The 56,242-nt window shown below is 73.3% G+C and carries 51 protein-coding genes and 2 pseudogenes (1 of these 53 cut by a window edge); 17 read left to right on the forward strand and 36 right to left on the reverse strand.

Annotation, left to right across the window (positions count from 1 at the left end; translation table 11 throughout):
• From ACWDBB_RS08430 to ACWDBB_RS08460, 7 genes are all read right to left on the reverse strand, one after another.
• Positions 1–341 carry the 5' portion of a hypothetical protein gene (locus ACWDBB_RS08430; RefSeq protein ID WP_449788822.1) on the reverse strand. Its footprint begins 247 nt before the window's first position, so the window shows 341 of its 588 coding nt (coding positions 1–341); the start codon lies at positions 339–341; the stop codon falls past the left edge of the window.
• Positions 342–543: 202 nt separating this feature from the next.
• Complete coding sequence (locus tag ACWDBB_RS08435; protein ID WP_449788823.1) at positions 544–1,347, reverse strand: exodeoxyribonuclease III; 804 nt, start codon at positions 1,345–1,347, stop codon at positions 544–546.
• A gap of 136 nt (positions 1,348–1,483) precedes the next feature.
• Positions 1,484–3,274, reverse strand: coding sequence for a gamma-glutamyltransferase (ggt, locus tag ACWDBB_RS08440; protein ID WP_449788824.1), 1,791 nt, complete (start codon positions 3,272–3,274; stop codon positions 1,484–1,486).
• Between the two features lie 264 nt (positions 3,275–3,538).
• Positions 3,539–4,645 carry an ROK family glucokinase gene (locus tag ACWDBB_RS08445; protein ID WP_449788825.1) on the reverse strand — a complete coding sequence of 369 codons (1,107 nt, stop codon included), beginning with the start codon at positions 4,643–4,645 and terminating at the stop codon, positions 3,539–3,541.
• Entirely contained in the window at positions 4,642–5,559 is a 918-nt protein-coding gene (locus tag ACWDBB_RS08450; protein ID WP_449788826.1) for an ATP-binding cassette domain-containing protein, read from the reverse strand. Before ACWDBB_RS08450 ends, ACWDBB_RS08445 begins: the two co-directional genes overlap by 4 nt.
• Positions 5,556–6,602, reverse strand: coding sequence for an ABC transporter permease (locus ACWDBB_RS08455; protein WP_449788827.1), 1,047 nt, complete (start codon positions 6,600–6,602; stop codon positions 5,556–5,558). The genes ACWDBB_RS08450 and ACWDBB_RS08455 overlap by 4 nt, the downstream gene beginning before the upstream one ends.
• On the reverse strand, positions 6,599–7,612 hold the full coding sequence (locus tag ACWDBB_RS08460; protein ID WP_449788885.1) for a sugar ABC transporter substrate-binding protein: 1,014 nt from the start codon (positions 7,610–7,612) through the stop codon (positions 6,599–6,601). Before ACWDBB_RS08460 ends, ACWDBB_RS08455 begins: the two co-directional genes overlap by 4 nt.
• A 317-nt stretch (positions 7,613–7,929) precedes the next feature.
• Here ACWDBB_RS08460 and ACWDBB_RS08465 point away from each other — a divergent pair, with 317 nt between their 5' ends.
• Positions 7,930–9,063 carry an alpha/beta hydrolase gene (locus ACWDBB_RS08465; RefSeq protein WP_449788828.1) on the forward strand — a complete coding sequence of 378 codons (1,134 nt, stop codon included), beginning with the start codon at positions 7,930–7,932 and terminating at the stop codon, positions 9,061–9,063.
• A gap of 87 nt (positions 9,064–9,150) precedes the next feature.
• On the opposite strand, the gene ACWDBB_RS08470 is transcribed toward ACWDBB_RS08465, so the two are convergent.
• Positions 9,151–10,794 carry a PucR family transcriptional regulator gene (locus tag ACWDBB_RS08470; RefSeq protein WP_449788829.1) on the reverse strand — a complete coding sequence of 548 codons (1,644 nt, stop codon included), beginning with the start codon at positions 10,792–10,794 and terminating at the stop codon, positions 9,151–9,153.
• A gap of 298 nt (positions 10,795–11,092) precedes the next feature.
• Here ACWDBB_RS08470 and ACWDBB_RS08475 point away from each other — a divergent pair, with 298 nt between their 5' ends.
• The 4 genes from ACWDBB_RS08475 (at position 11,093) to ACWDBB_RS08490 (ending at position 16,324) form a co-directional block, all read left to right on the forward strand.
• Positions 11,093–11,980: an FAD binding domain-containing protein gene (locus ACWDBB_RS08475; protein WP_449788830.1), complete on the forward strand. Its 888-nt coding sequence runs from the start codon at positions 11,093–11,095 to the stop codon at positions 11,978–11,980.
• Positions 11,977–12,468, forward strand: a complete 492-nt coding sequence (locus ACWDBB_RS08480; RefSeq protein WP_449788831.1) for a (2Fe-2S)-binding protein — start codon at positions 11,977–11,979, stop codon at positions 12,466–12,468. Before ACWDBB_RS08475 ends, ACWDBB_RS08480 begins: the two co-directional genes overlap by 4 nt.
• A complete protein-coding gene (gene pucD / locus ACWDBB_RS08485) occupies positions 12,465–14,933 on the forward strand; it encodes a xanthine dehydrogenase subunit D (protein ID WP_449788832.1) in 2,469 nt (822 codons plus the stop codon). The genes ACWDBB_RS08480 and pucD overlap by 4 nt, the downstream gene beginning before the upstream one ends.
• Positions 14,934–15,079: 146 nt before the next feature.
• Positions 15,080–16,324: an XdhC family protein gene (locus ACWDBB_RS08490; protein WP_449788833.1), complete on the forward strand. Its 1,245-nt coding sequence runs from the start codon at positions 15,080–15,082 to the stop codon at positions 16,322–16,324.
• 55 nt (positions 16,325–16,379) lie between these two features.
• Here the strand turns inward: ACWDBB_RS08490 and ACWDBB_RS08495 are convergent, their stop codons facing one another.
• The 11 genes and pseudogenes from ACWDBB_RS08495 to ACWDBB_RS08545 all read right to left on the reverse strand — a co-directional run.
• Positions 16,380–17,000, reverse strand: a complete 621-nt coding sequence (locus ACWDBB_RS08495) for a LysE family translocator (RefSeq protein WP_392922023.1) — start codon at positions 16,998–17,000, stop codon at positions 16,380–16,382.
• A gap of 73 nt (positions 17,001–17,073) precedes the next feature.
• A complete protein-coding gene (locus ACWDBB_RS08500; protein ID WP_449788834.1) occupies positions 17,074–18,861 on the reverse strand; it encodes an SDR family oxidoreductase in 1,788 nt (595 codons plus the stop codon).
• Positions 18,858–19,790: a M24 family metallopeptidase gene (locus ACWDBB_RS08505; protein WP_449788835.1), complete on the reverse strand. Its 933-nt coding sequence runs from the start codon at positions 19,788–19,790 to the stop codon at positions 18,858–18,860. Before ACWDBB_RS08505 ends, ACWDBB_RS08500 begins: the two co-directional genes overlap by 4 nt.
• Positions 19,791–19,805: 15 nt before the next feature.
• Positions 19,806–20,894: a PDR/VanB family oxidoreductase gene (locus ACWDBB_RS08510; protein ID WP_449788836.1), complete on the reverse strand. Its 1,089-nt coding sequence runs from the start codon at positions 20,892–20,894 to the stop codon at positions 19,806–19,808.
• 136 nt (positions 20,895–21,030) lie between these two features.
• On the reverse strand, positions 21,031–21,948 hold the full coding sequence (locus tag ACWDBB_RS08515) for a metal-dependent hydrolase (RefSeq protein ID WP_449788837.1): 918 nt from the start codon (positions 21,946–21,948) through the stop codon (positions 21,031–21,033).
• Between the two features lie 204 nt (positions 21,949–22,152).
• Positions 22,153–22,932, reverse strand: a complete 780-nt coding sequence (locus tag ACWDBB_RS08520) for an IclR family transcriptional regulator (RefSeq protein ID WP_449788838.1) — start codon at positions 22,930–22,932, stop codon at positions 22,153–22,155.
• Positions 22,933–23,221: 289 nt separating this feature from the next.
• Complete coding sequence (gene alc / locus ACWDBB_RS08525) at positions 23,222–24,415, reverse strand: allantoicase (RefSeq protein WP_449788839.1); 1,194 nt, start codon at positions 24,413–24,415, stop codon at positions 23,222–23,224.
• Complete coding sequence (gene allB, locus ACWDBB_RS08530; RefSeq protein ID WP_449788840.1) at positions 24,412–25,839, reverse strand: allantoinase AllB; 1,428 nt, start codon at positions 25,837–25,839, stop codon at positions 24,412–24,414. Before allB ends, alc begins: the two co-directional genes overlap by 4 nt.
• A 146-nt stretch (positions 25,840–25,985) precedes the next feature.
• Positions 25,986–27,209 (reverse strand): glycerate kinase, encoded by a 1,224-nt coding sequence (locus ACWDBB_RS08535; protein ID WP_449788841.1) that lies wholly within the window; start codon positions 27,207–27,209, stop codon positions 25,986–25,988.
• A 450-nt stretch (positions 27,210–27,659) separates the two neighbouring features.
• Positions 27,660–27,872, reverse strand: coding sequence for a hypothetical protein (locus ACWDBB_RS08540; protein WP_449788889.1), 213 nt, complete (start codon positions 27,870–27,872; stop codon positions 27,660–27,662).
• A 95-nt stretch (positions 27,873–27,967) separates the two neighbouring features.
• A pseudogene (locus ACWDBB_RS08545) lies at positions 27,968–28,389 on the reverse strand (TIM barrel protein); the annotation flags it as partial.
• Positions 28,390–28,639: 250 nt separating this feature from the next.
• Between ACWDBB_RS08545 and ACWDBB_RS08550 the strand changes: the two are divergent.
• The 7 genes and pseudogenes from ACWDBB_RS08550 to ACWDBB_RS08580 all read left to right on the forward strand — a co-directional run bounded on the left by ACWDBB_RS08550 (position 28,640) and on the right by ACWDBB_RS08580 (position 33,874).
• Complete coding sequence (locus tag ACWDBB_RS08550) at positions 28,640–28,885, forward strand: thiamine-binding protein (RefSeq protein ID WP_449788886.1); 246 nt, start codon at positions 28,640–28,642, stop codon at positions 28,883–28,885.
• Positions 28,882–29,262 carry a helix-turn-helix domain-containing protein gene (locus ACWDBB_RS08555; protein WP_449788842.1) on the forward strand — a complete coding sequence of 127 codons (381 nt, stop codon included), beginning with the start codon at positions 28,882–28,884 and terminating at the stop codon, positions 29,260–29,262. Before ACWDBB_RS08550 ends, ACWDBB_RS08555 begins: the two co-directional genes overlap by 4 nt.
• A gap of 245 nt (positions 29,263–29,507) precedes the next feature.
• Positions 29,508–30,023 carry a 2-oxo-4-hydroxy-4-carboxy-5-ureidoimidazoline decarboxylase gene (uraD, locus tag ACWDBB_RS08560; RefSeq protein WP_449788843.1) on the forward strand — a complete coding sequence of 172 codons (516 nt, stop codon included), beginning with the start codon at positions 29,508–29,510 and terminating at the stop codon, positions 30,021–30,023.
• Positions 30,024–30,142: 119 nt separating this feature from the next.
• Positions 30,143–30,478, forward strand: a complete 336-nt coding sequence (gene uraH, locus ACWDBB_RS08565) for a hydroxyisourate hydrolase (protein ID WP_449788844.1) — start codon at positions 30,143–30,145, stop codon at positions 30,476–30,478.
• 32 nt (positions 30,479–30,510) lie between these two features.
• Entirely contained in the window at positions 30,511–31,458 is a 948-nt protein-coding gene (gene pucL, locus ACWDBB_RS08570; RefSeq protein WP_449788845.1) for a factor-independent urate hydroxylase, read from the forward strand.
• Between the two features lie 124 nt (positions 31,459–31,582).
• A pseudogene (locus ACWDBB_RS08575) lies at positions 31,583–32,422 on the forward strand (solute carrier family 23 protein); the annotation flags it as partial.
• 66 nt (positions 32,423–32,488) lie between these two features.
• Entirely contained in the window at positions 32,489–33,874 is a 1,386-nt protein-coding gene (locus ACWDBB_RS08580) for an 8-oxoguanine deaminase (protein ID WP_449788846.1), read from the forward strand.
• Positions 33,875–34,214: 340 nt separating this feature from the next.
• Here ACWDBB_RS08580 and ACWDBB_RS08585 read toward each other — a convergent pair whose 3' ends face one another.
• Positions 34,215–34,601, reverse strand: a complete 387-nt coding sequence (locus ACWDBB_RS08585) for an allophanate hydrolase-related protein (RefSeq protein ID WP_449788847.1) — start codon at positions 34,599–34,601, stop codon at positions 34,215–34,217.
• Between the two features lie 78 nt (positions 34,602–34,679).
• On the reverse strand, positions 34,680–36,332 hold the full coding sequence (aceB, locus tag ACWDBB_RS08590) for a malate synthase A (RefSeq protein ID WP_449788848.1): 1,653 nt from the start codon (positions 36,330–36,332) through the stop codon (positions 34,680–34,682).
• Between the two features lie 202 nt (positions 36,333–36,534).
• Here aceB and ACWDBB_RS08595 point away from each other — a divergent pair, with 202 nt between their 5' ends.
• Positions 36,535–37,332, forward strand: coding sequence for an IclR family transcriptional regulator (locus ACWDBB_RS08595; protein ID WP_449788849.1), 798 nt, complete (start codon positions 36,535–36,537; stop codon positions 37,330–37,332).
• Between the two features lie 173 nt (positions 37,333–37,505).
• Complete coding sequence (locus ACWDBB_RS08600; RefSeq protein WP_449788850.1) at positions 37,506–38,453, forward strand: hypothetical protein; 948 nt, start codon at positions 37,506–37,508, stop codon at positions 38,451–38,453.
• Between the two features lie 133 nt (positions 38,454–38,586).
• Here ACWDBB_RS08600 and ACWDBB_RS08605 read toward each other — a convergent pair whose 3' ends face one another.
• On the reverse strand, positions 38,587–39,900 hold the full coding sequence (locus ACWDBB_RS08605) for an esterase/lipase family protein (protein WP_449788851.1): 1,314 nt from the start codon (positions 39,898–39,900) through the stop codon (positions 38,587–38,589).
• Between the two features lie 210 nt (positions 39,901–40,110).
• Here ACWDBB_RS08605 and ACWDBB_RS08610 point away from each other — a divergent pair, with 210 nt between their 5' ends.
• Positions 40,111–40,440 carry a MoaF-related domain-containing protein gene (locus ACWDBB_RS08610; protein ID WP_224275159.1) on the forward strand — a complete coding sequence of 110 codons (330 nt, stop codon included), beginning with the start codon at positions 40,111–40,113 and terminating at the stop codon, positions 40,438–40,440.
• Positions 40,441–40,610: 170 nt separating this feature from the next.
• Here ACWDBB_RS08610 and ACWDBB_RS08615 read toward each other — a convergent pair whose 3' ends face one another.
• Complete coding sequence (locus tag ACWDBB_RS08615) at positions 40,611–41,753, reverse strand: alpha/beta hydrolase (protein WP_449788852.1); 1,143 nt, start codon at positions 41,751–41,753, stop codon at positions 40,611–40,613.
• Positions 41,754–42,047: 294 nt separating this feature from the next.
• Positions 42,048–42,701: a TetR family transcriptional regulator gene (locus tag ACWDBB_RS08620; protein ID WP_449788853.1), complete on the reverse strand. Its 654-nt coding sequence runs from the start codon at positions 42,699–42,701 to the stop codon at positions 42,048–42,050.
• A gap of 154 nt (positions 42,702–42,855) precedes the next feature.
• Between ACWDBB_RS08620 and ACWDBB_RS08625 the strand changes: the two genes are divergently transcribed.
• Entirely contained in the window at positions 42,856–43,620 is a 765-nt protein-coding gene (locus ACWDBB_RS08625; protein ID WP_449788854.1) for an SDR family NAD(P)-dependent oxidoreductase, read from the forward strand.
• 112 nt (positions 43,621–43,732) lie between these two features.
• On the opposite strand, the gene ACWDBB_RS08630 is transcribed toward ACWDBB_RS08625, so the two are convergent.
• The 6 genes from ACWDBB_RS08630 to ACWDBB_RS08655 all read right to left on the reverse strand — a co-directional run bounded on the left by ACWDBB_RS08630 (position 43,733) and on the right by ACWDBB_RS08655 (position 48,566).
• A complete protein-coding gene (locus ACWDBB_RS08630; RefSeq protein WP_449788855.1) occupies positions 43,733–44,224 on the reverse strand; it encodes a GNAT family N-acetyltransferase in 492 nt (163 codons plus the stop codon).
• Positions 44,225–44,291: 67 nt separating this feature from the next.
• Positions 44,292–45,245 (reverse strand): phosphotriesterase family protein, encoded by a 954-nt coding sequence (locus ACWDBB_RS08635; protein ID WP_449788856.1) that lies wholly within the window; start codon positions 45,243–45,245, stop codon positions 44,292–44,294.
• Positions 45,242–45,838 carry a carboxymuconolactone decarboxylase family protein gene (locus tag ACWDBB_RS08640; protein WP_449788857.1) on the reverse strand — a complete coding sequence of 199 codons (597 nt, stop codon included), beginning with the start codon at positions 45,836–45,838 and terminating at the stop codon, positions 45,242–45,244. The genes ACWDBB_RS08635 and ACWDBB_RS08640 overlap by 4 nt, the downstream gene beginning before the upstream one ends.
• 17 nt (positions 45,839–45,855) lie before the next feature.
• Positions 45,856–46,503: a DUF4865 family protein gene (locus tag ACWDBB_RS08645; protein WP_449788858.1), complete on the reverse strand. Its 648-nt coding sequence runs from the start codon at positions 46,501–46,503 to the stop codon at positions 45,856–45,858.
• A gap of 86 nt (positions 46,504–46,589) precedes the next feature.
• Complete coding sequence (locus ACWDBB_RS08650) at positions 46,590–47,156, reverse strand: TetR/AcrR family transcriptional regulator (protein WP_449788859.1); 567 nt, start codon at positions 47,154–47,156, stop codon at positions 46,590–46,592.
• A 390-nt stretch (positions 47,157–47,546) separates the two neighbouring features.
• Positions 47,547–48,566, reverse strand: coding sequence for an LLM class flavin-dependent oxidoreductase (locus tag ACWDBB_RS08655; RefSeq protein WP_449788860.1), 1,020 nt, complete (start codon positions 48,564–48,566; stop codon positions 47,547–47,549).
• A gap of 459 nt (positions 48,567–49,025) precedes the next feature.
• Between ACWDBB_RS08655 and ACWDBB_RS08660 the strand changes: the two genes are divergently transcribed.
• Positions 49,026–50,018, forward strand: coding sequence for an aldo/keto reductase (locus tag ACWDBB_RS08660; protein ID WP_449788861.1), 993 nt, complete (start codon positions 49,026–49,028; stop codon positions 50,016–50,018).
• A 134-nt stretch (positions 50,019–50,152) separates the two neighbouring features.
• Here the strand turns inward: ACWDBB_RS08660 and ACWDBB_RS08665 are convergent, their stop codons facing one another.
• The 6 genes from ACWDBB_RS08665 to ACWDBB_RS08690 form a co-directional block, all read right to left on the reverse strand.
• The gene (locus tag ACWDBB_RS08665) at positions 50,153–51,241 is read right to left on the reverse strand and encodes an LLM class flavin-dependent oxidoreductase (protein ID WP_449788862.1); all 1,089 of its coding nucleotides are present in this window, start codon (positions 51,239–51,241) and stop codon (positions 50,153–50,155) included.
• A gap of 3 nt (positions 51,242–51,244) precedes the next feature.
• Positions 51,245–52,150, reverse strand: a complete 906-nt coding sequence (locus ACWDBB_RS08670; protein WP_449788863.1) for an ABC transporter substrate-binding protein — start codon at positions 52,148–52,150, stop codon at positions 51,245–51,247.
• A 216-nt stretch (positions 52,151–52,366) separates the two neighbouring features.
• The gene (locus ACWDBB_RS08675) at positions 52,367–53,137 is read right to left on the reverse strand and encodes an ABC transporter ATP-binding protein (RefSeq protein WP_449788864.1); all 771 of its coding nucleotides are present in this window, start codon (positions 53,135–53,137) and stop codon (positions 52,367–52,369) included.
• Positions 53,134–53,997, reverse strand: a complete 864-nt coding sequence (locus tag ACWDBB_RS08680; protein WP_449788865.1) for an ABC transporter permease — start codon at positions 53,995–53,997, stop codon at positions 53,134–53,136. The genes ACWDBB_RS08675 and ACWDBB_RS08680 overlap by 4 nt, the downstream gene beginning before the upstream one ends.
• Complete coding sequence (locus tag ACWDBB_RS08685) at positions 53,997–55,025, reverse strand: ABC transporter substrate-binding protein (protein ID WP_449788866.1); 1,029 nt, start codon at positions 55,023–55,025, stop codon at positions 53,997–53,999. The genes ACWDBB_RS08680 and ACWDBB_RS08685 overlap by 1 nt, the downstream gene beginning before the upstream one ends.
• 79 nt (positions 55,026–55,104) lie before the next feature.
• On the reverse strand, positions 55,105–56,202 hold the full coding sequence (locus ACWDBB_RS08690; protein ID WP_449788867.1) for an ABC transporter substrate-binding protein: 1,098 nt from the start codon (positions 56,200–56,202) through the stop codon (positions 55,105–55,107).
• Positions 56,203–56,242 lie beyond the last annotated feature (40 nt).

Here is a 56,242-nt window from a genome sequence, read left to right on the forward strand (position 1 = left end):
ACGGTGGTGGCGAAGGCCCCGCCGTCCGGGCAGGTGCCGTCGACCCTGCTGTCCCCGGTGTGCTGGCCTGCCAGCCGGGCGGAGCCGCTGTGCTTGCCGTCGGGGCCCAGGGTGAGGGTCGCCGGGCCGCCTTCGAAGGCGGCGGAGCGGGCGGTGACGGTCTTGGCGTCGGGCTTGTCCGACTTCTCGCAGGAGACCGTGACCCGCACGGTCTGGCCCGGTGCGGCCTGGGACGGGCTGACCGAGGCGGAGCCGTCCCTGGCGGATGCGAGGGGGGCCGTCAGGCCGGTCAGCGCCGTCGCGCCGATCAGGGCGGCGGCGGCCGTACGCATGGGGCGCATGCCGGAACCTCCGGGATTCTCGGGCGCGGCCGGGGACTCCCATGTCCACGTGGTCGATCAACCGCACCCGGTCATTCACCGACGGTAGGGACCCGCCTCACGCCCGGCCAGCGCTCACACCCGTTCGGGTTACGGCCCGTGACCCGCTGTGATGCCGGTCATGGCGCCGCCGTGCCCACTGCCGCGCCGCCCGCCGACCGGATCAGAGGTCGAGGTCCACCACGACGGGCGCGTGGTCCGAGGTGCCCTTGCCCTTACGGGCCTCGCGGTCCACGTAGCTGTCGGTGACGGCGTCGGCGAAGGGCTTGTTGGCGTAGGTGAGGTCGATCCGCATGCCCCGGTTCTTGGGGAAGGCCAGCTGGCGGTAGTCCCAGTAGGTGTAGGGGCGGTCGTACTTGAGCGGGCGGGGCAGCACGTCCCGGAGGCCGATCTCGCCGAGGGCCGTGAGCGCGGCGCGCTCGACCGGCGTGACGTGGGTGAGGCCCTCGAAGGCGGCGGTGTCGAAGACGTCCTCGTCGGTCGGGGCGATGTTGAAGTCCCCGAGGACGGCGAACGGGCGGGAGCCGGCGGCGTCCTCGGCGGCGGCCTTGCGCAGCGCCTCCAGCCACTCCAGCTTGTACCGGTAGTGCGCGTGGCCGACCTCGCGGCCGTTGGGCACGTAGACCGACCAGACCCGGACCGGGCCGCAGGTGGCGGCGACGGCGCGCGGCTCGACCTCGGGCAGGAGGGCGCCGTCGGCGAGGTAGCCGGGCTGGTCGGGCAGGCCGCGCACGACGTCCTCCAGGCCGAGCCGGGAGACGATCGCGACACCGTTCCAGCGGCCGGTGCCGTGCGCGGCCGTCTCGTAGCCGAGCTCGCGGACCGCCTCGTACGGGAAGGCGTCGGCCGCGCACTTGAGCTCCTGGAGGCAGAGCACGTCGGGCTTGGCGCTCTCCAGCCACTCCAGGAGCTTGGGCAGCCGCGCGGTGACGGAGTTGATGTTCCAGGTGGCGATGCGGACGGTCACGGCGGGCGGCCTTCCCGGTGGTTCGGTGCGGACGGGTGTGCGTCGGGTGTGCGGACGGGCATGACGGACGGGGTGGGCCTCCCCTCGCGGGAGACCCACCCCGAACATACCGCCCGGCACCGACAGGCCGGTCCGATCAGCGTGCGGGCCGGACCACCGCGGCCGAGCCGCCGCCGCGCCGCGCCGGTTCCGCGGCGGCCACCCAGCGGCCGTCCGGCAGCCGTTCCACACCGGTGGCGGCGCCGATCTCACCGCCGCTGACGAAGCTGTGCCCGAGGCCCTCCAGCGCGGCCCGTTCGGGCAGGGCCAGGAAGCCGGGCTCGGCCTGGGTCGCGGCGCTGTTGCGCTGGCTGGCGCGCGGCGCGGCGATGGCCTGCTCCAGGCTCAGGCCCCGGTCGAGCCGCCCGAGCAGCACCTGGAGGGTGGTGGTGATGATGGTCGCGCCGCCCGGGCTGCCGGTGGCGAGCAGCGGCTCGCCGTCGCGCAGCACGATCGTCGGGGACATCGAGGAGCGCGGCCGCTTGCCCGGGCCCGGCAGGTTGGGGTCGGGGACGCCCGGGGCGAGCGGGGTGAAGTCGAAGTCGGTCAGCTCGTTGTTGAGCAGGAAGCCCCGGCCGGGGACGGTGATGCCGCTGCCGCCGGTCTGCTCGATGGTGAGCGTGTAGGAGACGATGTTGCCCCAGCGGTCGGCGACCGTCAGGTGGGTGGTGTTGGGGCCCTCGTACGGCTCGGGGACGGCCTGGCCGGTGTCGGCGCAGGGCGCGGGGTGGCGCGGGTCGCCGGGGGCGAGCGGGCTGGTGAGCGCGTGGTCCGGGCTGATCAGGCAGGCCCGGGCGGCGGCGTGGCGCTCGGAGAGCAGCTGCCTGGTGGGGACGTCGCTGAAGGCCGGGTCGCCGACCCAGCGGTTGCGGTCGGCGAAGGAGATCCGGGAGGCCTCCAGGAAGTGGTGGTAGTACTGGGTGCTGCTGTAGGCGGAGACGTCGCCGCCGTCCTCCAGGATGTTGAGCGCCTCGCCGACGGTGGTGCCGCCGGAGCTGGACGGGGCCATCGCGTAGACGTCGTAGGCGCCGTGGGAGACGTGGGTGGGCGCCTGCTCGCGGACCCGGTAGTCGGCGAGGTCGGTGGTGTCGACCTTGCCGGGGCGGACGCCCCGGCCGGAGGCCGGGTCGACCGGCGGGTGCTGCACGGTGTCGGCGATGTCCCGCGCCAACTCGCCCTGGTAGAAGGCCTTGACGCCGTCCTTGGCGAGCAGCCGGTAGGTGGCGGCGAGGTCGGGGTTGCGCTGCACGCTGCCGGTCTCGGGGGGCTTGCCGTTCGGCAGGTAGAGCTTGGCGGTGGCCGGGAAGTCCTTGAACCGGGCGTAGTTGTCGGCGGTCTGGTTGCGGAAGGTGTCGTCCACGACGAAGCCGTTGTCGGCGATCCGCTCGGCCGGTTCGAGGTTCCGGGCGAGCGAGCGGGTGCCCCAGTGGCGCAGCGCGGCGTCCCAGGTGGCGGGGGTGCCGGGGACGCCGACGGACAGGCCGCTGGTGACGGCGTCGGCGAAGGCCAGGGGTTTGCCGTCCTCTAGGAAGAGGCCGCTGTCGGCGGTGCGGCCGGCGGTCTCGCGGCCGTCGATGGTGTGCACCCGGCCGGTGGCGTGGTCGTAGTAGACGAAGTACCCGCCGCCGCCGATGCCGGAGGAGTACGGCTCGGTGACCCCGAGGGCCGCGGCGGCGGCGACGGCCGCGTCCACCGCGTTGCCGCCGTTGCGCAGCACCTCGATGCCGGCGGCGGTGGCGTCGGCGTCGACGGTGGCCACCGCCCCGCCCCAGCCCACCGCCTCCGGCACCTTCGACGGCGGGGCCGCGGCGCCGGCCGGTCCGACGCCGGACCAGACCAGTGCGGTGGTGAGTAACAGAGACGGCGCGAGACGGGCCAGAGCTCTCATGCGAGTCCTCCTGAGTCGACGTCAACTCATCAGTTGTTCCACAGGAGGCATGATCCGACAACCACACCGCGTCAATACCAATGGGTAGTTGACGGGGCGACAGGGCCGGCGGATTCGATGGGAGCGGAACGGCAACAGCCGACAGGTTTCAGATAACAGAAAACGAAATCTGTCATCTGAAATCTGTCGGCTGTTCGTCGTCAGCTGTCAGCTGTCAGCTGTCGCCCGTCCGCCGTCAGCTGTCCGTCGTCAGCGGCTCCCCCGCTACAGCGCGCTGCGCTCCACCCGCCGGCGCTTGATCGTGCGGAAGCGCCGCGCCACCTGCCGGGCCAGGTCGGCCGCGCCGACCAGGCCGGCCTCGTTGCCGAGGGCGGCGTGGACGATGGCGGCCTCCGGGCGGAAGCCCCGTCCGGTGAGGGTGCGGCGGAAGGTGTCCCGGGCGGGGCCGAGCAGCAGGTCGCCCGCTTCGGAGACCCCGCCGCCGATCACGAAGCGGCCCGGGTCCAGCGCGGCGGCCAGGTTGGCGATGCCGACGCCGAGCCACGTGCCGACCTCGTAGAGCAGCTCGGTCGCGGTCGGGTCGCCGTCCTGGGCGGCCTCGGTGACCAGCGGCCCGGTGATGCCCTCGACCGTGCCGCCGGCCCGGGCCAGCAGCGGCTGCACCACCGGCGACTCCTCGGCGACCAGTTCGCGCGCGTCGCGCACCAGTGCGTTGCCGGAGGAGTACTGCTCCCAGCAGCCCCGGTTGCCGCACGGGCAGCGGTGGCCGCCGGGCAGCACCTGCATGTGCCCGAACTCGCCCGCCAGGCCGTACTTGCCGCGGTCCACGTAGCCGTCCCGGACCACCGCACCGCCGATGCCGGTGCCCAGGGTCAGCATCACCATGTGGTCCTCGCCGCGGCCGGCGCCGAAGCGCCACTCGGCCCAGGCGGCCGCGTTGGCGTCGTTCTCCACGATCACCGGGAACCGCAGCCGCTCGCTGAGCGCCTCCTGGAGCGGCTCGTTGCGCCAGTTGAGGTGCGGGGCGAACAGCACCTTGGAGCGGTCGGCGTCGACCCAGCCGGCCGCGCCGATGCCGACGGCGTGGACGTCGTGCCGGTCGGCGAGCTGGAGCACCAGCTCGACGATGACGTCCTCGACGACCTTGGGGCTCTTGCTCTTGTGCGGCGTGTCCGTGCGCAGCTTCTCCAGCACCTTGCCCTCGCCGTCCACCACCCCGGCGACCACCTTGGTGCCGCCGATGTCGACGCCGATGGTGGGCAGTCGCAGTATCCCGGCGGGCAGGGCGCGGCGGCGGCGCTCGGCGCGCGGGCCGAGGCCGAGCAGGGTGGGCAGGACGGGCGGCCGGGTGCTGCCTTGGGAGCTGGTCACAGCTGCGGACGCTCCTCACGGGGGTCGGACGGATCGGAGTCGGAACCTCCGGAGCCGGATGAGCCGGAGGCGAACGGACCGGAGAGGGACGGACCGGAGACGGACGGCCTGGCCAGCTCGTGCGAGAGCTCCGCGAGGTCGGAGCCGCCGGCCATCTCCGTGGTGAGCCGTTCGAGGCTGATCTCGGCCCGCGGGTGGCTGCCCGCCATCCGCCCCCGCTTGAGCAGCGTGAAGTGGTCGCCGACCAGGTACGCGTGGTGCGGGTTGTGGGTGATCAGCACGACCCCGAGTCCGGCGTCGCGGGCGGCGGTGACGTACTTGAGCACCACCCCGGACTGCTTGACGCCGAGCGCGGCGGTGGGCTCGTCCAGGATCAGCACCCTGGCGCCGAAGTGCACCGCGCGGGCGATCGCCACGCACTGGCGCTGTCCGCCGGAGAGGGTGCCGATCGGCCGGTCGACGTCGTGCAGGTCGATGCCCATCCTGGCGAGCGCCTCGCGGGTGGTGGCGCGCATCCCGTCGGCGTCCAGCCGCAGGCCGCCCCAGCGGCGCATGCCCTGCTCGGAGCCGAGGAAGAAGTTGCGCCAGACCGGCATCAGCGGGACGACCGCGAGGTCCTGGTACACCGTGGCGATGCCGCGGTCCAGGGCCTGGCGCGGGGAGTCGAAGCGGACCTCCTCGCCGCCGACGGTCAGGGTGCCCTCGTCGTGCTGGTGCAGCCCCGCGATGATCTTGATCAGGGTGGACTTGCCGGCCCCGTTGTCACCGAGCACGCAGCTGATCTCGCCGGCCCGCAGGGTCAGCGAGACGTCCTGCAGCGCCCGGACGGTGCCGTAGCTCTTGCCCACGCCGTCCAGGGAGAGCAGCTCGTCCCCGGCGGAGACCGTGGAGGCCGCCGAAACGTCCTTGCTCATCGCGGCCCCCGCTCGGCCCGGCGCTTGACGTAGGCGTTCAGCAGCGCGGCCAGCAGCAGCATCGCGCCGAGGAAGAACTTGAACCAGTCCGGGTTCCACTGGGCGTAGATGATCCCCTTGCTGGCCATGCCGAAGATCAGCGCGCCGAGCGCGGAGCCGACCACCGAGCCGTAGCCGCCGGTGATCAGGCAGCCGCCGATGACGGCCGCGACGATGTAGATCAGCTCGTTGCCGACGCCCTCGCCGGACTGCACGGTGTCGAAGGAGAACAGCAGGTGCTGGCCGAGCACCCAGGCGCCGAAGCCGACGCCCAGGTAGAGCAGGGTCTTCGTCCGGGCGACCGGCACGCCGACCGCGCGGGCCGCGTCCGCGTCCCCGCCGACCGCGAAGATCCAGTTGCCGAAGCGGGTGCGCAGCAGCACCCAGCTGCCGACCACGAGCAGGCCGAGCCACCACCAGACGGTGGCCTTGACCGCCAGTCCGCCGATGGTGACCTCGGAGGCGAACAGCCACCGGCAGGAGGCGAAGCCCTCCATGTCGGCGATCGACTTGGTGGAGACGGTGCCGGAGATCGCCTTGGTGACGCCCAGGTTGGCGCCGGTCAGCATCAGGAAGGTGCCGAGCGTGACGATGAAGCTGGGCAGCCTGGTGCGGCCGAGCATCCAGCCGTTGAACCAGCCGACGGCCAGCGTGGTCGCCAGCGAGACCAGCACGCCGACCCAGGTCACGGCGGTGAACTGGTACGAGACCATCGAGGAGGTCAGCGCGGCGGTGGTGACCAGCACGCCGGCCGAGAGGTCGAACTCGCCGCCGATCATCAGCAGCGAGACCGGCACGGCCATGATCCCGATGGTGGAGGCCGCGTACAGCACGGTGCCCATCGAGGAGACCCGCAGAAAGGGTTCGGCGACGGCGGCGAAGACCACGAAGACCGCGACGGCGGCGATCAGCGAGCCGAGCTCGGGGCGGGCGAGGAGCCGCCGCAGGGCCGCCGGACGGTCGTCGAGCAGGCCGTCCCTGGCGAGGAGGTCGGGGGTGCTCACCTGGTCCCCCTCGCGACGTACTCGGCGAGCGCGTCGGCGTTGTCCTTGGTCAGGATCTGCGGGCCGGTCTCGACGGGCTTGCCGCCGCCGAGCATGTTCAGGTTGTACTTGTACAGCCAGATCAGGTCGACGCCCGTGTAGCCCTGGAGGTAGGGCTGCTGGTCGACGGCGAAGCCGACGCTGCCGGACTTCAGCCCGGACACCACCTGGGTGCCCAGGTCGAAGGTGTCCAGCTCGACGCCGCGGTGGGCGTCCTGGATGGCCTGGAGGCCGGTGGCGGCCATCGGGCCGGAGAGGGTGAGCACGGTGTCGATGGACGGGTCGGCCTGGAGCTTGGCGGAGATCGCGGCGCGGGCGTCGGGCATGTCGACGCCGTTGACGTAGAGCACCTGGAACGTTCCGCCGGCCTTGGACTGGGCGCCGGAGCAGCGCTGCTCCTGGCCGACGTTGCCCTGCTCGTGGATCACGCAGAGGGTGTTCTTGCGGCCGCGCGAGGCCAGTTCGGCGCCGGCCGCCTGGCCGGCGGTGGACTCGTCCTGGCCGACGTGGGTCAGCGCGCCGAACTTCTGCGAGAACTCCTGACCGGAGTTGATCGTGATCACGGGGATGCCGGCGGCCTTGGCCTTGCCGAGGACGTCGGCCATGGCGTCGCCCTTGGCGAGGGTGACCAGCAGGCCGTCGACCTTCTGGTCGATGGCGGCCTGGACGAGCTGGACCTGGTTCTGGGTCTGCGCGTCGTTGGAGTACAGGAAGGTGATGTTGTCCTTGGCGGCGGCCTGCTCGGCGCCCTTGCGCACAGTGTCCCAGAAGGCGTCGCCGGCTCCGGCGTGGGTCACCATGGCGACCTTCCAGCGCGGGGTGGTGACGGCGCTGGCGCCGGTGGCCGCGGCCTTGGCGCGGGCCTCCTCGGCGCGTCTGCCTCCGGTACTGCTGCAACCGGCCGCGGTGACCGCGAGTGCCAGAACGGCGCACACGGGCCAGAAGCGGCGGGACGGGCGAAAGCGGGTGATGCTCATCCCCATAGTCTCCCTGCCCGGGCCGCGCGCGATCGCACCGCCTCGCCCGGCAGGTCGACCGGCCTGGGAGGTAAGGTGCCCCGGGGGACCTTTCCTGGTAGTTCGCTGAGCACCTGGTCCGGACGGCGTCCGTTCGGGTGGCAGACTTAGGTGCCGATCCGAAGGGGGTTCATCACGAGAAAGTGATGTTCCTCTCAGGTTCCGCACAGATTCGGACGGCAACCGATCATCGGTCCATCGCCGTCTGATGCCATTGACGTGCGTCCGGGCGAGTGGGGCCCGGGCGGCGTGCGACCCGGATACGAGAATCGATGGAACTGACAGGTACGCCATTCTTCCTCCTCACCGTCATCCTGGTGCCGGTCTCCATCGCGGTGGCGCTGCTGTTCTGGGGGAAGGTCGGCGGCCCCAAGCCGGTGCGGTACCTCACCCGGATCGTCATGATCATGTTCTGCCAGGTCACGGCCGTCCTGATGGTCTTCGTGATGGTCAACAACGCCAACCTGATCTACGGCAACTGGGACGACCTGCTCGGCACCGGCAACCACGTCCGCGCGGTGCCCGTGGTGACCCCGGTCGACCCGGCCGCGGCCGCACCGGGCCAGAGCGCCGCCGACGCCGCCAAGGAGCCGCCGAAGGTCAAGCAGAGCTTCGGCGGCGTCGATGACCCGGCGGTGCCGAAGGACGTGCAGCGGACCGAGCTCAAGGGCCAGGTGTCCGGCGTCGACGGCGAGGTGCTGGTCTGGCTGCCGCCGCAGTACAACGACCCGGCGTTCAAGGACAAGAAGTTCCCCGTGGTCGAGCTGATCCCGGGCTACCCCGGCTCCTCCTCCACCTGGTACGGCACCCTCAAGGTCTCCGACCAGCTCAAGCCGCTGATGCAGCAGGGCAAGGTCGCCCCGTTCATCCTGGTCTCGCCCCGCACGAAGCTGCTGAACAACCAGGACGCGGGCTGCACCGACATCCCGGGCAAGATCAACGCCGACGCCTGGATCACCCGCGACGTCCCGCAGATGGTGCTGGACAACTTCCGTGCCGACCCGTCCGCGGACCGCTGGGCGATCGCCGGCTACTCGGCCGGTGCCCACTGCGCGGCCAAGATCTCGCTGGCCCACCCCAACCGGTACCGGGCCGCCATCGCGATGTCCGGCTACAACGACCCGGCCCAGGAGCCGGACTCCCTGGTCGGCAAGGACGCCAAGCTGCGCGAGGCCAACAACCCGGTCAACATCCTGAAGACCGCCGCGCAGCCGCCGAAGGTCGCCCTGCTGGTCAGCGGCTCCAAGGGGGACGGCTTCGAGGACGGCGAGGCGATCCGCGCCGCGGCCAAGGCCCCGACCACCGTCCAGGTCGAGGAGGGCTCCGGCCCGCACACCACCGAGCAGTGGAAGAAGATGGTCCCGTCCGCCTTCCAGTGGCTGACGTCCGTCATCCCGGTGCAGTGACGGACCGGCAGTAGCGAACCGTACGGGCAGGGCCCGCCGCGACCGTGGTCGCGGCGGGCCCTGTGGCACGTCCGGGCGGGTGCGGCGTCAGGCCAGCTCCAGCGCCAGGTAGAAGTCCACCCGGTCCTCCAGCCGGGAGAGGTCACGCCCGGTCAGCTCCTCGATCCGGCCGATCCGGTACCGCAGGGTGTTCACGTGGACGTGCAGCTGCGCGGCGCAGCGGGTCCAGGAGCCGTCCGAGCGCAGGAAGGCCTCCAGGGTGCGGACCAGGTCCGCCTGGTGCTCCGTGTCGTACGCGATCACCTTGTCCAGCAGTCGGCCGCGGAAGGCGCGGCGCACCTCGTCCGGGACGGCGGCCAGCAGCAGGACGTGCGAGGCGAGCTCCTCGGGGCCCGCGACGCAGATCCGGCCGGTCCGCGAGGCGGCGATCCGGCGTGCGTGCCGGGCCTCCTCCAGGGCGCCGCGCAGGCCGCCGGCCCCGGAGGCGGGGGCGGAGACGCCGAGGGTGATCCGGTCGTCCGCGCCGAGCCCGGCCTCCAGCGGGGCGAGCAGTTCGCGCAGCGTGTCGGCGGGCACCGGGCCGTCCAGGGCGGGCAGCACCACCACGGCGCCGGTGCCCGTTCCGGCGATCAGGGCGCGGTCGTCGGTGCCGCCGAGGGCCTCCTCCAGCACCGCCCGTACGGCGCCCTCCGGCAGGCCGGTGCCCTCGGCACTGAGCACCAGCCAGGAGTCCTCCTGCGCCTGGGACTTGCGCCCGGGGCCCTCGTAGCGGGCGGCCATCGCCGAGGAGGCGTACAGGCCGCGGCTGATCTCGGCCGGGTCGGCGTCGCGGCGCAGCAGGGCGAGCACCTCGTCGGCGAGGCGGCGGCGCAGCCGGCGGCCCTCGTCGCGGCGGTGGCGCTCGGCGGCGACCAGCCGGGCGAGGTTCTCGGCGAGCTGCTGGCGCTTGGTGGTCCACTCGGTGACGTCGCCGGCGACCACGAGCACCCAGTCGGCCAGCGGTCGGTCGGCCGGCGGCGCGTCGGGCTCGCCGGCGGCGGGAGCGGGGGTGGGCTCCGAGTCGGGGACCGGGGCCGGGGCGGGCAGCAGTGAGTAGGAGCCGGCCGCCAGCCGGGCCCGGTGCGGGGGGCGGCGGCGCTGGCGCTGGGCGGCGAGGTGGGTGCGGACCAGCTGGTCGCGGTCCTGGGCGGAGAGCCGGTCGGCGGGGCCGGCGATCACCGCGCCGGTCGGGGTGAGCACCCAGCAGTCCAGGTCGAGGTCGCCGCCGAGCAGGTCCAGCACCGCGTCCAGTCCGCCGCCGCCGGCCGCCGAGACCAGCAGGCGGTGCCGGTCGACCAGGGCGGCGAGGTCGGCCGCGCGGTCGGCGGAGAGCTGGCGCCCGACGAACTCGGTGACGGTGCCGAAGGCGACGTCGTCGGGGACGACGAGCAGCGGCATCCGGTGCCGGCGGCAGGCCTCGACCAGGTCCTCGGGCACCGGCCCGACCTCGGCCTGGCCGGCCGCGAGAGCGACCGCGCCGCCGGCCGCGAGGGTGCGGACGAAGCGCTCGGAGTCGGCCGGGACGGTGCGCCAGAGCATGCCGGTGAGCACCAGTTCGCCACCGTGCAGGTAGCGGCCCGGGTCCTGGAGGTCCGTCGTCATCACACCGCTGACCTGCCGGTCCAGCTCTTCCTCGGCCGCGAGCAGGCGCAGTCCCGGGGCGCCGGGGGCGAGCAGGTCACGGACGCGCATCCGCGGACTCCTTAACGGGGCTTGGGGGGAGGAACGAAGGGGTAACGATAGGGCCTGGCCGTAGGGGCGTGTGCGGGTCCGTAGCCCTCGCGTCACGGCCGGGATTACGGTCGTAGGTAGCACCCGGCGAACACCTGGGCTGCGGGATTCCCCTCCTTAGAGGAACGTACAGGATGCCGGGCGGGCTCACAGCCGGGGCTTCATGCCATCGGTGACTGCCAGTGGGCCGCGTCACAGCGGTTCACTGGGCGACACGCCTCCGGACATCCGGCGGGCGACGACGTGAGGAGACACCCGCATGGAGTTCCTTCGGCCCGCCACCTGGGACGAGGCACTCGCGGTGAAGGCCGAACAGCCGACGGCGCTGCCCCTGTCGGGCGGCACGGACGTCATGGTCGAGCTGAACTTCGACATGCACCGGCCGTCCGCGATCCTCGACCTGAACCGCATCGCCGAACTCACCTCGTGGTCCGAGGACGGCGGCGTCGTCCGGCTCGGCGCCGCCGTCCCCTACGCCCGGATCATCGCGGAGCTGTCCGGCCCGCTGCCCGGGCTGGCGCTGGCGGCCCGCACCGTCGGCTCGCCGCAGATCCGCAACCGCGGCAGCGTCGGCGGCAACCTCGGCGCGGCCTCCCCGGCCGGCGACTCGCACCCGGCGCTGCTGGCGGCCGGGCGGGACGTGTTCGTCGAGGCGGCCTCGGTGCGCGGCACCCGGATGATCCCGATCGACGACTTCTACACCGGGGTGAAGCGCAACTGCCTGGCGGCCGACGAGCTGATCCGGGCCGTGCACGTCCCGGTGGCGGACGGGCCGCAGCAGTTCTCGAAGATCGGCACCCGCAACGCCATGGTGATCGCGGTCTGCGCGTTCGGTCTTGCCCTGCACCCGCGCAGCGGCACCGTCGGCACCGGCATCGGCTCGGCCGCCCCCACGCCGCGCCGCGCCGTCGAGGCCGAGGAGTACCTCCGGGGCGTGCTCGCCGAGCGGGGCCTGTGGGAGTCCGGGGAGCCGCTGGGCGCCGAGGTGGTCCGGCGCTTCGGCGAGCTGGTGAAGGCCGCGGCCTCGCCGATCGACGACGTCCGGGGCACCGCCGACTACCGCCGGCACGCGCTCGCCGTGATGGCCCGCCGCACCCTCACCTGGACCTGGAACGACTACGGCAAGCAGATCAGGAGCGCGGCATGAGGGTCACTTTCACCGCCAACGGCAAGCCGGTCGAGGCCGACGACGTGTGGGAGGGCGAGAGCCTGCTGTACGTGCTGCGCGAGCGGGTCGGCCTGCCCGGCTCGAAGAACGCCTGCGAGCAGGGCGAGTGCGGCTCCTGCACCGTCTACCTGGACGGCGTCCCGGTCTGCTCCTGCCTGGTCGCGGCCGGACAGGTGCAGGACCGCGAGGTGCGCACGGTCGAGGGCCTGAGCGGGCAGGACGGCGAACTGGGCCCGGTCCAGCAGGCGTTCGTCGACGCCGGCGCCGTCCAGTGCGGCTTCTGCACCCCCGGGCTGCTGGTGCAGACCGACGCGCTGCTGGCGGACGACCCGCGGCCGAGCGACGACGACATCCGCGAGGCGCTGTCCGGCAACCTGTGCCGCTGCACGGGCTACGAGAAGATCCTGGACGCGGTGCGGCTGGCCTCGGCCCGCATGGGCGGCGCGGGGAAGGCCGGTGCGCGATGAGCGGCGCGGCGAGCGGTGGCACGGGCGGCGGCGCGGGCGGCGACTTGGGCACGGGCGGCGGCACGGGTGGTGTCGCGAGCGGTGCCACGAGCGGCCGGGCGGTCCGGCGGACCATCCAGGGGCAGAAGAACCTCCGGAGCATCGACCAGGCGTCCAAGGACGGCATCGGCGGCTCGCCGCTGCGCCCGGACGGCAACCTGAAGGTCCGGGGCGAGTTCGCCTACTCCTCCGACCTCTGGCACGAGGACATGCTGTGGGGCACGGCGCTGCGCTCGCCGCACCCCCGGGCGAACATCCTCTCGGTGGACCTCTCCGAGGCGCTCAAGGTGCCCGGGGTGTACGCGGTGCTGACCCACGAGGACATCCCCGGCACCAAGTACTACGGCCTGGACGTCCAGGACCAGCCGGCCCTGGCGATCGACCGGATCCGCTACCACGGCGAGCCCGTCGCGCTGGTCGCGGCCGACCACCCGGAGACGGCCCGGCGCGCGGCGAGGAAGATCGCGGTCGAGTACGAGGTGCTCACCCCGATCGTCACCGAGGAGCAGTGCCTCGACCCGGAGACGTACGGGTACGTGCACGAGCCGCACGCGTACAAGTCCCATGCGTACGGCAACATCTGCCACGAGCAGCGGCTGGTCTCCGGCCGCGGCGTGACCGACGAGGTGCGGGCGCTGGCCGACGTGATCGTCAGCGGCGACTACGAGGTCGGCATGCAGGACCAGGCCTTCCTCGGCCCGGAGTCCGGCCTCGCGGTGCCCGCCGAGGACGGCGGCGTCGACCTCTACGTCGCCACCCAGTGGCTGCACGCGGACCGCCGGCAGATGGCTCCGGTGCTCGGCCTGCCGGAGGAGAAGGTCCGGCTCACCCTGGCCGGCGTCGGCGGCGCGTTCGGCGGCCGCGAGGACCTGTCGATGCAGATCCACGCCTGCCTGCTGGCCCAGCGCACCGGCAAACCGGTCAAGATCGTCTACTCCCGGGACGAGTCCTTCTTCGGCCACGTGCACCGCCACCCCGCGCGGATGCACTACGAGCACGGCGCCACCCGGGACGGCAAGCTGGTCTTCGCCGACTGCCGGATCGTGCTGGACGGCGGCGCGTACGCCTCCACCTCCCCCGCCGTGGTCGGCAACGCGGCCTCGCTCGGGCACGGCCCGTACGTGATCCCGAACGTGCGGATGCACGCCCTCGCGCTGTACAGCAACAACCCGTCCTGCGGGGCGATGCGCGGCTTCGGCGCGGTGCAGGCGGCGTTCGGCTACGAGTCGCAGATGGACAAGCTGGCCGCCGAACTGGGCATGGACCCGGTGGAGCTGCGGCAGATCAACGCCGTCTCGCAGGGCGACTCCATGCCCACCGGGCAGCAGATCGACGCGCCCGCTCCGGTCGCCGAACTGCTGCGCCGGGCCAAGGAGATGCCGCTTCCGCCGCCGCTGGACACCGAGCGCCCCGACCTGCGCCGGCTGCCCGGCGGGCTGTCCAACACCTCGCACGGCGAAGGGATCGTGCGCGGCGTCGGCTACTCCGTCGGGATCAAGAACGTCGGCTTCTCCGAGGGGTTCGACGACTACTCCACCGCCCGGGTGCGGCTGGAGGCGATCGGCGGCGAGCCGGTCGCCATGGTGCACACCGCGGCGGCCGAGGTCGGCCAGGGCGGCGTCACCGTGCACGCCCAGATCGCCCGCACCGAGCTGGGCGTCGAGCGGGTCACCATCCACCCGGCCGACACCTCGGTGGGCTCGGCCGGCTCGACCTCCGCCTCGCGCCAGACGTACATGACCGGCGGCGCGGTGAAGCTGGCCGCCGAGGCGGTGCGCCGGGAACTGCTCGACCGGGGCCGCCGGCGCTACGGCTGGACCCACGACGACCTGGTGCTGGCCGGCGGCAAGGTGGTGTCGAGGACCGCCGGCGTGCTGGTCCCCGTCGTCGACCTGCTCGGCGACGGGGCCGTCGAGCAGACCCGCGTGCACCGCCACCGGCCCACGCAGCCCTTCGACAGGGAGACCGGCCAGGGCTTCGGCCACGTCCAGTACTCCTTCTGCGCCAACCGCGCGGTGGTGGACGTGGACGTGGAACTGGGCCTGGTCAAGGTGGTCGAGCTCACCGCCGTCCAGGACGTCGGCAAGGCGCTCAACCCGCTCTCCGTGGTCGGCCAGATCCAGGGCGGCTGCACCCAGGCGCTGGGCCTCGCGGTGATGGAGGAGATCGTCCTGCGGGACGGCAAGGTGCGCAACGCCTCCTTCACCGACTACCTGATCCCCACCATCCTGGACACCCCGCCGATCCCGGTGGAACTGCTCGAACTGCCCGATCCCAACGCGCCGTACGGGCTGCGCGGGGTCGGCGAGGCGCCGACCGTCTCGGCGACGCCGTCCATCGTGGCCGCCATCCGCGACGCCACCGGGCTGGCGCTCAACCGGATCCCGGTGCGGCCGGAGCACCTGACCACCGAGCGGCCGGGCTGAGCCCCGGCCGGGGCTCAGCCGACAGCACGGCCTCGCGCGGTAGCGCCCTGGGCAGCGGCCTTGGGCGGCACCGCTGTCGTACGGGATCGTTTCCCCTACGGCGGCGCCGCCCGCTACTGTCGGAACCGTGTAAGGAGCCTCACCCCATGCAGGACATCGCCGAGCAGCTGCTGGCCTGGCACGCGACCGGGCGTTCCTTCGCCGTGGCCACCGTGGTCGGCGTCTGCGGCAGCGCTCCGCGCGACCCCGGAGCCGCGCTGGCCGTGGACGCCGACGGCGAGGCGGTGGGCAGCGTCTCCGGCGGGTGCGTCGAGGGCGCGGTGTACGAGCTGTGCCAGGCCGCCATCGCGAGCGGCCGGCCGGCCCTGGAACGCTTCGGGTACAGCGACGAGGACGCCTTCGCGGTGGGGCTGACCTGCGGCGGCGTCCTGGACGTCTTCGTCCAGCCGGTGGCGCCGGGGGCCGACACCGGACTGGACGCCGGGATCGCCCACGTCGCGGCGGGCACACCGGTGGCGCTGGTGCGGGTGATCGCCGGGCCGGACGGGCTGGTCGGGGCCACCTTGGCGGTCACCGCCGACGGCGTCGAGGGCGCGCTCTCGCCGGCCCCCTCGACGGTCGGCGGTCTGCAGCGGGCGGTCGGCGGCCTGCAGCGGGCGGTCGTCGCGCAGGCCCGGGCGATGCTGGAGGCCGGACGCACCGGCCGGCTCGTACTCGGCCTGGACGGACGCCCCTGCGACGACCGCCGGCAGGGCACCGTCACCTGCTTCGTCGAGTCGTACGTGCCCGCGCCGCGGATGCTGGTCTTCGGGGCGATCGACTTCGCGGCCGCGGTGGTGCGGATCGGCAAGTTCCTCGGCTACCACGTGACCGTCTGCGACGCCCGGCCGGTCTTCGCCACCGCTCGTCGCTTCCCCGAGGCCGACGAGGTGGTGGTCGACTGGCCGCACCGCTACCTGGACTCCCAGCACGGCCGGATCGACGGACGCACCGTGCTGTGCGTGCTCACCCACGACGCCAAGTTCGACATCCCGCTGCTGGAACGCGCCCTGCGGCTGCCGGTCGGCTACGTCGGCGCGATGGGCTCGCGCCGCACCGACCGCGAACGCGTGGCCCGGCTGCGCGAAGCGGGGCTCACCGAGGCCGAGCTGGCCCGGCTGCGCTCCCCGATCGGCCTGGACCTCGGCTCCCGCACCCCGGAGGAGACGGCGGTCTCGGTCGCCGCCGAGATCGTCGCCCACCGGCGCGGCGGCAGCTGCCTGCCGCTGAGCGCCTCGGACGGGCCGATCCACCACGACCCGCCCAGCCGGGAAGCGGAGAGCGACGGGGGCGACGGGGACGTCGGGGGCGCCACCGCGGGCCGCCCGGAGCCCCGTACTCACGCGGCCTGAACGGGAACGAACGGAAACGAACAGGGACGAACGAGGACGAACCGAGCGAGCCGGGTCAGTCGCTCAGTGCCAGCTTCACGCCGAAGCCCACCACGACCGCGCCGGTCACCCGGTCCATCAGCCGTCGGGCGGCCGGCCGGCGCAGCCAGCCGCGCAGCGCCTGAGCGAAGCCCACCAGGACGGTCGACCAGAGCAGGCCCTCCACGACGTGCACGCAGGTCAGCGCCACGCCCGCGGCGAAGTGCGGGGCCCCGGCCGGGATGAACTGCGGCAGCACGGCGACGTAGAAGACCCCGACCTTGGGGTTCAGCAGGTTGGTCAGCGTGCCCCGCCGCCAGCCGTGCGCGAACCCGCCGTCCTCCGGTTCCTCCTCGGCCGCCGCCTCGCCGCCCCGGTTGCGCAGCATCCCGATGCCCATCCACACCAGGTACGCCGCACCCGCCCAGCGCAGGATCTCGTACCCCACCTGCGAGGCGGTCAGCAGCGCCGTCACCCCGGCCGAGGTCAGCGTCCCCCAGAGCAGCGTCCCGGTCTGGATCCCCAGCACGACCCCCCACGCCTGCCGGCGCCGCCCCAGCGCCGAGGTCCGCAGGATCAGCGCGGTGTCGAGCCCGGGGGTGAGCGTCAGCAACCCCACGACGAGGGCGAAGGACCACAGGGCCGTTGTCATCTCCATGGGCCTCGATGCTCTCACAGCCCCGGGCGGCCGCTGCGGGCCACCCGGGGCGGGGTCCGCCTGCGAAGCCCGGTCAGGTGACGTCGAGGCGGGCGGCGAGGCGCAGCAGGCCGGGGCTGAGGCGGGAGAGGAAGCGGGCGGCCTTGGCCTCGGGGGTGACGGGGACGACGGGGCGGCCGGTGCGGACGGCGGTGAGGATGGCGGTGGCGACCTTCTCCGGGGGGAAGCCGCGGCGGGCGTAGAGCCTGGCGGCGCGGGCCTGCTTGGCGGCCTGCTCGGTGGAGGTGGTGGCGGAGAAGGTGGAGGTGCGGGTGATGTTGGTGTTGACGATGCCGGGGCAGATGGTGGAGACGCCGATGCCGTGGGCGACGAACTCGGCGCGCAGGCAGTCCGAGAGCATGAACACCGCGGCCTTGCTGGTGGCGTAGGCGGTGAGCGCCTTGGAGGGCAGGTAGGCGGCGGCCGAGGAGACGTTGACGATGTGGCCGCCCTGGCCGCGGTCGGCCATCAGGGTGCCGAAGGCGCGGCAGCCGTGGATCACGCCCCAGAGGTTGACGTCCAGGACCCGCTGCCACTCCTTCTCGGTGGTCTGCAGGAACGTCCCGGAGTGCCCGATGCCCGCGTTGTTGACCATGACGTCGGGCACGCCGTGCTCGGCGGCGACGGTCTGCGCGAAGGCGTCCATCGCGGCACCGTCGGAGACGTCCACCCGGTAGGCGTGCGCCTTCGCGCCGATCAGCGAGGCGAGTTCGGCGGTGCGCTCGGCGGCCGCGAGGTCGAGGTCGCAGACCACCACCCGGGCGCCGTCCTCGGCGAAGGCAAGCGCGGTGGCCCGGCCGATGCCGCTGCCGCCGCCGGTGACCACGACCAGCCGGCCGTCGCCCTCGGCCCCTCGGCCCTGCCCCGTGTCGATGCGGGCGGTGAACTCGCGGACCATCCCGGCCACGGTGGCTCCCTTCTCCAGCAGCGCCGACCAGTGGCCGGCGTGCAGCGTCCTGCGGGTCAGTTCGGGTGCCCAGCGCTCCAGCCCCTCGGAGAGGTAGGTGCCGACGTACCGGTCCCGGGTGAGGGTGATCAGCTGGACCGGCACCTCGGTCGGCCGCTCGCGCGGACTTCCCAGGGTGGGGCGGAAGTTGGCCCGGTACAGCTCGATGCCGCGGACCGCGTCGCGGCGCAGGCTGGGCTGCGGGTGGTCGGCGCGCGGGGTGACGTGCTCCAGGTCGCGCAGCACCCGCGGCCAGGCCCGGGCCAGGCCGAGGCGCCAGACGCCGGGGGCGAGGTAGGGCAGGTGGAAGGCGGTGATGTACCAGGAGTGCAGGCCCTGGTGCAGCAGCTGCTTGAGGTGGCGGGGAGTGGGGCGGCGCAGCCGGTGGCGCAGCCAGTAGCCCATGTGGTCCAGGCTGGGGCCGGACAGGGTCGTGTAGGAGGCGATCCGGCGCTCGGCGCCGGGCGCGGTGACGGCCTCCCAGGACTGGATCGAGCCCCAGTCGTGGGCGACCAGGTGGACCGGGCGGTCCGGGCTGACGGCGTCGGCGACGGCGAACAGGTCCTCGGCGAGGTGCTCCAGGCGGTAGCCGGACCGGTCGGCGGGCGCGGCGGACTCGCCGGCGCCGCGCACGTCGTAGCGGACCACGTGGTGGTCGCGGGCGAGGTCGGCGGCGATGTCGTCCCAGACGGCGTGGGTGTCGGGGTAGCCGTGTACGAGGAGGACGGTGGGGGCGTCCGGGTCGCCCTGCTCGAAGACGGCGAGTGGGAGGCCGCCGGAGTGGACGGTCCGGCGGCGCTCCGGGGGCGCCGCCGGGGTCTTCGCCGGGGTTTTCGCCGGGGTCTTCGCCGGGCGGCGCTGCGACGGGCTCGTCATCGGGTGGCCTCCAGGGTGGTCGGCTCGGTGGCGGCGGCGTTCTGGGTGTCGGCGGTGTTCTGGATGGCGGCGGTGTTCTGGGTGGCAGTCTGCCCGGTGGTCGCGGTCCAGCGGCGGACGTGCGGCAGGTCGTGGTCGAGCCAGTAGGCGTCGTCCTCGGTGACCACCAGCAGTTCCTCGAACTTGATGCCCACACCCCGGAAGCCGATGTGCGGTTCGACCGCCCACAGGCCCGGGGTGGGCGCGTGCCGGGACGAGCGCCCGTCCGCCCAGAGCGGTGAACGGCCGTGCAGCCGCTCGGAGATCAGCTCACGGCCGAGGGTCTGGAGGGTGCGCACGCCGAAGCCGAGGACGTTCACCCCGGCGGGGCCGCGCGCGGTGTTGCGGGTGACCTGGTGGCCGATCACCCGGCCCGGGTACACCTGGTGGCGGTTGTCGTAGCCGTGCGCGGCGATCTGGGCGTCGACCGCGGCGTACACCTCGGAGAGCGGCTTGCGGGCCCGCACCTCCTGGAGGATCAGCTCGCGGTAGACCTCGAGGTCGGCGGCCAGGCGGTCCCAGACCCGGTTCTCGCCGACCTTGCCGCCGTAGCCGATGTCGGCGGTGTAGCCGTCCACCACGGGCGCGCAGTCCAGCACGTACGGCATGCCCTCCTCCAGCCGGCGGTTGCCGGCGAAGAACTGCAGCGGGGTGTGGAAGTGCCGGAACGCCGTCCGGTCGCCGAACCAGGCGAAGGGGACGTGGAAGAAGTCCTGCACCCCGGCGGCGACCAGGCGGCGGCGCAGCTCGGCGGTGGCCTGCCGCTCGGTGACGCCGGGTTCGATCCAGGCGGCGACCTGTTCGGCGCAGTGGTAGGCGAGCTGCTGGGTCTCGCGGAAGCGGGTGAGGTCACGCTCGGTGTAGCGGAAGGCGGGGGTCGCTTTCGCCATGGTGAGGGGCTCCTTCTAGAGGTCCAGCACGAGGGTCTCGCCCTCAGCGGCCCGGGAGACGCAGGGCAGCAGGGCGCCGGCGGCGCGCTGCTCGGGGGTGAGGCGGCGGTCCCGGTGATCGGGCGAGCCGGCCAGCACGCGGACCTCGCAGGTGCCGCAGAAGCCCTGGTGGCAGGAGTACGGGAGGTCCGGGCGGGCCTCGCGCAGCACGTCCAGGGCGGAGCGGTCGGCGGGGACGTCGAGGGCGGGGCCGTCGACGCCGAGGCGGACGGTGAAGGGCTCGCCGTCGGCGATCGGGGCGGCTCCGAAGCGCTCGAAGTGCAGCGAGGCGGCCGGAGAGCCGTCCAGGGCGCGCTGCACGGCGGTGAGCATCGGGGCCGGGCCGCAGCAGTAGACGGCGGCGCCGCGCGGGGCGTGGGCGAGCAGTTCGGCGCCGGTGGGGACGCCGCCGTGCTCGTCGTCGGTGCGCAGCAGCACCCGGCGCGGATCGAGGGCCCGCAGCTCGTCCGTGTACGGGAGGGTGTCGGCGCTGCGGCCGACGTGCACTAGGCGCCAGTCCAGGCCGTGGCGCTGCGCCTCGCGGGCCATCGGGAGCAGCGGGGTGATGCCGATGCCGCCGGCCAGCAGGAGGACGGCGGGCTCGGCGCAGAAGGCGAAGCCGTTGCGCGGGCGACGGGCGGTGAGCCGGGTGCCGGGGTGCAGGGCGTCGTGGACCTCGACGGACCCGCCGCCGCCCTCGGGCAGCCGTCGGACGGCGATGCGGTAGGCGGTGCGGTCGGCCGGGTCGCCGCTGAGGGAGTAGTGGCGCTCGCGGCCGGAGGGCAGGACGAGGCGCAGGTGGGCGCCGGGCTGCCAGCCGGGCAGCGGACTGCCGGAGGGGTCGACGAGGGTCAACTCGACGACGTCGGCGGCAAGTTGGCGGCGCTCGGCGACGACCAGGCGGAGCGCAGGGGTGGGGCGGCTGTACGGGCGGCGGGGGTTGCGGCGCAGCAGCGGGCCACCGAGGGCCGGGTGGTAGCGGTCGCCGAAGGCGGTGAGCCAGCGCATGAAGCCGTCGGCGCGGGGGCGGCCGTAGAGGTCGGGGGGCGGGGTGAGCTGGTCCATCCGGCGGGGTCCTTGGGGTGGGAGCGGGGCGGCGGGCGGGCGGCGGGCGACAGCTGACAGGTTTCGGATGTCAGATTTCAGCGAACAGAGTTCAGCGAACAGATAACGTCATCTGTTCGCTGAAACCTGTCGGCCGTCAGCCGCGCCCGGCAGCCGCGCGGGCGGCCGGGGAGGTGGCGAGGTAGCCCAGCGCCTGGCTGGACGAGCCCTCCTGGGTCGGGTGGTAGCCCGGCCGCAGGTAGCGCAGCCCGGAGCGGATCGACCTGAACGGGTCCGGCAGCAGTCCGCGTTTGGCGATCCGGCCCGCCTCCCGCCAGGTGGGCTTGAGCCGCCCCTCCAGGGTGGGGTCGGCGACGAGCAGGAAGCGGGCGCCGCGCACCCAGAGGTGGACCAGCAGCGGCCCCGAGAACACCATCCCGCGCACCCGGCGCAGGTAGCCCGGGTCCAGATGGACCATCAGGTCGTAGGCGACGCTGCGGTGCTCGACCTCCTCCGCGCCGTGCCAGCGCAGCAGGTCCAGCATCGTCGGGTCGGCCTTGGCGCGGTCCAGACCCGGGGAGTTGAGGGCCCAGTTGCCGAGGAAGGCGGTGAAGTGCTCGATCGCCGCGATGAAGGCGACCCGCTCGATGACGCTCTCCCGCTGCCGGGCCGCCGTCAGCCCCGGCTTGTCGCCGAGGACCCGCTGGAACAGCCAGGAGATCTGCCGGACGTACGGCCTCGGGTCGAGTCCCTGGGCGAGCAGGTGGTCCAGGACCTCCTGGTGCGCCTCGGCGTGGATGGCCTCCTGCCCGATGAACCCGAGGACCTCCTCGCGCAGTTGCTCGTCCCGGATGAGCGGCAACGCCTCCTTGAACACCTTGACGAACCAGCGCTCCCCCTCGGGCAGCAGCAGGTGCAGCACGTTGATGACGTGGGTGGCCATCGGCTCGTCCGGGATCCAGTGCAGCGGCAGCTGGGCCCAGTCGAAGCGGACGTCCCGGGGCTCCAGGACGAGGTTGTCGTGCACGCGCGCGGCGGGGGCGGCGAGGGCGGGGACGAGGGTGGAACGGGGCATGGCAGGCCCTCCTGACCTGGGGGCGGCGGCTCGGTTCCAGGGAAACGTACTCGCGGGTAGCCCTGGGGACAAGGGTTTCGCCCACCCTTATCGACATCGAGTCTAATAAGTGATGTGCACCGGCCGACGCCACGGGAAACACGGGAAGCCCCACCGGTTTCCCGGCAGGGCTTCCCCTGACCGCGTGCGACCGCCGACCCGCCGTCAGACCGCCATCGCCAGCATCAGCGGCGCCGCCCGGGCCGCGAGCAGCTCGGCGGCGGCCTTCAGCTTGTGGATGTTGTCCGCCGGCATCGAGGTGGCCAGACAGCCGACCGTGCTGCCCGCCGTGATCGGCACCGCCGCGCACACCGTGCCCAGCGCGTACTCCTGGATGTCGAGCACCGGCACCGTGGCCGGCTGCCGCTCCAGCCGGTGCATCAACTGGTCGGCATCGGTGACGGTGCGGGAGGTGAGCCGGGCGACCGGGTGCCGGGAGAGGTGGTCGCGCCGGGCGTCCACGTCCAGCTGGCTGAGCAGGCACTTGCCGATCGCGCTGGCGTGCGCGGTCGCCCTGAAGTCCACCCACTCCTGCACGGCCGGGGCGTAGTCGGCGGCCGAGACCGCCTCCACCGACAACTCGCCGTCGTGGTACCGGCCGAAGTACACTGCGGCGCCCAACTCGTCCCGGAGTTCCGCGAGTTTGCGGTTGAGCCTGGCCTTCACCAGCTGCTCCCGGTTGTGCTGGCCGAGCAGCGCGAAGGTGCCGCCCAGCAGCCAACCCCCGTCCTGGCACTGGAGATAGCCCTCGACCTCCAGGATCTCGGCGAGCCGCCGCACGGTGGGCAGCCCGAGCGTGGTCTCCCGGGCGAGGGCCACCAGGGTGGCACCGTCGGGGTGGCGGTCGACCGCCTCCAGCAGTCTGAGGGCGTGCTGGAGGGAGGTGAACGGGCCCGTCGGACCCTGGTCAAGCGCGGCGTGACGACCCGGGGCTGGTGTCGACATGTCGTCCCCTTCCGATGTCCCCCCACGGAGCGACCGCGGGCACGCACCAGCCTATCGACCCGGCGGCTCCGACGACTGCCGTCCGTACATATCGGTGAACAATCCGTGTAGCACCGTCCGCCGACCTGGGCGGACGCGACGGCCCCTCCCCCACCACCCAGGAGGCAGGGGCGCGTTCCGCGACCGCCGGGCAGGAGTGCGGCGGCGGGGACGGCGCGTCGCCGGTCCGGGCCGGGCGGCCCGTACGCGTAGGGCTCGTGACTCCGGAGGTGAACCGACGGTCCGTCGACTAGCCGAGCAGGATCCGGACGACGGCCGCGGCCCCGGTCGGGTCGACGACCGGGCGGGCGGCGGTCAGCGCGGCGGCCTCGCCGGCGGCGGCACCGGCCGCGGCGAGGGCGGCACGGGCCTCGGCGGCCGGGAGGGCGTCGAACCAGCGCAGCGCGAGGGCCGTGCGACCGGCCTCGGTGAGGCGGCCGGTGAGCCGGAGGCGGGCCAGGCCGCCGTCCGGGTAGACGTTGATGCGCACGTGGGTCACCGGGCGGCCCGCGTCGAGCCGGAAGCGGTGCCGGGTGTCGGGCTGGAGCCGGGTGCGGGGCAGGAGTTCGAACCATTCGCCGTCGGCCGGGTGGGCCCCGGTCGAGGCGTCGAAGCCGATCAGGTCGGCCCAGCCGGGGGCGTTGGCGACGAAGCAGGAGGTGTCCACTTCGGCGGCCAGGACCTCACCGCCCCCGGCCAGGGCGATCCGCACCCAGTCGTTGGCCTTGTCGCGCCGACGCCGGGTCTCCCAACCGTCGCCCATGACGCAGGCGCGGCCGGGAGCGTTCAGGTTGTGCGGGGAGGAGAAGTAGCGGTCGGACGCCGCCTCGGCCACGCCGCCGTACTCCTGGGCGGCCAAGTCGAAGGTGAGGCCTTCGAGTTCGCGCGGGTCCGGGAGCACCTCGCCGTGCACCCGCAGCCGGGCGACGCCGCCGTCCGGGAAGATGTTCAGCCGCACGTGGGTGTAGCGGGTGCCGTCCGCGACGGCGAACTCGTGGGCGGTGTCGCCCCTGAGCCCGGTGCGCGGCACGATCGTGGTCCACTCGGCGGCCCGGAGTTCTTCGGGCGAGGGGTGGCCGGGGACTGACGTGGCCTCGACCGAGGCGGACTCCGGGTGGTTGCCGGTGAAGTGGGCGGTGTCCACGACCACGCCGCGGATCACCCCGGCGGCACCGAGCCGGACGATCGCCCAGTCGTGGTCCGCGTCGGTGGGGTGCGGTTGCTCGGCGGAGAGTCCGCGACGGCGCCTGGACTCCCAGCCGTCCATGATCTGGCCCTTGTGGCCGAAGGTGTGCGGGCGGAACTCGGCCGGCGCGGCGACCAGCAGGTTCTCGGCGTCCGCGAAGGTGTCCTCGTTGGTGGCGACGACGCCCGCGCCGAGCGGTCGGGAGGCCAGGTCGACCAGCTCGGTGAAGGGAGCACTCGGGGTGCCGGCAGTGGTCACTGACTCTCCTTGGGCGGGTTCGGACGGGATGGCGGTGAGGTGGGGTCGGGGTGGGAGTGCGGCCGGACGAGCTGCCGGCCGAAGGGGCGGGCGGCAGGGTCCACCGCGCGACCGCGCAGCCAGGTGGTGCGCACCGCGCCGGTGAGGGTCCGGCCCGCGTACGGGGTGACCGGGTTGCGGTGGTGCAGCCCGCTCGCCCGGACGGCGAACTCGCCGTCGGGGTCGAAGGCGACCAGGTCCGCGTCGTGGCCGGCGGCGATGGCGCCCTTGGTGCCGGTGAGACCGCCCAGGGCGGCCGGTCCGGCGGACATCCAGCGCACCACGTCGGCCAGGGCGTGGCCGCGCCGGCGGGCCTCGGTCCAGACGGCCGGCAGGCCGAGCTGGAGCGAGGCGATGCCGCCCCAGGCGGCCGCGAAGTCGCCGCTGCCGCCGTACTCGGGCAGCAGTTTGAGGTCGGGGGTGGACGGTGAGTGGTCGGAGACGACGGCGATGAACTCGCCGTTCGCCAGGGCCTGCCAGAGCGCGTCCCGGTTGGCCTCGTCGCGGATCGGCGGACAGCACTTGAAGGCGGTGTCGCCGTCCGGCACCTGCTCGGCGGCGAGGGTCAGGTAGTGCGGACAGGTCTCGGCGGTCACCCGTACGCCGTCCTCGCGGGCCCGCCGCAGCAGCGGCAGCACGGCGGCGGAGGAGACGTGCAGGACGTGCACCCGGGCGCCGGTGCGGTGGGCGCCGGTCCGGTACAGCGCCGCGAGCAGGTGGGCGACGGCGGCGGTCTCCGCGTCGGCGGGCCGCGAGGCCAGGAAGTCCCGGTAGTGGACGCCGGGTTGCTGCGGGGCGGCGGCGAGCACGGCCGGGTCCTCGGCGTGGATGATCGCCAGCGCCCCGATCCGGGCCTGCTCGGCCAGCGCCGCCGTCAGGTCGGCGGCCTCGAGGTGCGGGAACTCCTCCACCCCGGAGGGGGCGAGGAAGCTCTTGAAGCCGAACACGCCCTCCCGGTACAGGGGTTCGAGGTCCGCGAGGTTGCCGGGGACGGCGCCGCCCCAGAACCCGAGGTCGACCCAGGCCTGGCCCTCGGCGGCCTTCCGCTTGGCCGCCAACCCGGCCACCGTGGTGGTGGGCGGGATCGAGTTGAGCGGCATGTCGACGATCGTGGTGACGCCGCCGGCCGCGGCGGCCCGGGTGGCGGTGGCGAAGCCCTCCCACTCGGTGCGGCCGGGCTCGTTGACGTGCACGTGGGTGTCGACCAGGCCCGGCAGCAGCGCGGTGCCGCCGAGGTCGACGAGTTCGCCGCCACCGGCCGTGAGCGAGCCGTGCGGGGCCGTCCGGACGATCCTCCCGTCCTGGATCAGCACGTCCGCGGGGTGCTCGCCGTCGGGCAGGACCGCCCGTCGGGAGCGGATCACCGTCGGCTGGCTGAAGGGCATGGGAGACCTCCGGAACCTGGGAGTCGGTGGTGCGCGAACACGGGTGGAGGCGAAGGATTGCCGGGAGCCTAGGCCTGTCTTCAACAAAACGTCAATGGACGGGCGTTGGAGGGTCGGCGGCGTCCGGCGGCTCCGCGCGCACGGGGTCAGCCCGGCAGCAGGCGCTGGGCCAGCCGCTCCCCCGCGAGTTCGGCCAGCTCGGCGGCCCTGGCCATGCTCTCCCCCGACCGCTCGGCCAGGTCTGTCAGGTCGGGCGGGCCGGCCAGGGCGTTCGGGTCGATCGGGTCGGTCGAGTTGGTCGGGTCGGTCGAGTCGGTCAGGTCGGTCAGGGCGATCGCGGCGGTGAAACCGGCGGCGCGCCACTCGGGTTCGGTGAGTTCCAGCCGGCCCGCCACGGCGGCCACCCGGACCCCGGCCCGGGCGGCGGCCGCGGCGACTCCGGCGGGGGCCTTGCCGTGCAGCGTCTGCGCGTCCAGGCAGCCCTCGCCGGTCACGACGAGGCGTGCCCCGCGCACGGCCGCGTCGAAGCCCAGCAGGTCGAGCAGCAGCTCGATGCCGGGTCGTACGGTCGCGCCGAGCAGGGCCAGGGCGGCGAAGCCCACCCCGCCGGCGGCGCCGGCGCCGGGCGCCTCCCGGACGTCCCGCCCGGTGGCCTCGGCGACCAGGTCGGCGAACCGGGTCAGCCCCGCTTCCAGCGCCACCAGGTCCGCGCCGTCGGCGCCCTTCTGCGGGCCGTAGACGGCGGCGGCGCCGCGCGGCCCGAGCAGCGGGTTGTCCACGTCGCAGGCCACCACGACCTCGACCCCGCCCAGGGCGTCGGCCAGCGGGCCGGGGTCGATCTCCGCGAGCCGGCGCAACGCGGCGCCACCGGGCGGGAGTTCGACGCCGTCTGCGTCGTGCAGCCGCGCCCCGAGGGCCTGCACCATGCCGGCGCCGCCGTCCGTACAGGCGCTGCCGCCGAGTCCCAGGACGATCCGCTTGACGCCGAGCGAGACCGCCTTGGCGATCAGCTGGCCGACCCCGTAGGACCCGGCCGTGAGCGGGGCTGCCCGGCCGCCGGGCAGCCGGGCCAGGCCCGAGGCCTGCGCGAGCTCGACCACGGCGGTGTCGTCCCGGACGGCCAGCGCGGCGTCCACCGGCAGTCCGGTCGGGCCGACCACCTCGGCCGGGACCCTGCTGAAGCCGGCCGCGAGCGCGGCGGCCAGGGTGCCCTCGCCGCCGTCGGCGACGGGCAGTTCGCGCACCTCGGTGCCGGGCGCGGCGCGCCGGATGCCGGCGGCGATCCGGGCCGCCGCCTCGGCGCCCTCCAGGCTGCCCTTGAACTTGTCGGGGGCGACGACCACATGGCCCTCGTGGGGGGTGGGTGGCATGGCGCGGTCCTCGTTTCCGTACGGGTCTGGCGGTGGTCCTGCGGCGTGCGTCCGACATGCGTGCGTCCGGCAGGCGCGCGTCCGGCAGGCGTGCGTCCGGCAGGCATGCATCCGACAGACGCGCGCCCGGCAGACGTGCGCCCGACGCGCGTGCGTCCAGCATGGGCCCGGGTGGCTCGGGATGCGAGCCCCTCAATCTGCGTGGCCGGGCGTACGGGAGGCCTCCCTCGGCGGGGACGAAGCCGGGCCACGCGTACCGGGCTCGATCGAGGCGCCCCCACGGCGGGACGTACGCGTCGCGGGCCTGGTTCGACCGGCGGGCGGGCGGATGAGCCCCGGCCCGCTCGCCAGCCGAGTGCGGCCTCCTGGCGGCGCCGGCACGACCGGAACGGGTACACGCCGCCAGGAGGAGTTCGGAGCCGGGCGCTCCGCCCGGGAGCCCCCGGGATGTCAGCCGACCTCGCGGCCGGAGAGCCGCTCGACGCCGCGCAGCAGCGCCGAGTGGTCGAGCGAGCCGTCGCCGTTGGCGCGGGCGGCCCGCGACTCGGCGACGCTTCCCCGGTGGCCCGCGGCTCGGCGGCACGCGGCGGGGTGACGCTCATCGGCTCCACTACCTGGCGGCGGCGCGCAGTTCGCGCGGCAGTCACCCGAAGGGCCGATCACGCCGGTGTGGCCCGCGGCGGTGAGCCGGGCGAACAGGTCCTCGAAGTCCAGCTCGCGCTGTCGGCGCTGACCCCGGTGGAGGGGCGGTACTCCAGCGCAGCGAGCACCAGGTGCTCCAGCGCGAGCGCGTCCTGCTCGACCGGGTCGACGCCCTCGACCCGGTTGCCGTACAGCGCGTTGAGCGCGGTGGCGCCGAGCGAGGCGGCGAGTTCCGCGGCGACCGGGAGGTTGGCGTGGTAGCGGTCCCGCTCGGACGGTAGCGAGACGGTCCCACGGGCACCCTCGCTCAGGCCGTCCAGCAGGTTGAGGCCGGTGAGCCGCACGCCGGCGTGGGTGAACGCCCTGCGCAGCGCGTGCAGTTAGGCCCGCGAGGGTTCGTGCTCCGCCCCGAAGGGCCACCACAGTTCGGCGGCGGTGAATCCGGCCGCGGCGGCCGCGGCGGCCGCTTCGGGAGCGGCAGTTCGCCGAACAGGATCGACAGGTTGACCGTGAAGCCGTGCCTGGCAGCCGCCGTCATGTCGCTACTCCCCTCTCAGCCCTCTTCCCTCGCCGATTTCCACGATACGGAAGAGGATTCTGCGCAATGGAAGACGATGGAAGCATCTCCGGCCGACCGAGCGAGCATCAAGGGAGTTGCAACATTTTGTTGAAGTCGCCTCGGGGCTCGCGGGGCCGGGCTGTCGCCGCTCGCGGGGGCCGGACCGTTCGATCACCCAAGCCCCTGCCCCGTCCGCACCCCCGCTCGCTACAGTGACCCCGTGCGATTGATGGTGGAGTTCACGACAGAACCGTTCGAACTGGACGCGTTCCCGGAGCACGCCGCGGCGGCTCGCGAGGTCGTCGACGCGGCCGGCCTGGCCGTGTCCGTCGGCCCCTTCGGCACCGGTGCGGAGGGCGAGGCCGAGCAGGTCCTGGCCGCGGTGACCAAGCTGCTCAAGGAGACGCTGGACGCCGGGGCGACCCGGATCTCGGTCCAGGTCAGCGTGCTGGGCGAGGAGGACGGTACGCCGTGACCGAGAACGTGGAACACCCGCTCGCCGCGGCGGTGAAGCCGCTGCTGGCCGCGGTCGGCGCGACGCCCGTCCCCCTGAACGAGGCGAAGCCCGACGACGTGGTCCTGGAGTGGGAGGGCGCCCCCGCCCTGGCCGTCCGGCTGCCGCACCTGAGCAGCGCGCTGGACCGGATGCTCGCCGAGATGACCCGCCAGTTCGACGGCCGCCCGCTGGCCGAGCTCGACCGGTCGCAGAAGCAGCGGGTCGTCGCCCTGCTGGAGGAGCGCGGCGCGTTCACCGTCCGCCACGGCGTGGAGACCGTTGCCTCGGCCCTGGGCGTCAGCCGCTTCACCGTGTACAACTACCTGAACCGCCAGGACGGCGCGAAGTCGTCCTGACGCCCGGTTCGGCGCCCTCCGGGGCGCGCCCGGACCCCGCCGCGGGGCTTCCGAACGGGTGACCCCGCCGCCACGACAGGACTGGATCGGCTTGCGGCGGGGCACACTTGGCGAATCGCACACGAAAGGGCCCGACATCGCGGCCCCGTTCGAAACGCAGCCACCAATCGTTCAACAAAGTGTTGACGACCGGGTGGGCCCGATCTAGCTTTTCCGGGTGGCACCACTCTCCAGGAGGTCCACTCGTGACCAACCACCCCCACACCCTCGACGCCCTGGCCGCGGCCGATGCCGCGGAGCTGGAAGGGATCCTGCTGGAGGTCTGCTCCAGCCCCCGCTGGGCCGCCGCGGTCGCGGCGGACAAGCCCTGGTCCGACCGCGAGGCCCTGCTCGCCGCCAACGCGGCCGCCGTGGCGTCCCTGACGGCCGAGGACCTGCGCGACGCGGTGGCCGGCCATGCCCGGATCGGCGAGCCCCTGACGGGCGACGCCACTTCCGAGCGCGAACAGGCCGGAATCCGGGGCGTGGACCAGGCGGTCCTCGACGAGCTGAACGAGGCCAACGCGGCCTATGAGGCCAAGTTCGGCCACGTGTTCCTGATCTGCGCGACCGGCCGCTCCGCGGTCGGCCTGCTCGCCGCGCTGCGCGAGCGCCACCCCAACGACGCGGCCACCGAGGCGGAGATCGTCCGCGAGGAGCTTCGCAAGATCAACGACATCCGGCTCAATCGCCTGCTCGACACATCCCGACACCTGTCCTGACGCTTCGTCACATTCGTGGCGACGACATCGCACTGGCCGGGCGTCCGGATTCACATCCGCTCGCCTCGCCCCACAACTGACGCTTCGCCATCCACGCCACAGGTAAGGCAACTTCACCGATGACCGGCATCTCCACCCACGTGCTCGACACCAGCCTCGGCCGGCCGGCCGAAGGCGTCCCGGTCGAGCTCGCACTGCACACCGAGAGCGGCTGGCAGGTGCTCGGCACCTGCGCCACGGATTCCGACGGCCGGGCCAGGGACCTGCCGGCCGTGGAGGCGGGCTCGGTCGTCCGGCTGCTCTTCGACACCGGCGCGTACCACGCACCCGAGTCCTCCGCGCCTCCGTTCTTCCCCGAGGTCTCGATCGTCTTCACGGTCGCGCCCGAACAGCACCACTACCACGTGCCGCTGCTGCTCAGTCCGTTCGGATACTCGGTCTACCGCGGAAGCTAGTGGACCGACCTGGAAAGCCTAGGAGCCACGTCATGGCCCACGTGCTCGGTCAGAACCAGTACGGCAAGGCGGAGAACCGCATCGTCCGGATCCACCGCGACTCCGCCCGGCACGAGATCAAGGACCTGAACGTCTCGGTCTCGCTGCGCGGCGAGTTCGACGACGTCCACCTCACCGGGTCCAACGCCAACTGCCTGCCCACCGACACCATCAAGAACACCGTCTACGCCTTCGCCAAGGAGTACGGCATCGAGTCGGCCGAGGCGTTCGGCATCCTCCTGGCCCGCCACTTCGTCGACGACACGGAGCGCGGCGTCGTGCACGGCGCCCGGATCCGGATCGAGGAGTACGCCTGGGAGCGGATCCGGTCGCGGGACGGCTCGGCCGGCTTCATCGGCTCGGAGGAGGAGGTGGAGGAGGAGAAGGAGGTGGAGGTGGGCCACTCCTTCGTCCGCAGCGGCCAGGAGGTCCGTACCAGCGAGATCGTCTACGACGGGGAAGCCGTCCGGGTCATCTCGGGCCTGAAGGACCTGGTCGTCATGAACTCCACCGACTCGGAGTTCTGGGGCTACATCAAGGACGACTACACCACCCTCGAGGAGGCGTACGACCGCATCCTCGCCACCCAGGTGACCGCCCGGTGGAAGTTCGGCCACAGCGGGCGGGACGGCGAGGCGCAGCCCGACTGGAACCGCTCCTACACCCAGGTGAAGCGGCACCTGCTGGAGGCCTTCGCCGAGACCTATTCCTACTCGCTGCAGCAGACGCTGCACGCGATGGGCACCCGGGTCCTCGACAACCGCGCCGAGGTGGACGAGGTCCGCCTCGAACTGCCGAACAAGCACCACTTCCTGGTCGACCTGGAGCCGTTCGGCCTCAGGAACGAGAACGAGGTCTACTACGCCGCGGACCGCATGTACGGCCTGATCGAGGGCACCGTGCACCGCGAGGGCGTCGTCCCGGTCATCCCGGTCACCTGACCTCCCCCACCAGGTGGACGCCGCCCGGAAGCGCCGCGCCAACCGGCCCTCGCGCTCCACTTGTCGTTCCGCTCCGAACAGCACCGGTCGTTCCACCCCGTGCTCCGCCTCGGGCAGCACTCCGCGCGGTTTCTGGCAGCAGCTGTCACCGCTCGTCGGCCTGGCACTCGGCACCCTGATCGCCTTCCCGCTGGGGCTGGCCACTTCGGCTCGGTACAGAACGCGAAGATCTTCGCGCTCCCCTCCCCGTTCCACTTCGGCGCGCCTCAGTTCGACGCCGCCGCGATCGTCTCGATGTGCATCGTCATGGTGGTCTCGATGGCCGGGTCCACCGCCGACATGCTCGCCCTCGGCCGGATCGTCGATCGCGAGGCGGACGAACCCACCCTCGCCGCCGGCCTGCGGGCGGACGGTCTGGCCACCGCGCTCAGTCCCGTCCTCAACGGCTTCGCCGCCAGCGCCTTCGCCCAGAACATCGGGCTGGTGGCGCTGACGAGGATCCGCAGCCGCTTCGTGGTCGCGGCCGGCGGAGGCATCCTGGTCCTACTGGGGCTGTTCCCCGTGCTGGGCTCGGTCGTCTCGCCGGTTCCGCAGCCCGTCCTCGGCGGCGCCGGGACCGTGCTCTTCGGCACGGTCGCGGCCAGCGGCATCCGCACACTCGCGGAGGCGGGCATGGAGTCCAACTCGCACACTGTCCTGGCGGCGGTCTCGCTCGGTGTCGGCATCATCCCGATCGCCGCGCCGACGTTCTACGACTCCTTCCCGGAGGGCCGCCCGGACCCTGCTGCACTCGGGGATCTCGGCCGGCTGCGTGATGGCCGCCCTGCTCAACCTGCTCTTCCACCACTTTGGCGCCGCCCGCCGACCCGGGTCCGGCCCGGCCTCCGGCGCGCCGGTTCCGGCGGCTCCGGTGGTTCCGGCGGCTCCGGTGGTTCCGGAAGTTCCGACGGCGAGACCGTCCTGACCGGTCCGGGGAGGGGCGTGCGCCGTGCGGCGTACGCTCCCTCCGGCCCTCCCCTAGGAGTCACACATGGCAGTCCAGCCCCCGCCCGGCGACCAGCGGATCGTGATCGAGAACGCCGCGATCGCCACCGTGGACACGAACGACACCGAGTACGCCCGCGGCCACGTCGTCATTCTCGGCAACACCATCGAGGCGGTGGGCGACGGCCCCGCCCCCGCATGGCTGGACGACGTGGTGCGCCGGATCGACGGCGAGGGCCACCTCGTCACCCCCGGCCTGGTCAACACCCACCACCACTTCTACCAGTGGATCACCCGTGGCCTGGCCCAGGACCACATCCTGTTCGACTGGCTGGTCGCCCTCTACCCGACCTGGGCGAGGGTCGACGAGAAGCTCGTGCACGCGGCCAGCCAGGGCTCCGCCGCCGCGCTGCTCAAGTCCGGCTGCACCACCGCGGCCGACCACCACTACGTCTTCCCCAAGGACGGCGGCGACGTCCTCGGCGCCTCCATCGAGGCCGTCCGGGAACTCGGCCTGCGCTTCACCGCCCTGCGCGGCTCGATGGACCGCTCCCGGAAGGACGGCGGGCTGCCGCCGGACCACGCCGTCGAGGAACCGGACGACATCCTGGCCGCGTCCGAGGCCGCCGTGGACCGGTACCACGACTCCTCCTTCGGCTCGATGCTGCACATCGCGGTGGCGCCGTGCTCGCCCTTCTCCGTCTCCACCGAGCTGCTCCGCCGGTCCGCCGAACTCGCCCGCCGCAAGGGCGTCCGGCTGCACACCCACGGCTCGGAGACGGCCGAGGAGGAACAGTTCTGCAGGGAGCTGTTCGGCATGGGGCCGACCGACTACTTCGAGTCGGTGGGCTGGCTCGGCGAGGACGTCTGGATGGCGCACTGCGTGCACATGAACGACTCCGACATCGCCAAGTTCGCCCAGACCGGCACCGGCGTCGCCCACTGCCCGTCCTCCAACGCCCGCCTGGCGGCCGGCATCGCCCGGGTGCCCGACATGCTCCGGGCCGGCGTCCCGGTCGGGCTCGGGGTGGACGGCGCCGCCTCCAACGAGTCCGGCGAACTGGGCACCGAGCTGCGCAACGCGCTGCTGATCAACCGGCTGCACGGCTCCCCCGCCGCGCTCACCGGGCGGCAGGCACTGCGCCTGGGCACCATGGGCGGCGCCCGGGTGCTCGGGCGGCAGGACGAGATCGGCTCGGTCGAGGCCGGCAAGCTGGCCGACCTGGCGCTGTGGAAGATCGACGGGATCATGCACTCGTCCATCGCCGATCCGGTCGCCGCGCTCACCTTCGGCGCACTGCCGCCGCTGTCGGTGCTGTTCGTCAACGGCAACGCGGTGGTCGAGAAGGGGCAGCTGACCACCGTCGACGAGGACCGGATCGCACGCGACTGTGCGCGGGCCGCCCGCGAGCTGGCGGCCCGTCCGGTCTGACACCCGCATCGGGCTCCGGGGTGTCCGGGGAGGGGGCGGACAGATGACGGCTGACAACTTTCGTCATCTGTTATCTGTTCATGGCCTTGGCCGTCGGGGCGACGAAGGCCACGAACCCGCCCCGGCGGCCTCGCTGGCTGCGGGAGACGGCGCGCCGGCCTACTGGAGCGCACCCTGCACGGGCGCAGCGTCCTCTACCGGCGCAGCGGGCCGGGGGACGACCTGGCGACGGGCGGTCGACGGATGACGGCGAACAGCCGACGGCCGACCGATGACGGATGACAGATGACAGATGACGAAAGTTGTCAGCTGCCATCTGTCATCCGTCGACTGTCAGCCGTCAGGCCGTTCGCCCCAGCGTGGCCAGATAGGCGCGCCAGCCGCCGTGATGGGTGATCTCGCGGTGGACGCCGCGCTCCACCTCGCCCCGGGCGAGCAGCATGGACAGGCACGCGGAGCCGTCCTCCAGCTCGATCACACCCAGCTCCAGTTCGCGCGGCTCGCCGGGGAGGATGGCGTCCCGCAGGTGTTCCAGGCTGATGTCGTACAGCTCGCCCTCGATCGCGGTGTCGACGGCGGGGTCGCGCAGGAGGCCGGGGCACACGTCGTCGATGGAGAAGAAGCGGTAGCCGGGCGCGGTCCGGGCCGGCCCGACCAGCGCGTCGGCGACCTTCGCGTGGAAGGGGCCGCCGACCATCGCCTGGCCGTTGAAGAAGATGCGTGCCATGGGTTCGACTCCTGTGCGGGAAAACGAGGGAGGCCGTTCCGTACGGGCGAAACGGAACGGGCCGGGCCGGCCGGGGGCTCAGCCCAGCAGGGGGAGCGCGGGGAGGGTCAGGAAGTCCACGAACTCCTCGGCCAGGGCGACCTGTTCGAAGAGCCGGGCGGCCTCGCACCAGCGGCCGGCGCCGTAGGCCTCCTCCCCCAGTTCGGCGCGGAGTTCGGCGAGCTCGGTGGCGACCAGGGCGCGGACCAGTTCGACGGTGGTCTTCTCGCCGGTGTCGGACAGCACGACCCCGTTGTGGATCCACTGCCAGATCTGCGAGCGGGAGATCTCGGCGGTGGCGGCGTCCTCCATCATGTTGAAGATGCCGACGGCCCCGAGTCCGCGCAGCCAGGCCTCGATGTAGCGGATGCCGACCTGGACGGCGTTGTGCAGCCCTGCGCGGGTGCACCTGCCGCCGGCGCCGGCGATGTCGAGCAGCTGGGCGGCGGTGACCGGTTCGGCCGGGCCGGGGTTGTCCTTCTGGTGGGGCCGCTCGCCGAGCACCGCGTCGAAGCAGGCCCGGGCGACGGGCACCAGGTCGGGGTGGGCGACCCAGGAGCCGTCGAAGCCGTTGCCGGCCTCGCGGTCCTTGTCCGCCTTGACCTTCTCCAGCGCGGCCGCGTTGACCTCCGGGTCGCGGCGGCTCGGGATGAACGCGGCCATGCCGCCGATCGCGTGGGCGCCGCGCCGGTGGCAGGTCTGCACCAGCAGCCGGGTGTAGGCGGCCATGAACGGCGAGGCCATGGTGACGCTGTTGCGGTCGGGCAGGATGTAGTGCTCGCCGGCGTCGCGGAAGTTCTTGACGATCGAGAACAGGTAGTCCCAGCGTCCGGCGTTGAGGCCGGCCGCGTGGTCGCGCAGCTCGTGGAGGATCTCGTCCATCTCGAACGCGGCGGTGATGGTCTCGATCAGGACGGTCGCCCGGATCGTGCCGTGCGGGATGCCGAGTTCGGCCTGGGCGTGGGTGAACACGTCGTTCCACAGCCGGGCCTCGAGGTGGCTCTCGGTCTTCGGCAGGTAGAAGTACGGGCCGGAGTTGGGGTCCTCGGCGCCCTTGGCCAGCAGCCGGGCGGCGTTGTGGAAGAAGTAGAGGCCGAAGTCGACGAACGCGCCGGCCATCGGAGTGCCGTCGACCAGCAGGTGGTTCTCGTCCAGGTGCCAGCCGCGCGGGCGGACCACGACGGTGGCGAGTTCGGCGGCGGGCTTGAGGGTGTAGGCCTTGCCCGCGGCGCTGGTGAAGTCGATCCGGCCCTCGAAGGCGTCGATCAGGTTGAGCTGGCCGCCGATCACGTTCTCCCAGGTCGGCGAGGTGGCGTCCTCGAAGTCCGCGAGCCAGATCCGCGCCCCGGAGTTGAGCGCGTTGACGACCATCTTGCGGTCGGTCGGGCCGGTGATCTCGACCCGGCGGTCCTGGAGCGCGCGGGGTGCCTCGGCGACCTTCCAGTCCGCGGCCCGGACCGAGGCGGTCTCGGGGAGGAAGTCCAGAGTCCCGGCGGCGGCGATCTCGGCGCGGCGGGCCTTCCGCCGGGCCAGCAGCTCCTGTCGGCGCCCTTCGAAGGCGCGGTGGAGTCCGGCGACGAAGGCGGTCGCCTCCGCGGTGAGCACCTCCTCCGACCGATGGACGCGAGGACCGGCGACGGTGACGACCGGAGCGGCGGGGGAGGAACCGACGGACCCCTGATCTGCAGCCATGAGCAGGACACTCCTAAGACGGTTGAGCCTGGCGAGGGAGCTCCGGCAGGAACTTCCTCGGGGAACTTCCGCGATCGGCACCCGCCGGCCGGCGGGGTTCGATTCTGTAAGGTGGAGACTAGTTTCCGCGATACAGAATTTCAACGATTTGTTGAAGAGTTCGCCGGGAATCCGCTCCTCCCCGACAGTGAAGGAAACACCGGTGGCCGCGACCCCCGACTCAGCATCGACGACAGGCGCGGACCGCGCGAGCGGCGGCGTGCAGTCCGTCGAGCGCGCCTTCCAGCTCCTGGAGGCGCTGGCCGACTCCGGCGGCGTGGCCACCCTCAGCGAGCTCTCCACCAGTTCCGGCCTCCCGATGCCGACCATCCACCGGCTGGTTCGTACCCTCGTCCAGCAGGGCTATGTCCGTCAGGACACCGCGCGCCGCTACACCCTCGGCCCCCGGCTGATCCGGCTCGGCGAGACGGCCGGCCGCCTGCTGGGCAGCTGGGCCCGCCCCTACCTGGCCGAACTCATGGAGGCCACCGGCGAGACGGCCAACCTGGCGGTGCTGGAGGGCGGCGAGGTGGTGTACGTCGGGCAGGTGCAGTCGCGCCGCTCGATGCGGATGTTCACCGAGGTCGGCCGACGGGTCCAGCCGCACTGCACCGGCGTCGGCAAGGCGCTGCTCGCCCAGCTGCCCGAGGACGAGGCCCGCGCCGTCCTCGGCCCCAACCCGCTGCCCGCGCACACCGAGTACACGGTCACCGACCCGCAGGAGCTGATGCGCCAGCTCGCCGAGGCCCGCGACCGCGGCTACGTGGTCGACGACCAGGAGCAGGAGATCGGCGTCCGCTGCATCGCGCTCGCCGTCCCGGGCGCGCCGACGCCCACCGCGCTCTCGGTCTCCGGACCGGAGGCCCGGATCCGCGCCCTGGAGGAGCAGGACGGGGACGCCTCCCTGGTGCCGGTGATGCACCAGATCGCGACCCGGCTGGGGCAGGTCCTCGCCCCCTGACAACCCGTCAACCCCAGTTGCCGGCCGACCCGGTCGGGACGGCGCGCCCGTCATCCGTTCGAGCGGACGGCGGGCGGGTTGCCACCGGGCTCCGGCGACGGCTCCGCCACCCTGGTGCCGACGCGGCCCGCAACGGCGCGGGCGGCCGGGACGCGAGGGCAGGGTGAGCGGGGATGGAGCAGCAGCACCGGGACGCGTGGGAGGCCGCACCGGGCGGCGGGGTACGCGATGCCGACGTTCGAGGCGAGGACGCGCGAGGCGAGGACGTGCGGGGTGACGGCGCGCGGGGTGACGGCGCACGGCATGGCAGCGCACGGCGCGTCGCGGGCGGCCGCGGGTTCGGCGGGGCCGGGCTGGTCGCGGCCGTGGCGGCGGGGTGCGCGGTGACGGTGCTGGCCGGCGACCCGTCCTGGGCGCTGCGCCGGCCTGAGCCCCGGCCCGCGGTGGAGGTCCTCGCGACGGGTACACCGTCCACCCTGCCCGCGCCGGCGACTCCCGGGGCCTCCACCCTGCCGGCACCGGCGACTCCCGGGGTCTCCACCCTGCCCGCGCCGGCGACGCCTGGGGTCTCCACCCTGCCGGCACCGGCGACTCCCGGGGTCTCCACCCTGCCCGCACCGGCGACACCGGGGGCGAAGCCAGGAGCGGGTTCCGGGTCCGACGCCGGGTCCGGAACGTCCGGGGCCTCCACGCTGCCCGCGCCCGCCGTCGCGCGGCCGTCCGCCTCCGACCTGGAGGTGGTCCGGTCGGACCCGGACGCGGCGACACCCGGCGGCACCACGACCGTCCGCGCCTTCGCCGGCAACGGCGGCCCGGAGAGCACCGCCTCCCCGTTCACGGTCCTGGTCAGCCTGCCGGAGGGGGTCAGCCCCGAGGGCCCGTTCTTCCCGTCCGACTGCCAGGTGACGGGCCACGGCCGCGTGGTGCGCTGCGTGTTCGGGCCCGGGCTGCGGGAGGGGCGCAGCGCGACCGCCCTCATCCCGGTCCGGCTCGACCCGGAGTTGCCGGCGGGCAGGCTGAGCGGCGGCTCGGTCACGGTGCGCAGCGCGGACGACCGGAACGAGGGCAACAACCGGCAGCCGTTCGACATCACGGTGGTCGAGACGGCTGCCGGTTCCTGAGTCACGTGGCCCGGTCGGCAGGGGTGGCCCTGTCGACCGGGCGACGGTGATCGGGGAGTTCCGCTGCGGCGCGGGGTGGACCGGTCGCGATCAACGACGCTGCACGGCAGTTGAGTTGATCGGTTTTCCCGACTCAGCTCAGCCAGGCGTTGACCTGGCTCGCCGCGTCCGGTGCCCAGGCGAGCTTCAGGTGGTTGAGGCCGGTGAGCAGCCGGGTGCCGCCGACCGTCGCGATGCCGGTGGTGTCCAGCGCGCTCGCGGTGAAGACCAGGCCGTCGCTCGGCCCGCGGCCCTCGTTGAGCACGCCCGGGATGTCGGCGGACCCGCCCGCCAGCAGGTAGGTGCGTACCGAGGCCGGAATGCCGGCCTGCCGGAGCGGGGCGATCAGCGAGCCCGCGTCGATCGCCGCCTGGATGCCCTGGCCGGAGGTGTAGAAGCCCTGGCCTCCGTAGTAGGTGGTCCACCAGTCCTGCGCGGTGGTGTCCACCCCGTAGGTGCCGTCCCAGCGGGCGAGCAGCTGGCGCTGGCCCGGGTAGCAGTCGTAGCCGCCGCTCGGCAGCACCCCGAGGCAGGGCTGCGCGGTGTACGTGCCGTAGCAGGTCATGTAGAGGTGCGGGGACGGCGCGTTGGCGGTGCCGCCGCAGGCCGGCCAGGTGACCAGGTCGAAGTCCCAGCCGTGCGCGTACACGTAGTCGAGCCCGCCGTGCGGACCGCCGAGGGTGATCAGCCGACGCACGTCGCCCGCGTACGCCCTCCCCCAGGAGGGCTTCACCGAGGACACGTACGCCCGGGCGGCGACCTCGCCCTTGCTCCAGGCCACCACGTCGACCTGGGGGACCCCGAGCCGGGACCGGATCAGTGCGACGGCGTCGCCGACGGCCTGTGCCTGGAGCAGGTTGTCTCCGTGCTTGTGGGCGAAGCCGATCGCGAAGACCCGGCGGCCGTTGCCGGCGAGGTACTGGGCGAGCCCGGTCGACGGGCAGCTTGCGGCGCCGCAGGTGCCGCTCTCCCCCGGGTTCGCCCAGGCGCGGTCGGCGTTGTCGTTGGCGCCGTGGACCAGCAGGACGGGGGTGGCCTGGCTGCCGGTGTCCCAGCCGGCGGCGGAGTACAGCAGGAAGCGGGCGGAGGAGGGCCGGGCGGTGCCGAAGTACGTCCGGCGGGCTCCGTCCTGGTCGCCGCGGCCGTCGGAGGGGAACTGCTCGGCACCGAAGCCGGGGGTGGTGTCGAGGTAGCGCTCGACCTTGGCCCAGCCGTTGCCGGGGGTGGGGAAGGTGGCTTCCAGGGTGAGGGGGGCCGTGGCCGTGACCTGGGCCGTGCCCGCCTGGGCGGCGGTGGGGGTGCCGAGGAGGGCGGCGGCCAGGGTCAGCAGCACGGCGGTGAGGGCGGTGGGGACGCGCCTCCTGCCGGGGCGCGTGGTCGGGCTGGGGCGTGTGGGGGTACGTCTCATGGCCGGACGGTAGGACCGGCGCGCGGCCCTGCCCATGTGCCGGTCGCACACCCGGGCGACCGCGCGGTGGCGGACCGTACCGTGGCGAGTGCCTGACCGACTGCGCCCGGTCGGATAAATTGGACGTCGGCCATCATCCGCCGTGCACAAGAGCGGCGAGCCCGACCGGGTGCTCGCCACGACCTGACAGAGACGAGGACCCGCCCCACCATGACCGCGCCCCTGCCCGCCTTCGCCGGCCGTACCTACCTCTTCCGGGCCGACAACGGCGCGGCCTTCCGCAACACCTACTCGGCCGACGGCACGCGGCTGCGCTGGGAGGGCCTCGGCGAGTCCGCGGGCCAGTGGGAGGACGTGCGGCTGCACGTCGCCGAGGTCGCGCCGGAGATCTACTTCGTCAGCTGGACGGAGCAGAGCGGGATCACCGTCAGCCATGTGATGGACCTCGGCAAGCTGACGGTCCGCGCCTTCTGGACCTTCGAGGGCGAGGGCGGCCGGGTCGGCGAGCTGCACACCGGGACGCTGGAGCGGGTGGCCTGAGCGGCGGGACCGCCGCGCTGTCGGAGCCGTACGGCCGCGGAACGAGCTGTACGAGCCGATCCGCCCGAACGGCCCGGTCCGATTGAACGACCCGGCCCGACCGGACGGCCCGGTCCGACTGAACGACCGGACCCCCGGGGCCGCTGCTCCGGGGGTCCGGTCGTCCGGGTTCATGCCGCCTGGTTCGGCACCTTGAGGTGCTGGGACAGCCACTCCAGCGAGGAGGGCAGCAGGGCGCTCCAGGTCTCGAAGTTGTGGCCGCCGTTCTCCAGCATGCTGTACGAGACCTTCATCGGGCTCTGCACCGCGTCGACGAAGGCCTCGGTCTCCTGCCGGTAGTTGCCGTCGCCCTTCTTGGTGCCGGCCAGCAGCACGGACACCTTCGGCTGCGGCAGGTTCTTCAGCCGCCAGAACAGGTTGGCCTCGTCGCGGCGCTGCTTGCTGCCGCCGAAGAGGTCGCCCGTGGTCGGGTCGTCGGCGGCGTCGTAGTAGGCGGAGAGGGCGACGGCGGTCGGGAAGACGTCCGGGTGGCGCATGGCCAGCTTGAGCGCGCAGTAGCCGCCGGTCGAGTTGCCCATGAACGCCCAGGCCTGCGGGTCGGTGGAGACCCGGAAGCTGGCCTGGATCGCCGAGGGGACGTCCTTGGTGAAGTAGGTGTCGGACTGCGGGCCGTTCGGGACGTCCTCGCACTCGGTGTCCTGCGGCATCGCGGGCGAGGGGCGCACCAGGACCATGACGGTCGGCTGCATCCGCCCTTCCTGCAGCAGCTTGAGCGCGGCGCCCGGGTAGTTGAAGCGGGTGATCAGATTCTCGGCGATTCCTGGGAATCCGGTGCTGACGATCACCGCCGGGAACTGCTTCTGGGCGTACTGCGGCTGGAAGTACTGCGGGGGCAGGTAGACGTAGCCCTCGGTGGACAGCCGACTGACCGCGCCGTCGATCCGGATCTTGCGGATCTCGCCGGACTGGGCGGGCTCGCGGCCCATCGCGCCGCCGCCCTTGACCGAGGCCTGGCCCATCGTCTCCACCATCAGCCGGCCGGAGGCGTCCGCCTTGTTGTGGATGACTACCGGGCCGGTGTCGCCGGTGCCCAGCAGGTCGTCCCAACTGCTGTAGAAGGCGAAGTAGTTGTTGGCGACCAGGCCGAGCGCGGCGAGCACCGCGAGCTGGGTGGCGAGCAGGGCACCGATCCGGCCGAGTACCGCCTGCCAGGTCCTCTTCGCGAGCCTGGGCCACAACCAGACCGTGCCGACCATCATCACGACCGCGATCAGTGCGGTCAACGCCAGCACCTTGTGGCTTGTCAGACCCATGTCCTGCTTGCTCCCACGCCTCGAACTCCAGTCCCCTCCGCTGGGGACATCCGAGGAGGTCACCCCGGTTCCCCCGCCGGGGCGCGAGGAACAACCCTAACGCCGGCTGGGAGGAAGCTGATCGCGGCTGGGAGGTTACGGGGAGAGGGGCGAACAGATGACAACTTTCAGATGACAGATTTCGAAAGTTGTCACCTGAACTCTGTCAGCCGACATCTGTCGCCCGCAATCTGTCGCCTGCCATCTGTCATCTGTCGTCCGCCACCGACCGCCGGGCCGCTGTCACCCGCCGGCTCAGCCACCCACCCCGTCCGCCCCGCCCACCCCGTCCGCCACCCGCTCCCAGAGCCGCAGCCCCGCCGTGAGCTCGCGCATGCAGCGCGCACCGAGGTCCTGCGGGGAGCCGGGGCCGGCGAGGGCCGCGCCGGAGGAGGCCCATTGCTCCAGGGCCACCCGGATCGCCGCGGTCGCGGCGGCGGCTGCCAGCCGGATCTCCAGCGGGTCGGTGCCGTCCGGGCAGCGCTCGGTGAGGGCGACCCGCAGCCGCTCCTCCGAGTCGGCGTGGACGCGCTGCCAGGTGGCGCTCAGCTTCGGGTCGCGCAGCAGGCCGCGGGCCCACTGCATCATCTCGACCCGCCCCTCGTCGGCCGGGGTCAGCGAGGCGACCGCCGCGCGCTCCAGCGCCTCCCGCAGCGGCAGGTCCGCGGGGCTCGCCGCGAACAGCTCCACCCACTCCTGCCCGCCCGCCGCGAGCAGCGGGGCGACGGCGTCCTCCTTGACGGAGAAGTACCGGTAGAAGGTGCGCAGCGAGATGCCCGCGGCGACGGCGATCTCCTCCGCGGTGGTCGCCTCCGCTCCCCGCTCGGCGAAGAGCGCGGCGGCGGCGCGGGCGATCTCCAGCCGAGTGGCCTCACGGCGGCGCTGGGTCAGGGTCGGGCGTCCGGTCACGGGGCCAGCCTACGCGGGCGAATGCCAAGGAGACACGCCGCGACTTGGTGGCACGTCACGCCGGATCAGCACGAATGGACTTTTTGGCACGACGTGCCGCTAAGGCGTACCGTGTCAATCGGGATCGAAAGACCGCGAACGAACGGAGACCACCATGGAGCGCTTCAACGGACGGAACGTCCTGATCACCGGCGGCGGCTCGGGCATCGGCCAGGCCACCGTGCACCGGATCCTCGCCGAGGGCGGGAACGTCGTCGCCGCCGACGTCAACGAGGACGGCCTGAAGAAGACCCTGGACCGCGCCACCGCGGAGGGCACCGCGGACCGCCTGACCATCCAGGTGCTGGACATCTCGGACGAGGCGGCCGTCGTCGCGGGCGTCGCCGAGGCGATCTCCGGCCTGGGCGGTCTGGACGTGCTGGTCAACGCGGCCGGCATCCTCCGCTCCGCGCACACCCACGAGACCAGCCTGGAGTTCTGGAACAAGCTCCTCGCGGTGAACCTGACCGGAACCTTCCTGATGACCCGTGAGGCGCTCCCCGCGCTGCTCGCCGGCGGCAAGGGCGTGGTGGTCAACTTCAGCTCCACCTCCGCGGGCTTCGCCCACCCCTACATGGCCGCGTACGCCGCGACCAAGGGCGGCATCCAGTCCTTCACCCACGCCATCGCCTCGGAGTACTCGAAGCAGGGCCTGCGCGCGGTCTGCGTCGCACCGGGCAGCATCGACAGCGGCATGACCCACAACCCGGGCCTGCCCGCCGACGCCGACCTCAGCCTGCTGGCCAAGCTCTCCCCCGCCCTCGGCCAGGGCTTCGCCGGCCCGGAGACGGTGGCCGGCGTGATCGCCATGCTCGCCTCCGACGACGGCGCCTTCGTCACCGGCACCGAGCTCCGCATCGACGGCGGCACCCACATGTGACCGGTCGGTCGACCCGTCGGTCCGATGGGAGGTGGGGCCTGTGCCGTCCCCCGTACGGCACAGGCCCCGCCTTGGTGTTCCCTCCACGCCGCCTCCGCCGCGGCGGCCGCCGTCACCGCAGGGGCTTCGCCAGGAGTGCTTCCCGGGTGACCCCGTCGGCGAGCAGGTCACCGCGCTCCGCGAGCCGGGCGAAGCCGTGGCGGCGGTAGAGGGCGAACGCGGCTTCGTTGCCGGGCAGGACGGCGAGGCGCAGCGTGGTGCCGCCGCTGTCCCGGGCCCAGCGCTCGACCTCCTCGACGAGCCGGTCGGCGACACCCCGGCCGCGCGCCCGCGGAGCCACCCAGAGCGAGCGCAACTCCCGTACGCCGTCCGGCGATCCGGGGAGGCCGCCGACCAGACCGACCGGATCGCCGTCCAGGAGCGCCGCGACGTGGTGGGCGCCCGGGACGCGGAGCCGGTCACGCCAGCGGTCCTCGCCGCCCCGGTGCCAGTCGGCGAGGCCCGCCTTGAAGGCGTCCGGCGCGTCGGTGAGGGCGGCGAGGCGGAGCTCCCGCCAGAGCGGCCAGTCGGCGGTCGTCAGGGTCCTGAGCGTCGGCGTCACCATGTGCGGGCACCGTAGAGGGCGCACCCGACGGCTGTCAGCCCGGTTCCGCCGCGGCGGCCCGGATGCCTCACGGCGTGCGCCAGTCGGCGGCGAAGGCGGCCGCCGGGTTGGTGGTGAGGAGCAGTTCGAGCAGTTCGGGGCCGTGGCTGCGGGCGAGGCGCGGGGCGAGCTCGGTGAGCAGGCGGACCGGACCGCCAGCCGCGCGGGCGGTCCGGGTGGTGGTGTCGGCGCCAAGGAGCAACCGGTGGGCGTGCCCCTCCTCGACCAGGTCGGCGATCACTTCGAAGGCGTCGTGGTCGCCGGGGTGGCCGGCCCGGGAGGGGCAGTCGAGGGCGAGGTGGACGCCCTCGGCGGCCAGGGCACGGTGCAGCGCGCGGTCGGGCAGCCGGGTGAGGTGGCCGAGGATGATCCGGTCGGGCCGGACGCCGTGCCGACCGTGCAGCTGGTCCAGGATCCAGTGCGGCGCGCCGTCGGCTTCGAGGTGGACGGCGATCGGCGCGCCGGTGGCGTGGTGGGCTTCGGCGGCCGCGGCCAGCGTCCACCGGGTGTGCCGGCCGGCGGGCCCCGGGTCGCCCGCGACCTTGATCAACCCGGCCCGGACCCCCTCGGGCGCGCCGGGCAGACCGGTGGTGAGTTCGGCGACGAAACGTTCCGCGAGGTCGGCGTACGAGCCGGGGCGCTCCGCCGCCTCCGTCTGCGCCTCGTCGGACTCGGGAAAGAAGCCCGGCGCGTAGTGAACCGCCTGGTGCGCGCCGGTGGCGGCGACGACGTGCACGCCGGTCGTACGGGAGAGCGCAGCGAGGGAGTCCGCGCCCCGGCCCAGGCCGAGCGGGGTCCACTGGACGAAGGCGCGGCCACCGGCGGCGGCGTAGGCACGCAGAACGTCTTCGGCCGCGTCCGGGTCATCCAGCTCCTGGCCGGGGAGCAGCGGGCTGCGGATGAAGAGGTGGTCGTGGGAGTCGGTGACCCCGAGGGCGGTGGGGTCCAGGTCGCCGAGGACCGTACGGACGGTACGGCTCATGCCTCGGCCTCGGCGGTGGCGGCGTCCGTGATGGCGGTCTCGGCAGCGGCCCCCGTGGTGGTCTCCGTGGCGACGGTCTCCGTGGCGACGGCCTCCGTGGCGACGGCCTCCGTGGTGGTCTCCGTGGCGTCGGTCTCGTCGTCGGAGGCGGCGGCGGTCGCGGCGGGGCTCTCCGCGAAGGTGGCGGCGGCGACGCGCAGACCGGCCAGCGCCTTGGGGAGACCAACGTACGGGGCGAGACCCACCATGACTTCGGTGATCTCCACTTCCGTCAGGCCGATCCGCCGGCTGTAGCGGACGTGGTCGGCGAGCTGCGGCTCGACGCCGCCGAGGGCGGTGAGGGCGGCCAGGTTGGCGATCTGGCGGTCGCGCAGGGCGAGGCCGGGGCGCTGGTAGATGCCGCCGAAGAGGCCGGTGACGATCCAGTCGGGGAAGCCGGGGGCGAGGGCGTCCAGGCTACCGAGGGTGGCGGCGGCGCCCCGGCCGGCGAGGTCGGCGAGCAGGGCGCGGCCGGCCGCGCGGTCGAGCGGGGCCTCGGTGAGGTTGATGAGATCGGTGCCGCCTGGGCCGGCGGGAGCAGTCGCGGGGGACATCGGGGCGGTGGGTCCTTTCACCAGTGGCGGCCGGCCGGCAGCCGGTCGAGTTCGGGGCGGGACAGGTGCAGCACCTGGTACCGGATGCCGGGCACGTCCTCGGGCGCCGGGCCGTGCCAGAGGGCGAAGCTCAGCAGTTCCCAGCGGCTCGGGTCGACGGCCACGGCGGCGGTGTGCAGGGCCGGGTGCGCGGGCAGCTCGGCGATGGCCCGTTCGACGGCCTCGGCCGGGTCGGCGGATTCCGGCAGTCGTACGGTCTCGCGGGTGGCGGTGGTCGGCGGCCCGGCCGTCTCGGCCGCTCGTACCGGTCCTTCCGGTCCTACCGGTCCCGCCGACGCTGCCGACGCCGCAGGCACTGCCGACGCGCCGTGCACCAGGCCCGCGCCGAGCCAGTGCCGGACGGCGGGGCGGCCGAAGTCCGCACTCAGACCGCGGAAGCCCGGCCCCCAGAGGAAGCCGTTCATGCCCTCGGCGGTGCGCCAGAGGTAGAACGGGGCGTACTGGTTGACGGGTGAGCCGTGCCGGCCGCGCTCGCGGACCAGGTAGGCCTTGAGGCCGAGGCCCGGATGGGCGTCGAGCAGGTGCCCCTTGTCGGCGACCCGCCGGCGGATGACGCCCATGTCGTAGTCGGCGGGGAGGGTGATCTCGTACTGCATGGCGTGCACGGCATGGCTCCTCGGGGTCGACGGGCAGGTTGTCCCACGGGCTGCTCGTCCGGCGGGCAGGTTGACCGACGGACGGGCTCGGGGCGTCAGGCCGTGCGGTGTGCGGCGAGCAGACCGAGGGCGCCGCGGACGGCCCGGTCGAAGGGCTCGGCGCTGTCGGCGGCGCGGGCCAGGACGTAGCCGCCCTGGACGACCGCGACCACGGCGGCGGCCGTGTCGGCCGGGTCGAGGGCGGGGGCGAACTCGCCGGCCGCCTGGCCTTCGGCGATCAGTCCGGCGATCCGGCCGCGCAACCAGTCGAAGGTCTCCTCGACGGGCGCGCGCAGGTGTGGGTCCGCGACCACGTCCGGATCCTGGGCCATCCGGCCGATCCGGCAGCCGCGCAGGACGTCGCGGTCGCGGCGCAGGTAGGCGGCGATCCGGTCGTGGGCGGTACCGGGGACGGCGAGGTCGGCCTCGGCGACGCCCCGCATCTGCTCGGCGCTGCGGCGCAGAGCGGCGGCGGCGAGGTCGGGTTTGCCGGCGAAGTGGTGGTACATGCTGCCCTGGCCGACCCCGGAGCGCTGCTGGATGGCCTTGGGGCTGGTGCCGACGTAGCCGCGCTCCCAGAGGAGGTCCTGGGTGCTCTCGATGAGGCGGTCCTGGGTGCTCATGCCGAGCACTGTACATACCAGTAGGTACAGAAGCCAGTGCGGACCCCGCCCGGACTCTCGACGGATCTCCCCGGCGTCTCCCCGGCGTCTCCCTCGGGGCATCTTCGGGTCCGCCGAAGGGCCCGCGCGGAGCATCCTCGGGCTCACCGCACGGCCTCCGCAGGGCCCGCCGTAGGCCTGGCCGCGGGCCCCTCCGCCGCAGGCGGGACGATCGAGGGCCGTGCGCCGCCCCCCGGCGGCCACGGCCCCTCGACCGTTCGTCATCCCCCGCACCGCCGAGCGGCATTCCGGCGCGCCAGGTGGCGCGCGTCACGTCACGGACGGTGGTCGGCATCACGCCGCGTAGGGGGTGCACGGCGCAATGCGCGGGCGGGCGCCGGAGCCGCGCGGCTAGGACAGCGCGCGGCGGATCTCGGGCGCCACCTCGCTTGCGAACAGCTCCAGTTGCTCGCGCTGCGCCTCCTCGGTGAGCGCGTCCACCCCGATGCCGACCACCTCGTTGCCGAACGCCTCGTGGTAGCGGTGGATCTTCTCGATCACCTGCTGCGGGCTGCCGACGAGCGCCGAACCTCGCTCCAGAGCGTCCTCGAGCGACGTGAACGGCGAGTTGTTGTGTCGACCGGCGGCCGAGTCGAACAGCGCGTTCCAGTACGGGCGGAAGCCCTCGACGGCGTCCTGCGAGCGCTTGGCCACGTACAGTCCGCCGAAGCCCGCGCCCACCCTGGCCCGCGCCGGGTCGTGCCCGTAGTGCTCCCAGCGCTCGCGGTAGTGCTCGACCAGCGCCCGGTACTTCTCCAGCGGATGGAAGGAGTTGGCGGAGAAGAGCGGGTCGCCGTGCCGGGCCGCGAGGTCGGTGGACCGCGTGCTGGTCGCGCTGCCGTGCCACACCGGGATCGGGTCCTGGAGCGGGCGCGGCCAGACGGTGGCGTCCGTGAGCGGCGGACGGGTCGAACCCTCCCAGGTCACGCTCTCCTCACGCCAGAGCTCGCGCAGCAGGCCGTAGTTCTCGGCGAGCGCCTCCCACTGGCGCTCCTCGGGGAGCCCGAACAGCCCGAAGTGCCGCGGGTCGTTGCCCTTGCCGACGATCAACTCAAGGCGGCCCTCGGAGAGTTGGTCGAGCATCGCGTAGTCCTCGGCCACCCGGACCGGGTCGAGGACGCTGAGCACCGTCACCGCGGTGAACAGCCGGATGGTGGAGGTGCGGGCAGCGATCGCGCTGAGCAGCAGGGGCGGTGCCGGGGAGAGGAACGGCTCGCCGTGTCGCTCCCCCACGCCGTAGCCGTCGTAGCCGAGTTGCTCGGCGAGGACCGCCTGGTCGACGACGTTGCGCAGCTTCTGTTGTGGGGTGCGTCGGACGCCGGTGACCGGGTCGGGGGCGTTGGCGACGAGGGACGAGACGGTGAACCGCACGGCGGGTCTCCTTGGGCGCTCGGGTCGGACTCGGTCGGGCTCGGGTCGGACTCGGTCGGGCTCGGCTCGGGTCGGGCCGGTCCGGGGGACGGGTCGGGGAAGGGTCCGCCCGGGGACGTGCTGGGCGGAGCCGGGGCCGGGGGCCGGGGGCCGGGGTGAGCCGTGCGGAGGCCGGGAAGCCGGTGCGTGGTCCGGCGCCGCGGTCTCACGGCCGCACCGGCGGCGTGGCTGACGGGGCGGGCGGCGGGCCGCTCGGGGCGGCAGGGCGCGCGGGGGCGTCAGCGGTCGGTGCCGCGGTGGCGGCGACAACAGCGGCGGGCTGCGGCGGCGGTCACGGTCCGGACTGCCATCTCGCCTCCCCCTCGCCTCGCGCGCACACGATCCGCGGCGAGCATAGGCACCGACCGGGAACGGGGGCAAGGGCCCGCTCCGCCGCGGCCGGCTGGCAAGATGTCCGGCATGAGCTACCTCGCCGCCGATGACCGCTACGACTCGATGACCTACCGGAAGGCCGGCCGCAGCGGTGTCCAGCTGCCCGCCGTCTCGCTCGGGCTCTGGCACAACTTCGGTGACGCCCAGCCGCTGGAGGTGCAGCGGGCGGTGCTGCGCCGGGCCTTCGACCGGGGTGTCACCCACTTCGACCTGGCGAACAACTACGGCCCGCCGTACGGCAGCGCCGAGCGCAACTTCGGCTACCTGTTCGCCCAGGACTTCCGGCCGTACCGGGACGAGCTGTTCATCGCCACCAAGGCCGGCTGGGACATGTGGCCCGGCCCGTACGGCAACGGCGGCAGCCGCAAGTACCTGCTGGCCAGCCTCGACCAGTCGCTGGACCGGATGGGGCTGGACTACGTGGACGTCTTCTACTCGCACCGGCACGACCCGGACACCCCGATCGAGGAGACGATGGGGGCGCTCGACAGCGCGGTGCGCTCCGGCAAGGCGCTGTACGCCGCGATCTCCAACTACCCGGCGGAGCAGCACCGGGAGGCGGCGGCGATCCTGCGCGAGCTGGGGACACCGGTACTGCTGAACCAGTCGGCGTACTCGATCCTCAACCGGTACGTGGAGGACGCCGGCGTGCTGGACGCGGTGGGCGACACCGGGACCAGCCTGATCGCCTACTCGCCGCTGGCGCAGGGGTTGCTGACCGACCGCTACCTGTCCGGGGAGGTGCCGGCGGGCTCGCGGATGTCGGTCGGGAAGTTCCTCACCGAGGAGGCGCTGACCGGGCCGAAGCTGGAGCAGCTGCGGGCGCTGGCCGAGGTCGCCGAGCGGCGCGGGCAGACGCTGGCGCAGCTGGCGCTGTGCTGGGTGCTGCGGGATCCGCGGGTGGTCTCGGTGATCATCGGCGCGAGCAGCGTGGCCCAACTGGACCAGAACCTCGACGCGCTGGCCGGCGGGCCGCTGACGGCGGAGGAGCTGGCGGAGATCGACCGGCTGAGCCGCTGAGAGGGCGCGGCGCCTGCGGTCGGGTGACGGCTGGCAGGTGACGGCTGACGATCGACAGCTGACAGGTTTCGAAATCTGTCAGCTGTCATCTGTTATCCGTTATCCGTCACTTGTCACCTGCCAGCCGTCGGGCATCAATCGTTCGGCGCCGACCGCTTGATGCCCAGGGCAGGCAGAACCGTTTCTGCAACCCGGTGAGCCTCCTCCAGCAGCGGATTGCCCGAGAGGATGAAGGTGTCGACGCCCAGCGCCTCGAACTCCTGCAGGCGCTCGATCACCTGGGCCGTCGATCCGACCACAGCCGTGCCGGGGCCCGGGCGGAACAGGCTCATCCCCGGCCAGAGGTTGGGGTAGGCCTCCAGCTCCCGGGCCCGCGCCGGCACCTTGCCGCCGTGCTGGCGGAACTGCCGCTGCCAGCCGACCCCGTCCTCCCCCTTCGCCCCGCCCAGCTGACGCGCGTACGTGGCCTCGCTGGTGACGTCCAGCAGCCGGTCGGCGGCCGCCCAGGCCTGGTCCTCGGTGTCGCGGACGATCAGGTGCAGCCGCAGCCCGATCCGCAGGCTCCGGCCGTGGGCGGCGGCGCGCTCGCGGACCAGGTCCAACTTCGCCTTGAGCAGGTGCGGCGGCTCGCCCCAGGTCAGGTAGACGTCCACGTGCCGGGCGGCCATCTCGATGCCGGCCGCCGAACTGCCGCCGAACCAGAGCGGGATGCCGCCGGGCTGCACCGGAGCCAGCTCGCGCAGGCTCGCGCCCGCGTCCTTCAGTTCGTAGAACTCTCCCTTGTGGTCGAACACTTCGCCTGCGGTGAGGCGCTTGACGATCGACCAGTACTCTCCGCTGAGCCGGTACCGGTCGTCGTGCCCGACGTTCAGTCCGTACTCGCGCAGCTGCGCGGTCGAACCGTTCACCACGTTGAAGCGCAGCCGACCGCCGTGCAGGTGGTCGAAGCTGAGCGCCATCTTGGCCAGCAGGGTGGGCGAGACCAGACCGGGGTGGACGGCCAGCAGCGGTTTGAAGGCCGGGGTGGTGGCGGCGGCGAGTGCGCTGCCGAGGGTCCAGACGTCGTACAGGTCGGTCGCGAGCAGCGCGCCGGTGTAGCCCAACCGCTCGACGCTGCCCGCGAGTTGTTGGAGGTAGCGGAGGTCGACCGGGCGGCGCCCGGCCGGTTCCCAGGGGTACTGCCCCTCGCGCGGGATGATGTACCAGAGGACTTCGGAGGCCACGGCTCAGACCGCCTTCGCGAGCGCGGCGGCCACCGGGGCCTCCAGCGCGGGGAGGTGGGCGTCGGCGACGGTCAGCGCCCGGTCGACGAAGCCCGCGCCGTGGAAGATGTCCGCGGCCTCCTGCTGTTCGGCGATGAACGCGGCGGTGGCGGGCTCCAGTCGCCAGGGCAGTGCGACCAGCGCGGCCTGCCAGTCGGCGGCCGTGCCGCCCAGTTCCTCGGCGGCGATCGCGGCGGCCTCGGCCGGGTGGGCGGCCGCCCAGTCGTCCGCCCGGCGCAGTGCGGTCGCGATCGCGGCGACGACCTCGGGGCGCCCGGTCGCGAAGTCCCGGCGGGTGAAGAACACCGAGCGGTCGGTGATGACGTCGGCAGTGCGGACCAGTTCGCGGAACTCGCCGGTGCGGCGGGCGGCGGCGAGTTCGGCGCCCTGGGCGATCCAGCCGGCGATCTCGCCGTCGCGCAGCCGCCGGGCCTGGTCCTCGCCGGCTCCCGGGCGCACCGGGGTGACATCGTCGCCGTACGAAAGTCCCTGCGCGTGCAGGGCCTTGGCGAGCAGGTGCGTCTGCCATGAGCCCACGGCGAGGACGACAGTGGCGCCCTTGAGGTCGGCGACCGTCCGCACCGGGCCGGAGTCCAGCACCAGCAGGGCGCCGTGGTCCGGGCGGGGTGCGGAGACCGCCGCGTAGACCAGGTCGTGGCCGGCCGCCTGGGCGGTGATCGGCGGGGTGGAGCCGGTGCCGCCGAAGTCGATGACGCCCTCGGCGAGCAACGTTCCGGTGCGGGTGCCGTCCGTGTAGTGGTGGAAGGCGCCGGTCTCACCGAGCGGCGCCAGTTCCTCGTCAAGGTACGGGAGTCGGGCGAGGTAGTAGAGCGAGGGGTTGCTGGCGTGGACGCCGAGGGTGACGGTCATCTGGTCAACTCCGGTGGGGCGGGCTTGGTTTGTCGGATGTCGGAGAATGCGGCGGGACGCGGGGGGGGTTCGGTGGTACACGGACGTGAGTGAACGTCAGTGGATGTCGGTGGGCGTCCGTGGGCGTCGGTAGGCGTCGGTGGGCGTCCGTGGGCGTCGGTGGGCATCGGTAGGCGTCCGTGGGCGTCCGTGGGCATCGGTAGGCGTCGGTGGGCGTCAGTGGACGCCGAGGTCGGCGAGCAGCCGGCGCCGGAGGTCCGCGAAGGCTGGGTCGGCCGGGTCGCGCGGGCGCTCGACGGTGACGGCTTCGTCCCGGGCGAGCCGGCCGTCGCGCAGCACCACGACCCGGTCGGCGAGCCGTACGGCCTCGTCCACGTCGTGGGTGACCAGCAGTACGGCCGGGCGGTGGCGGCGCACCAGGTCGCCGACGAGGTCCTGCATGCGCAGCCGGGTGAGCGCGTCGAGGGCGGCGAACGGTTCGTCGAGGAGCAGGAGTCGCGGTTCCCGGACGAGCGCCCTGGCGAGTGCGACGCGCTGCGCCTCACCGCCCGAGAGGGTGGCGGGCCAGGCGTCGGCGTGCCGCTCCAGGCCGACCTCGGCGAGCGCCTTGAGCCCGGTCTCCCGGGTCGCGGCGCCGCGCCGCAGACCGACCGTGACGTTGGCGAGCACCCGTTTGGACGGCACCAGTCGAGGCTCCTGGAACACCACCGTGCGCACCGGGGGGACGAGCACGGTTCCCCCGTCAGCCCGGTCGAGCGCCCCGAGGATGCGCAGCAGCGTGGTCTTTCCGGTGCCGCTGGCGCCCAGCAGGGCGACGAACTCGCCGCGGACGATGGAGAGGTCGATCCGGTCGAGGACCGCCCTGGTGCCGAACACCCGGCGCAGACCTCGCAGGTGGACGGCCGGGACGGCCTCCTCGGGCCCGGAGGCGGACGCGGGCGTGGTGAATGGGGCGAGCGTGGCGGTGCCGGTCGGGTCGGTGGTCATCGGGCCGCTCCCTGGACGGCCTGGCGCCACGGCATGAGCACGCGTTCCAGGACTCGGACGATGCCGTCGGCGGCGAGGCCGAGCAGCCCGTAGATCAGGATGCAGACGGCGAGGACGTCGGTGCGCGAGTAGTTCTGCGCCTGGGCCATCAGGTATCCGATGCCTTCGGTGGAGTTGATCTCCTCGGCGGCGATCAGGGCGATCACGCTGAGCGTCATCGACAGGCGCAGTCCGGACAGCAGCGAGGGCAGCGCGCCGGGCAGCACGACCGTGCGCACGATCGCCCAGCGGCCGAGGCCGAAGCTGCGCATCGCCTCGACCAGCTTGCGGTCGGTGCTGCGGACTCCGCCCGAGGCGGACACGTACATCGGGAAGCTGGTGGCGACCGCGATCAGGGCCACCTTCGCGGTCTCGGTGATGCCGAACCACACCATGAACAGCGGGACGAGGGCCAGGAACGGGACGGTGCGCAGGATCTGGATCGCGGAGTCGAGCAACTCCTCGCCGAGGCGGGTGAATCCGGTGACCACACCGAGCACCAGTCCGGTGGTCGCGCCGAAGAACAGGCCCAACCCGGCGCGGGTGAGGGAGACGGACAGGGCGTCGGTCAGCTGGCCGTTGCCCCACAACTCCCCGACGGCCTGGGCGACCTGGGCGGGTGAGGCGAGCACGTCCTGGGTCAGCGCGCCGGTGGCCGAGGCGAGCGCCCAGCCACCGAGCAGGGCGAGCGGACCGATGGTGCGCAGGGTCACGGCGAGCGCGCGGGGGCGGGGGCGCAGGCGCCGGCTCTGTGGGGCGACCAGGCCGGCGGCCAGCGCCGCCCGGGTGTCCGCCGGTGGGAACTCCTCGGTCGTGGTCATCACTTGGCCACGTCCCCGAGCTTGTTGACGTCGATCAGGTACGGCTTGACGTCCACCAGTTGCTTGGTGACCTTCTGGTCGGCGAAGAACCGGGCGACGGTGGCAAAGCGGGCGGTGTCGGCGTCGGAGATGGCGTCGGCGGGGGTGCCCTGCCGGCTGACGTTCACGGCGACGTCCTTCTCCGCGGGGGTGACGGCGGTCGGGCCGGCGTCGGTGAACACGTTGAGGTAGCCGGCCGGGTCGGCCCTCTCCTTCTCGCCGTTCTCGCGCAGGTATCCGTAGAAGGCCTTCACCACCTCGGGGTGCTTGTCGGCGAAGCCGCTGCGCACCGCCCAGACGGCGTAGTTGTCGGAGCCGACCTCCTGGCCGTTGACCAGGAAGTGTGCTCCGGTGTTGGCGATGGCGGGTGTCGAGAAGGTGTTCCAGGTCGCCCAGGCGTCCACCTGGCCGGAGTTGAAGACGCCGGAGGTCTGGTCGGCGCGCAGGTAGACCCGTTCCACCTTGTCGGCCGGGACGCCGTTCTTCGCGAGCGCCTTGAGGAGCAGGTATTCGCTGGTGCCGCCCTGGGAGACGGCGACCTTCCTGCCGACCAGGTCCTGGACGGTCTTGACGGGTGAGTCGTTCTTCACCAGGATCCCCTCGCCGACGCCGTCGGGCGCGGTCTGGGCGAACAGCTTGAAGCCCGGCTTCTGGGCGAGTGCGGCGACGGCCGAGGTGATCGAGCCCTGGGCGACGTCCAGTTGGTCCGCGGAGAGGGCCTGGGCGGCGGGGGCGAAGGGGCCGGCGCTGCCGGTCCAGGCGACCTTGGCGTGGACGGCGGCGAGGGCCTGGTCCAGCGAGCCGTCCTTCTTGCCTCGGGCGAGGAAGCCGTTGTTGCCGGGGTCGGGCAGGCGGAGCACGACCTCGGCCCTGCCGTCGGTCCCGCCCCCGGCGGAGGCCTTGGCCCCGTCGGTGGACGAGCCGCAGGCGGCCAGGGCGGTGGAGGCGAGCAGCGCGATGGCGGCGCGGGCGAGACCGGGGATCTTCACGGGGATTCTCCAGGTGAGTGACAGATGGCAGCGGACAGATGACAGCTGACAACTTTCGAAATCTGTTAGCTGAACGCTGTCAGCTGAAGTCTGTGATCTGAACGCCGCCGGCACCGACACCCGCCCCGACACCCGCCCCGGCGCCCCCGCCCGTACCCCCGCCCGAACGCCGCACCCGCAGCAGCTCGCGGGCCGCGCGGAGCGGCTCCGGGTCGACCCACGCCTGCACGTCCACCGGCGCGGCAAGGAAGCCCTGCTCCCTGAGGAATCGTTCCTGCAGCGCCAGCAGGTCCAGCCGCTCCCCCGACAGGTCCAGGTGCAGGGTCCGGTGGCTGCCCGGCGCATAGGCTCCGACGACGCCCTCCGCCCCAGCGCCGGTCTCGACCCGCAGGATCCGGCCCACCTCCTCCGGGTGCTCCGCCGCCCAGTCGGCGGACTCCAGCAGCACCGCGAGGAAACGGGCGACCAGTTCGGGGTGCTCGTCCAGCAGCCGCTGGTGGACGGTGATCGGCCGGGGCGTGCCGTTGTTGACCCGACTCCGGCGGTCGGGTGCCGCATCCAGTTCCACGGCCACCTCCGCACCGATCCGGCGGGCCGCCTCGACGGCGAGCGCCCCCTTCACGTACACGGCGTCCACCGTGCCGTCCCGCAGTGCGGCCAGTTCGGCGGACCACTGCCCGCCGCCGGGGATCCCTGGGACGTCCACCGGTTCGGCGTCCGCCAGGGTGAGGCCCGCGAGCCCGAGGGCGCCGCGGAAGCCGGCCAGCGCCATGGCCCGCCAGAAGTCGATGCCGATGTCATGATGTGGGACTGCCAGCCGCAGCCCGCGCAGCTGCTCCGGCCCGGTGACGCCGCTGCCGGCCCGGACCAGGACCACCTGGCGCTCCTCGATCCAGGTGAGGCCGATCAGCCTGGTCGCCTCGCCGCGCGAACGGGCCCACAGCGCGGGGACGTTGCCGCCCTCCCGGAACAGGCCGGTCAGCGCGTGGGTGTAGTGGTGGTCAGCGGCCACCTCGGGCGGAGCATCCTGCAGCGAGCGGACGGCGATGCCGTCGGCGGCGAACTCGCGGGCGAGCCGGCCCTGGTCGGCGGCGATCCCGGTCGCGGTGGGCACCGGGCAGCGGGTGAACCAGAGCGTGTCGGGAAGCGCGGAGGGGTTCTGGATACGACTGGACAACGGAGTTGGTCCTCTACGGGGGCTCCGGCGACGGCCGGAG

This window comes from Kitasatospora sp. NPDC001095 (genome assembly GCF_053598615.1).

Excerpts from the sequence above, each read along its gene's own strand:
- ggt (WP_449788824.1), bottom strand. The coding sequence starts at position 3,274 with ATGAGAGCTCTGGCCCGTCTCGCGCCGTCTCTGTTACTCACCACCGCA.
- ACWDBB_RS08450 (WP_449788826.1), bottom strand. The coding sequence starts at position 5,559 with ATGAGCAAGGACGTTTCGGCGGCCTCCACGGTCTCCGCCGGGGACGAG.
- ACWDBB_RS08465 (WP_449788828.1), top strand. The coding sequence starts at position 7,930 with ATGGAACTGACAGGTACGCCATTCTTCCTCCTCACCGTCATCCTGGTG.
- ACWDBB_RS08470 (WP_449788829.1), bottom strand. The coding sequence starts at position 10,794 with ATGCGCGTCCGTGACCTGCTCGCCCCCGGCGCCCCGGGACTGCGCCTG.
- ACWDBB_RS08475 (WP_449788830.1), top strand. The coding sequence starts at position 11,093 with ATGGAGTTCCTTCGGCCCGCCACCTGGGACGAGGCACTCGCGGTGAAG.
- ACWDBB_RS08480 (WP_449788831.1), top strand. The coding sequence starts at position 11,977 with ATGAGGGTCACTTTCACCGCCAACGGCAAGCCGGTCGAGGCCGACGAC.
- pucD (WP_449788832.1), top strand. The coding sequence starts at position 12,465 with ATGAGCGGCGCGGCGAGCGGTGGCACGGGCGGCGGCGCGGGCGGCGAC.
- ACWDBB_RS08490 (WP_449788833.1), top strand. The coding sequence starts at position 15,080 with ATGCAGGACATCGCCGAGCAGCTGCTGGCCTGGCACGCGACCGGGCGT.
- ACWDBB_RS08495 (WP_392922023.1), bottom strand. The coding sequence starts at position 17,000 with ATGGAGATGACAACGGCCCTGTGGTCCTTCGCCCTCGTCGTGGGGTTG.
- ACWDBB_RS08500 (WP_449788834.1), bottom strand. The coding sequence starts at position 18,861 with ATGACGAGCCCGTCGCAGCGCCGCCCGGCGAAGACCCCGGCGAAAACC.
- ACWDBB_RS08505 (WP_449788835.1), bottom strand. The coding sequence starts at position 19,790 with ATGGCGAAAGCGACCCCCGCCTTCCGCTACACCGAGCGTGACCTCACC.
- ACWDBB_RS08510 (WP_449788836.1), bottom strand. The coding sequence starts at position 20,894 with ATGGACCAGCTCACCCCGCCCCCCGACCTCTACGGCCGCCCCCGCGCC.
- ACWDBB_RS08515 (WP_449788837.1), bottom strand. The coding sequence starts at position 21,948 with ATGCCCCGTTCCACCCTCGTCCCCGCCCTCGCCGCCCCCGCCGCGCGC.
- ACWDBB_RS08520 (WP_449788838.1), bottom strand. The coding sequence starts at position 22,932 with ATGTCGACACCAGCCCCGGGTCGTCACGCCGCGCTTGACCAGGGTCCG.
- allB (WP_449788840.1), bottom strand. The coding sequence starts at position 25,839 with ATGCCCTTCAGCCAGCCGACGGTGATCCGCTCCCGACGGGCGGTCCTG.
- ACWDBB_RS08535 (WP_449788841.1), bottom strand. The coding sequence starts at position 27,209 with ATGCCACCCACCCCCCACGAGGGCCATGTGGTCGTCGCCCCCGACAAG.
- ACWDBB_RS08550 (WP_449788886.1), top strand. The coding sequence starts at position 28,640 with ATGGTGGAGTTCACGACAGAACCGTTCGAACTGGACGCGTTCCCGGAG.
- uraH (WP_449788844.1), top strand. The coding sequence starts at position 30,143 with ATGACCGGCATCTCCACCCACGTGCTCGACACCAGCCTCGGCCGGCCG.
- pucL (WP_449788845.1), top strand. The coding sequence starts at position 30,511 with ATGGCCCACGTGCTCGGTCAGAACCAGTACGGCAAGGCGGAGAACCGC.
- ACWDBB_RS08580 (WP_449788846.1), top strand. The coding sequence starts at position 32,489 with ATGGCAGTCCAGCCCCCGCCCGGCGACCAGCGGATCGTGATCGAGAAC.
- ACWDBB_RS08585 (WP_449788847.1), bottom strand. The coding sequence starts at position 34,601 with ATGGCACGCATCTTCTTCAACGGCCAGGCGATGGTCGGCGGCCCCTTC.
- aceB (WP_449788848.1), bottom strand. The coding sequence starts at position 36,332 with ATGGCTGCAGATCAGGGGTCCGTCGGTTCCTCCCCCGCCGCTCCGGTC.
- ACWDBB_RS08600 (WP_449788850.1), top strand. The coding sequence starts at position 37,506 with ATGGAGCAGCAGCACCGGGACGCGTGGGAGGCCGCACCGGGCGGCGGG.
- ACWDBB_RS08605 (WP_449788851.1), bottom strand. The coding sequence starts at position 39,900 with ATGAGACGTACCCCCACACGCCCCAGCCCGACCACGCGCCCCGGCAGG.
- ACWDBB_RS08610 (WP_224275159.1), top strand. The coding sequence starts at position 40,111 with ATGACCGCGCCCCTGCCCGCCTTCGCCGGCCGTACCTACCTCTTCCGG.
- ACWDBB_RS08615 (WP_449788852.1), bottom strand. The coding sequence starts at position 41,753 with ATGGGTCTGACAAGCCACAAGGTGCTGGCGTTGACCGCACTGATCGCG.
- ACWDBB_RS08625 (WP_449788854.1), top strand. The coding sequence starts at position 42,856 with ATGGAGCGCTTCAACGGACGGAACGTCCTGATCACCGGCGGCGGCTCG.
- ACWDBB_RS08630 (WP_449788855.1), bottom strand. The coding sequence starts at position 44,224 with ATGGTGACGCCGACGCTCAGGACCCTGACGACCGCCGACTGGCCGCTC.
- ACWDBB_RS08635 (WP_449788856.1), bottom strand. The coding sequence starts at position 45,245 with ATGAGCCGTACCGTCCGTACGGTCCTCGGCGACCTGGACCCCACCGCC.
- ACWDBB_RS08640 (WP_449788857.1), bottom strand. The coding sequence starts at position 45,838 with ATGTCCCCCGCGACTGCTCCCGCCGGCCCAGGCGGCACCGATCTCATC.
- ACWDBB_RS08650 (WP_449788859.1), bottom strand. The coding sequence starts at position 47,156 with ATGAGCACCCAGGACCGCCTCATCGAGAGCACCCAGGACCTCCTCTGG.
- ACWDBB_RS08660 (WP_449788861.1), top strand. The coding sequence starts at position 49,026 with ATGAGCTACCTCGCCGCCGATGACCGCTACGACTCGATGACCTACCGG.
- ACWDBB_RS08670 (WP_449788863.1), bottom strand. The coding sequence starts at position 52,150 with ATGACCGTCACCCTCGGCGTCCACGCCAGCAACCCCTCGCTCTACTAC.
- ACWDBB_RS08675 (WP_449788864.1), bottom strand. The coding sequence starts at position 53,137 with ATGACCACCGACCCGACCGGCACCGCCACGCTCGCCCCATTCACCACG.
- ACWDBB_RS08680 (WP_449788865.1), bottom strand. The coding sequence starts at position 53,997 with ATGACCACGACCGAGGAGTTCCCACCGGCGGACACCCGGGCGGCGCTG.